This is a genomic window from Methylobacterium amylolyticum (assembly GCF_030700245.1).
GTDB lineage: Bacteria > Pseudomonadota > Alphaproteobacteria > Rhizobiales > Beijerinckiaceae > Methylobacterium.
This window is the reverse complement of sequence record NZ_JAUYZI010000004.1, coordinates 1-52,571: the sequence shown is the minus strand read 5'-3', so window position 1 is coordinate 52,571 and position 52,571 is coordinate 1. Positions and strand designations below refer to the sequence as shown.

The following is a 52,571-nucleotide window of genomic DNA, read 5'->3' as shown; positions in this document are numbered from 1 at the left end:
ACTGCTGGGCTTCAGCCACCCGCGGACCGGGGAGACGCTGCGCTTCGAGAGCCCGCTGCCCCCCGAGATGGCGAACCTGCTGGCGGCGCTGCGGGTCGCCTGAATCAGGCCACAGTGCGTGGGTCGGGGCGTGCGAAAGGGCACCGCGGGGCGCGGCACATCGTGCCAGGGTCAAACCCGATGCGCGGATCGCGCGTTGGTGACGACGTTCGGTGTCCCCGACGCTATCGGCGCAGCCGGGCAGTCCATTATGACATGGGTGTCCGGGAGGGTCGGCTCAAGAGCGGCCCGCTCGCTCGACGCGTCCGCCCGTCAGGGGGACCTTTGGTTTAGGAGAATGCCATGGCCAGTGCGCTGCCCGTGCTCGCCAACGAAGGCGGGCTCTCGCGCTACCTCGACGAGATCCGCAAGTTTCCGATGCTGGAGCCGACCGAGGAGTTCACCCTCGCCAAGTCCTGGCGGGACGCGGGCGACCGCGAGGCCGCCCACCGCCTCGTGACCTCGCACCTGCGGCTCGTGGCCAAGATCGCCATGGGCTACCGCGGCTACGGCCTGCCGATCGGCGAGGTCGTGTCGGAGGGCAATGTCGGCCTGATGCAGGCGGTCAAGCGCTTCGACCCGGACAAGGGCTTCCGGCTCGCCACCTACGCGATGTGGTGGATCAAGGCGGCGATCCAGGAATACATCCTGCGCTCGTGGTCGCTCGTGAAGATGGGCACCACCGCCAACCAGAAGAAGCTGTTCTTCAACCTGCGCAAGGCCAAGGGCCGGATCTCGGCGCTCGACGAGGGCGACCTCAAGCCGGATCAGGTCGCGCAGATCGCCACCCGCCTCGGCGTGCCCGAGCAGGACGTGGTCGACATGAACCGGCGCCTGTCCGGCGACACTTCGCTCAACGCGCCGCTGCGCGAGGAGGGCGAGGGCGAGTGGCAGGACTGGCTGGTCGACAATTCCCCGAGTCAGGAGACGGTGCTGGCCCGTGAGGAGGAGGGGCAGAACCGCCTCTCGGCCCTGCGCGACGCGCTCGGCGTCCTCAACCCGCGGGAACGGCGCATCTTCGAGGCGCGGCGGCTCGCCGAGGACCCGATCACCCTGGAGGATCTGTCCGGCGAGTTCGGCGTCTCGCGCGAGCGCGTCCGGCAGATCGAGGTGCGGGCCTTCGAGAAGGTTCAGGAGGCGGTCAAGCGCAACATCGCCACCCGCGAGCTGCCGCGGGCGAGCGCCGGCGCCTGAGGGCCCCGGCGCGGCGCGCTCAGCGCCACGCGTCGAAGGCGCTCTGGAGCACCTGCGTGCCGGATGTGCCCTTCTCGAACACGAGCACGGCGCGCTTTCCGGAGGCGTAGCGCACCGCGATCTCGAACCACGGGCGGCGCAGCAGCAGGTCGGTGTTGCGCTCCACGTCGCTCGGCAGCGACGACAGGCCGATCAAGAACAGGTTCTCGCGCACCCGCACCGGCAGGCCGGAGACCGGCGAGCCGCGGCCGTTCTCCTCGTCCTTGGCCTGGAGCAGGCCGACATCCTGCACCACCCGGGACGCGCCCTCGGGGCCGGACTGGCTGAAGGCGAGGCTCACGGTGTGCGAGGCCGGCAGCGTGGCGTCGAGGTTGCGCTGGATCTTCATCACCAGCGTCAGGCCGGCCTCCGGATAGGTCACGGTCGCCGCCACCACGGTCTGGAGCGGCTGGCCCTGCTCGCCGTTGACCGCGTCGAGGCGCCACGTCACCCGGCCCGGGGTGGTGGTCGGCTGCGTGCTGTCGCTGCTGGTCGATTCCTCCAGCAGCACGGCGCGCTGGGCCACCGCGATGCCCGGCTGCGCGGCGTCGGTTCGCGGCGGGGGCGGGGCGGTCTGGCGCGGGGCCGCGGCGGGGGCCGCATCGCCGCCGACCCGGTCGTTGAACTTCGCGTCGCCGTTGTCGGACTGCTGCGTCCCCGCCGTCTCGGCGCCGACCGGGGGAAGGGCCTGCGGCCTGTCGCGCAGCAGGAACGCCACCACGGCGATGGCGCCGATCACCGCCGCGAGCGCCACCCCGACGACCCCGTTGCGCAGCATCCGCGAGCGCCCCGCCCGCGGGGGCACGACCGCGATACGCGGCCGCTGGCGGCCGTTGCCGGACTCCGCGGGCACGGTCTCGGCCGCGGTCTCGGCGGGTTCGGCGGGCTCCGGCTCCCCGGTCTCGGGGGCGGACGGGGCGGCGGCCGACCGGGGCCGGCGCGGCGCGATGGCGATCGCCGCCTCGCGGGGCTCCGGTTCCGGCGCGGGCGAGGCCGGGATGAAGACGGGCGCTGCGGCGGCCGGCAGCGCGGGGCCGACCGGCTCGGAGGGCTGAGCCCCGGGGGCGGGCGGCTCGGGCGGGGCCGGTTCCGGCAGGGACGGTTCGGAGACAGGCGGTGCCGGGACAGGCGTTGCGGAGACGGCCGGTCCGGCGGCGGGCGGTTCGGGCTCGGGCGGCTCGGGGACGGCCGGAGGCGGTGCCGCCGGATCCGCGGCGGGCGAAGCCGCGTCGTTGGCCGGGGCGGGCACGCCGCCGTGATCGACTTCGAGCCGGTCGATGGCGGCGTCGAGCGCCCGCCGCTCCAGGTCGATGTCGTCCTCCGACAGGGGCGGTTCGAGGGAGCGGAGCTGGCTGATCAGCGCGTTGCGCGCGCGGTCGTACACCGCCCGGCGCAGGGCGGGCGATCGGTCGGGCAGCGCGTCGAGGGCACGCGCCAGCAGCGGGTAGTAATCGGCCATTCTGCCCTGGTTCGCCCCGCCCGGACGCCAGCCGGCGCGCGGAGACCCCGCGCGCCGGTCGTGGTGCCGGAGGCGGCCGCGACGGTCGCGGCCCGTATCGGCCGCCCTTCTAACGCATTCTCGATCCTCGACATACCGGATCGGGCGTCGGGGCGACGATCGTCAACCGGATAAGTCGCCGCGCACGTCCCCGGGCGCGGCGCCGTCCCGGGGCCGGGGGTGGCTCCGGCGCACTCGATCCTGAGAGGCTCAGTCCTCGAAGGGGTTGTGCATCAGGATCGTGTCGTCGCGCTCCGGCGAGGTCGAGAGCAGCGCCACCGGCGCGCCGATCAGCTCCTCGATCCGGCGGACATACTTGATCGCTTGGGCCGGCAGGTCGGCCCAGGAGCGGGCGCCGGCGGTGGTTTCGGACCAGCCGGGGATCGTCTCGTAGATCGGCTCGACCTTGCCTTGAGCCGCCTGGCTCGCCGGCAGGTGGTCGATCGCCTGTCCGTCGAGGCGGTAGCCGGTGCAGATCCGGATCTCCTCGAAGCCGTCGAGGATGTCGAGCTTGGTGAGCGCGATGCCGTCGATGCCGGAGGTGCGCACGGTCTGGCGCACCAGCACCGCGTCGAACCAGCCGCAGCGGCGCTTGCGGCCGGTGTTGACGCCGAACTCCCGGCCGCGGCTGCCGATGGTTTCGCCGATGGCGTCGTGCAGCTCGGTCGGGAACGGGCCCTCGCCGACCCGGGTCGTGTAGGCCTTCGCGATGCCCAGCACGTAGCCGATGGCGCCCGGCCCGAGGCCGGAGCCGGTGGCCGCCTGGGCCGCGACGATGTTGGAGGAGGTGACGAACGGGTAGGTGCCGTGGTCCACGTCGAGGAGCGCGCCCTGCGCGCCCTCGAACAGGATGCGCTTGCCCGCCCGTCGCTCCTCGTCGAGCAGCGCCCAGACGGTGGTGGCGAAGGGCAGGATCTTCGGGGCGATGGCCTTGAGTTCGGCGAGCAGGGCGCCCGCGTCGACCTCGGCGATGCCCAGCCCCCGGCGCAGGGCGTTGTGGTGGGTCAGCACCCGCTCGATCTTGGCCGGCAGCGCGTCCGGGTCGGCGAGGTCGACGACGCGGATCGCCCGGCGGCCGACCTTGTCCTCGTAGGCCGGGCCGATGCCGCGCTTGGTGGTGCCGATCTTGAGGCCGGCATTGGCCGTCTCGCGGAAATGGTCGAGTTCCCGGTGCAGCGGCAGGATCAGGGTGGCGTTGTCGGCCACGCGCAGCGACTCGGGGGTCACCGAGACGCCCTGCGCCGTGATCCGCTCGATCTCGTCGACGAGGTGCCAGGGATCGACGACGACGCCGTTGCCGATCACCGACAGCTTGCCGCCGCGCACCACCCCGGAGGGCAGCAGCGCCAGCTTGTAGGTCACCCCGTCGATGACCAGCGTGTGGCCGGCGTTGTGGCCGCCCTGGAAGCGGACCACGATGTCGGCCTGCTCGGAGAGCCAGTCGACGATCTTGCCCTTGCCCTCGTCGCCCCACTGGGCGCCGACTACGACGACGTTGGCCATGCCTGCCTGCTCGCCCGCGACGGAATCCGGGTGGCGCCGCACGCGGGCGCGGGCGGCGCTCCGTGCGGCCGTTTCCGCGATCCGGCGGGGGAAATCAAGCAAGGCGCCGCCGACCCAGCCCCGCGCCCAGCCCCGCGGCGGCGGAACGCCCCGCGCGGGACGGGCGCGGCGCGCCGGGTCCGCGCGTTACGCGGCGCGCTACTTGGCTTCCGTGCCGGGCTGGCGGCCGGGCAGCTCGCCGGGCTTAATCACCGGCATCGTCCCCGACTGATCGGGCTTCACGACGGTGCCCGCGGCCGCGTCGGCGGGCGGCTTGATCACCCCGTCGTTCTTCTGGAGCTTGTCGCTGAGGGTCTGGTCCTGAGGCGGCGCGTCGGCGCTCGGGCGCACCCGGTCGGGGGGCGTCTGGGCGGCAGGTGGCAGGGCGGGGTCGCTGTCCTGCTTTCGGAGCGGCGCGTCGGGATTCTGCGCCTGCGCGGGCGTCTGGGCCGCCGTGGCGAGCAGGCCCGCCGCCAGCGCGGCGAGCAACGTGGTCTTCCGCATGGCGGGGCTCCCGGTTCGGTCACGAGGTCGGGGAGGAACAGACGGGGATGGAATCCGTTCCTGCCCGGCCCGGGCGGCGCGCCGGCCTCACGCGCCCCGGGCGACTTCGAGATAGAGCGCGCGCAGGCGCCGGCTCAGCGGGCCCGGGACACCGTCGCCCAGCCGGGTCCCGTCGATCTCCACCACCGGCATCACGAAGGACGAGGCGCTGGTGTAGAACGCTTCCTGCGCCTCCAGCGCCTCTGCCACGGTGAACAGCCGCTCCTCGACGCGCAGGTCGGCCTCGCCTGCCAGACGCAGCACGCTGGCGCGGGTGATGCCGGGCAGGAGCGCCGTCGAGAGCGGCCGGGTGATCAGGGTCCGGTCGCGGGTGACGATGAAGGCGGTGGACGACGAGCCCTCGGTCACCGCCCCGTCCTCGACCATCCAGGCCTCAGCGACGCCGGCCTCCACCGCCTGCTGCTTGGCGAGCACCTGGGCGAGCAGCGCCACCGACTTGATGTCCCGCCGCTTCCAGCGCAGGTCCTCGACGGTGATCACCCGGGCGCCGCTCTCGGCCAGCGGGTTGGCGACGATCTTCTTCGCCTGCGTGAACATCACCACCGTCGTCGGCGTGCCGGCCGGCGGGAAGCCGAAATCGCGCTCCATCACCCCGCGGGTCACCTGCATGTAGACCAGGCCCTCGACGAGCCCGTTGCGGGCGACGAGGTCGGCCTGGAGGCGCTCCCACGCGGCCGCATCGTGCGGGTTCGCGATGCCGATCTCGCCGAGCGAGCGGTCGAGGCGGGCGAGGTGGGCGGCGTTGTCGACGAGTTTCCCGTCGAGCACCGCCGAGACCTCGTAGATCCCGTCCGCGAACAGGAAGCCGCGGTCCATGACCGGCACGCGCGCCTGGTCGAGGGGGACGAACTCGCCGTTGAGATAGACGGTGCGGGATGCGCTCACGGGACTGCCTTCCGTTGTCGGGTCTGTGCGGTGTTCGCCCGCCGCCGGTGCGGGCTGGGCGGAACGGGCGACCTCATGCGCGCCTCCGGGCGACGCTCTGATCCTCCGGGGGCCGCGCGGACGGACGTCCGAGGATCCGCGCGGCATGGGCCGGGTCGGCCGCCACGAGCGCCAGCAGGGTCCGTGCCGCCGGATCGGGGAACGTGCGGCCCTGCTCCCAATTCCGGACCGTGCCGACCGGCACGCGCAGGAAGGCGGCGAACGCCTCCTGCGTCAGGTCGAGACGCGCGCGCAGCTCGCCGGCGGTGGGGATCGAGAGAACGGGGCCGGACGGCTCGGCGTCGGGATCGAAGCCATCCTCGCGCATGTAGCGGGCGATGTCCGCCTCCGTGGTCGCGGCAAGTTTCTCGCGGTCGACGGTGGACGGTCGCTCCAGCGCTTCCTTCAGGCTGATGCGAGCCATGCCGTGCGCTCCTTCCGGTTCGAGGGCCACGCGGTGATCACGTGCCGGACATCCCCTCGGTCGGTGTAGACCACCGTGTAGAAGATACCGTCGGCCTGACCGACCGCGATCATTCTGACTTCACCATAGTCGTGGCGCGTGTCCTGACGCTCGGTCACCCGGCCGCCGAAGATCGTGATCGCTTCGGCAAAGCCGAACCCCCGCTCAGCACGGACGTGCGCCTCTTTGGTGTTATCCCAGTCGAAATCCATTTCCGACCTACGCTTCAAGCGTAACGCCTCACGCCGTTCCGGGGCAAGCGCGGGCGGCCACGCACCCGCACTTCGGGCGGTGGCGTGCGCCTCACGCCCGGCCGAACACCCGCGTGAAAATCGTGTCGACGTGCTTGAAGTGGTAGCCGAGGTCGAAGCACGCCTCGATCTGCTCCGGCGTCAGCGCCCGGGTCACCTCGGCGTCGGCCTTGAGAAGGGCCAGGAAGTCGCCCTCGCCGCGCCAGACCGGCATCGCGTTGCGCTGGACCAGCCGGTAGGCGTCCTCGCGGGACAGGCCGGCCTGGGTGAGCGCCAGCAGTACCCGCTGCGAGTGGACGAGGCCGCCCAGCCGATCGAGGTTCTTCTGCATGGTGGCGGGGTAGACCAGCAGCTTGTCGATCACCCCGGTCATCCGGGCCAGCGCGAAGTCGAGGGTCACGGTGGCGTCGGGGCCGATCATCCGCTCCACCGACGAGTGCGAGATGTCGCGCTCGTGCCAGAGGGCGACGTTCTCCAGTGCCGGGACGACGTAGCCGCGCACCATCCGGGCGAGGCCGGTGACGTTCTCGGTGAGCACCGGGTTGCGCTTGTGCGGCATCGCGGAGGACCCCTTCTGGCCCTCCGAGAAGTACTCCTCCGCCTCCAGCACCTCGGTGCGCTGGAGGTGGCGGATCTCGATCGCCAGCCGCTCCAGCGAGGAGGCGACGACGCCGAGCGTCGCGAAGAACTGGGCGTGGCGGTCGCGGGGGATGACCTGGGTCGAGACCGGCTCGGGGCTCAGGCCCATCTTGCGCGCGACGTATTCCTCCACCCGCGGGTCGATGTTGGCGAAGGTGCCGACCGCCCCCGAGATCGCGCAGGTGGCGACCTCCTCGCGGGCCGCCACCAGCCGGGCGCGGTTGCGCGCGAACTCGGCGTGGGCCTGCGCCAGCTTGAGGCCGAAGGTGACGGGCTCGGCGTGGATGCCGTGCGAGCGCCCGATGGTCGGCGTGTGCTTGTGCTCGAACGCCCGGCGTTCGAGCGCGGCGAGCAGGGCGTCCACGTCGGCGATCAGGATGTCGGCGGCGCGCACGAGCTGCACGTTGAGGCAGGTGTCGAGCACGTCGGACGAGGTCATGCCCTGGTGGACGAACCGCGCCTCGGGCCCGACGATCTCGGCCAGATGCGTGAGGAAGGCGATGACGTCGTGCTTCGTCACCGCCTCGATCTCATCGATCCGGGCGACGTCGAACACCGCGTCGCGGCCCTTCTCCCAGACTTTGTCGGCGGCGGCCCGCGGAACGACCCCGATCTCGGCGAGCGCGGAGGTGGCGTGCGCCTCGATCTCGAACCAGATCCGGAAGCGCGACTCGGGCGACCAGATCGCCGTCATCGCGGGGCGGCTGTAGCGGGGGATCATCGGGGCCTCGGCGCGGTCCGGGAAACGTCCGCGGCCGGTAGCACGCGGCGGGCCGGCGGCTCAATCGGCGGGGGCCCGATCGGCGGGTGCCACCCCCGGCGGGTCACTCCGCCCGCACCCAGCCCTGGCCCATCAGGCGCTCCTGCGGCCGGAACCGGGCCTTGTAGTCCATCTTGCGCGAACCATCGACCCAGTAGCCGAGATAGAGGTAGGGCAGGCCCATGGCCCGCGCCCGGCGGATGTGGTCGAGGATCATGAAGGTGCCGGGCGAGCGGCCGGCCTCCTCGGGGTCGTAGAACGAGTAGACCATCGACAGCCCGTCCGAGAGCACGTCGGTCAGGCAGAAGGCCCGGGCCGGGCCGGCGCCGCGGCCGGTGATCGCCGTGTCGGGCCCGTGGCGGCGGTAGGCCACGAGGTGGGTGTCGACGTGGCTGTCCTCGACCATCATCGCGTAGTCGAGCACCGTCATGTCGATCATGCCGCCGTCACCGTGGCGGGCGTCGAGGTAGCGGCGGAACAGGGCGTACTGCTCGGAGGAGGGGCGGTTGGGCTCGGGCGCGCCGACGAGATCGTCGTTGCGGGTGAGGATCCGCCGCTGGCTCGCGCTGGGCTGGAAATCGTCGACCACGACCCGCACCGAGATGCAGGCCCGGCAGGTCTCGCAGGCCGGCCGGTAGGCGATGGTCTGCGAGCGGCGGAAGCCGCCCTGGGTCAGGATCTCGTTGAGGTCGCGGGCGCGGCGCCCGACGAGGTGGGTGAACACCTTCCGCTCCTCCTGGCCCTGGAGATAGGGGCAGGGCGAGGGGGCGGTGAGGTAGAATTGCGGGGTGTCGCGCGGGTGGCTCGTCACGCTCGGTCGGGACCCTGGCGGGCGGGGCTGGCCGCGCCTGCCGTCCAGTTTACAGCGGCGGGACGCCGGCTCAATGGGTCCCGCGGTCCCGGGCCCCGAAAAATCCCGGTTCGGTGACTGCGGGGGCCCGGCGCCTCAGCGGGCGTGCACCACGGCGAGGCCGAGCAGCAGGTCGTGCCCGAGGCGCCGGTCGGGGCGCATCAGCCCGAAGGCGATGTCGACGCACCACAGCAGGAAGGTCGAGATCGCCACGTAGAACAGCAGGGCGTGCACCGCGGCGGTGAGCACGTCGACGCGCCGGCCGCTCTCGGGAGCGACGACCCGCAGGCCGAGCATTCGCTGACCGAGCGTGCTCTGGCGGTTGCCGCCCACCGTGATCGCGCTGTAGAGGATGCCGCTCGCCGGCAGCACCGCGAACAGCGTCCAGCCGAGCCCGAAGGTGACGAGGCCGATCAGGGTGATCGCCAGCGTCAACAGGGCGGTGAAGCCGAGGATGAACACGATGTCGAGGAGGTAGGCCATCGTGCGGCCGCCGAGGCTCGCGCGCACGAACGGGATCGGCAGGCTGCTGGCGTAGCCCGGGGCGTAGGCGGGCTCGGCGTAGGTGGTGCGCGGGTCGGTCATGGCGACGCGTCCTGGAAAGGGGACCTGGAAGCGGGGCAACGCGGCGGAGATGGGCGTTCTGCCGTCGCACCGCAAGGCGGCTCTCAGCGGGTGCCGTACATCCGGTCGCCCGCGTCGCCGAGGCCCGGCACGATGTAGCCGTGGTCGTCGAGGTGGCTGTCGATCGCCGCGGTCCAGACCGGCACGTCGGGATGGGCCGCCCGCAGCCGTTCGAGCCCCTCCGGCGCCGCGAGCAGGCAGACGAAGCGCAGGTCGGCGCCGCCGCGGGCCTTCAACCGGTCGAGGGCGGCGACCGCCGAGTTCGCCGTGGCGAGCATCGGGTCGAGCACCAGCACGGTGCGGTCGGCGAGATCCGAGGGCGCCTTGAAGTAGTACTCCACCGCCTGAAGCGTCTCGGGGTCGCGGTAGAGCCCGACATGCGCCACCCGGGCCGAGGGCAGCAGCGACAGCATCCCGTCGAGGAAGCCGACGCCCGCGCGCAGGATCGGGGCGAGCACCAGCTTCTTGCCCTGGATCTGGCGGCCCTCCATCGCCTGGATCGGCGTCTCGATCGTCACCGGCTCCAGCGGCAGGTCGCGCGTCACCTCGTAGGCGAGCAGCGTGCCGATCTCGTTGAGGAGCTGGCGGAAACCCTTGGTCGAGCGGGTCTTGTCCCGCAGCAGGGTCAGCTTGTGCTGCACCAGCGGGTGATCGACCACCGTGACCGTCGCCATCGCCGCTGTCCCCGGATTCGCGCGAGGCCGACATGTGCCGGAGGCCGCGGGCCCGCGCAACGCGCCGGGAGAAACGGAGCGCAGGAAAATGGGCCCCCGGAGACCGGGAGCCCTCGACGCGACAGGTCCAAAAAAAATCAGGCGGTGCGGGGGCCCTCGGTGCCCTCGGCGCGGCGCTTGGCCATGAAGGCGTCGAACTGCTCGCGGTCCTTGGCCCGCTTCAGCTCCTCGACGAATTCGGCGAAGGCGCGGCTCTCCTCCTGGAGGGCGCGGCGCTGCGCTTCCAGGCGCTCCAGCTCGGCGCGGCGATACGCGTCGAAGGCCCAGTTGCCGCTGCCGCCGCGGTTGGCCGCCTCGAAGGCGCGGGCGAAGCGGGAGGCCGGCCGCGGGCCTTCGGTGCCGCCCTGCCAGCCGTCGAGGCCGCGCCGCGCCGTGTCGCGCAGAGCGTCGAAGGCCGGGTAGCCGGCGAACTTCCAGGCCAGGAGGCCGAGGCCGACCGGCCACCAGTAGATGAAGCCGAGGACGATCGCGCCGATCTCCAAGGAGCGGCGGGGGAACGGGCCGGAGCGGCAGGCCCTGCCGTTCGCCCAGGGAGAGGTGGAGGATGTGCTCACGGGTGGGCTCCGCTGTTCGCATGTGAACGGGGTTAACATGCGGGCGCCCCCGGAGGCTTTCAAGGGCCGTCCGGACCGCGCCGTCGCGGCGGCTACTCCCGCCGGGCGGCGCCGTGGACCAGGGCGAGCACGCCCGCCCGCAGCAACTCGTACTTGTCCGGCAGGCCGGGACCGCGGGGCAGGTGGCCGGCGGCCGAGAGTGTGGCGAGCCCGTGGGCCAGCGCCCAGACTTCGAGGGCGATGAAGCGCGGGGCGACGCCGCCGAACCCGTCCGCGAAGGTGGCTTGCAGCGCCTCGACGAGGAGATCGAACGGGCTCGGGCGAAGGGCCGGCGCCTCGGCCGACGCCTCCGCCGGGAGGCCGCGGGTCTCGAAGATCGCGGCGTAGTAGGCCGGCTCCTCCTCGGCGAAGGCGAGGTAGGCTTCGCCCATCCGGGTGAAGCGCTCGAGCGCCGTGCCGCGCGAGGTGAGCGCCCGGGCGAGCCGGGCGGCCAGCTCGTTGAAGCCGCGGCCGGCCAGTTCCTCCAGCAGGGCCTCGCGGCCGCGGAAATGCCGGTACAGGGCGGCCGGGGTGACGCCCACGACGCGCGCCGCGTCGACGAGCGTGAAGCCGCCGATGCCGCGCTCGGCGATGAACCGGCGCGCCGCCTCGATCAGCGCCTCTTTCAGGTTGCCGTGGTGGTAGCCGCGCCGGTCGCCCGGTCCATCCCGCCAGGGTCGCAAGACTCAGATCTCCCCCGCCCCACCGATTACGGGCGAGGGCGCCATTCGTTGCAGGTTCTCGGCCGGAACGTGTCCGGCGCCCGGCTTGACGGCGCCCGCCGCGGCGCAACAGTGTTGCATCGTGCGGGGCACCGACGCCCCGCGAGCGGAACGATCCGGCGGAGACGCGGTGCGGCATGGCCTTCGTGAGCCTCAAGGCGTGGCGGGCCCGCTCGGTCGAGCGGGCGTCGCTCTCGGCCCGGCTGAAGGCGGAACTGACCGCCGCGCTGGCCCTGGGCGAGGGCGACGCGCTCGCGGTCAACGAGATCGCCTGCGCCGATCCCGGCTGCCCGGACATGGAGACGATCGTGCTGGTGATGCGCGCGGGCGAGCCGACCCGGGCGTTGCGGGTGCGCCGCCCGATGGAGGGCGTGGATGCCGAGGCGATCGCGGCGCTCGCGGAGGAGGAGCGGGCCGGTCGCCCGACCGCGTCGCGGTGATGTGGGCCGGCCGCACGCCCGTGACGGCCCGGGTGGTGTAACCTCCCGGCACGGGCCGCCGAATCGTCCCGGGACAGAAGCGGTCCGAGGAATCGCCGGCATGAAGACGCGTCGCACCCTCCTCGCCCTGGCGCTCGCCGGGCTCGCCGCCGCCGCGGCCGTCCCCGCACGGGCGGGCGAGGTCGCGCCGTTCACGCCGGAGGCCTTCGAGGCCGCGCAGAAGGCCGGGCGGCCGATCCTGGTGGAGGTCAGCGCCCCCTGGTGCCCGATCTGCCGGACGCAGAAGCCTATCCTCGCCAAGCTCGCCGCCGAGCCGCGCTTCAAGGACCTCCTGATCCTCGACATCGACTTCGACAGCCAGAAGGCGCTGCTCCGCAGCCTGAACGTGCGGATGCAGAGCACGCTGATCGCCTTCAAGGGCGCGACCGAGACCGGCCGCTCGGTGGGCGAAACGCAGCCCGAGTGGATCGAGGGGCTGGTCGAGAAGACCCTGTGACCGATCGGCTTCCGTTCATCTGGGTCCCGCCATAACCCCGCGTGCCGGGCGCCCCGGCGCGACGGAGACTGCTTTCGCGATGACGAGCCTCACAGCCGACTGCCCGGTCGCGGTGATCGCGGTGCCGGTGCGCAACGAGGCCGAGCGGATCGCCGCCTGCCTGCGGGCGATCGGCGCGCAGGCCGGCCTGCCGCCGGGCGCCCTCGGCGTCGTCCTGTTCCTCAACAACTGCACCGACGGCACCGACCGGATCGTCGCGGACCTCGCGCCGACCCTGCCGGTGCCCGTGCGCGTGAGTGTCGAGGACTTTTCCGGCGCGCACGCGGGCTGGGCCCGCCGCCGGGCGATGGATGCGGCGGCCGCGTGGCTGGGGGAGGGGAACGGCGCGATCCTGTCCACCGACGCCGACAGCCGCGTGCCGCCGGACTGGGTCGCCCGCAACCGCGCCGCCCTCGCAGCCGGCGCCGACGCGGTGGCGGGGCGGGTCGAGCTGGACGAAGCCGAGGGCCGGCTGCTGCCGGACGCGCTCCACGCCCGTGGACGGCTGGAGGACACCTACGACGCGCTGATCACCGAGGCCGAGGCGCGGATCGACCCGGACCCGCACGATCCCTGGCCCTGCCACCGCACCACGATCGGCGCGACGCTGGCGGTGACCCGCGCGGCCTATCTCCAGGTGGGGGGCATGCCCGAGATCCCGCTGGGCGAGGACGGGGCGTTCATCGCCCGGCTGATCGCCCACGGCCTGCGGGTGCGCCACGCCCCCGACGTGTGCGTGACGATCTCGGCCCGGCTTACCGGGCGGGCCCCGGGGGGCGTCGCCGACACGATCCGCTCGCGCTGTGAGGAGCCCGACGCCCTGTGCGACGCCCGGATGGAGCTTTTTCATCGCTGCGTGCGGCGCTACCTGTGGCGCGCCCGGTTCCGCCGCCTGCACGGCGCGGGCGTCCTCCAGCGCGACCTCGCCTGGGCGCGGCGCCTCGCCATCCCCGAGGCCGAGGCGCGCCGGATCGCGGCCCTCCCGCTCGGCCACGCCATCTCCGAGGCCGAGCGCGCGAGCCCGCGCCTCGCCTATCGGCCGATCGGCCCGCGCCAGCTCCCGGGACAGATCCGGGTCGCCCGGGCCGGCCTCGTCGCGATCCGCGCCGCCGCCCGGCTACTCGTCCAGCGCGTCCCGGCCCGGGTGGCCGGGCCGGTGCCGGGCGTCGCGGGGAGCGAGCCGGCCTGAGCCCCGTCAGGCGACCCGCGACAGGCCGGCGGATTCCGAGCGCTGCGCCCGGGCGCTGTCGTAGGCGCGGTTGCGCAGGGCCGTCTCGCTGGGGAGCTGCTCGACCACGTCCCCGGAGGCGGAATCGACCACCTGGAACACCATGGTGCTGGTATCGGCGTCGCGGGTGAAGCGTCCCGCGCGGGCGTCCGCGCCGATCTCGACCTTCACCGGCGGGTCGAGGGCGTTGGAGGTCGGGGGCTCGGACGTCCGCGCCGGCGGTGCGGCGGTGGCACCGATGGCATCGAGGCCCTGCGGGCCGGCGGCCAGACTGCGGATTTCCATGAGCCGATTCCTGCGATCCTGTGATCGTAGGATTTCGCCGGCCGCGCCCTTAAGCGGACCCTAACGGGGGACGCTTGTGCACCGGCGGGTCGTGCAACTCCTGGATCTGAGATGAAGATCCGGTCAACGCGGTGTGCGCAATCCGCGGAATGCCCGAACGGCAACCTCACGATCTCGCCCGCCCGCGCGACCGTTCCGCGCGGGCGGGCATCTCATCGAAGGCCCGGTGCTACTCCGCCGCGTCGACGTAGAGCTTGCCGCCCTCGGCCAGGAACTCGCGCGACTTCTCGCGCATCCCGGCCTCGGCCTCGGCCGGCGACAGGGCGGGGGCCGCGCCGATCACCTGACCCGCCTGCTCCATCGCCAGTACCTCGGCGCGCAGGTCCTGCGTGATCTTCATCGAGCAGAACTTCGGGCCGCACATCGAGCAGAAATGGGCGACCTTGTGCGCGTCCTTGGGCAGGGTCTCGTCGTGGTAGCTGCGCGCCGTGTCGGGATCGAGCGAGAGGTTGAACTGGTCCTCCCAGCGGAAGTCGAACCGGGCGCGGCTGAGGGCGTCGTCGCGCAACTGCGCGGCCGGGTGGCCCTTGGCGAGGTCGGCGGCGTGGGCGGCGATCTTGTAGGTGATGACGCCGGTCTTCACGTCGTCCCGGTCGGGGAGCCCCAGGTGCTCCTTGGGCGTGACGTAGCAGAGCATGGCGCAACCGAACCAGCCGATCATCGCCGCGCCGATGCCCGAGGTGATGTGGTCGTAGCCGGGCGCCACGTCCGTGGTCAGCGGGCCGAGCGTGTAGAACGGCGCCTCGCCGCACTCGCGGAGCTGCTTCTCCATGTTGACCTTGACCTTGTGCATCGGCACGTGGCCGGGGCCCTCGATCATGGTCTGGCAGCCCTTGTCCCAGGCGATCTTGGTCAGCTCGCCCAGCGTCTCCAGCTCGGCGAACTGCGCCGCGTCGTTGGCGTCGGCGATCGAGCCGGGGCGCAGGCCGTCACCGAGGGAGAACGACACGTCGTAGGCCCGCATGATGTCGCAGATCTCGTCGAACCGCTCGTAGAGGAACGATTCCCGGTGCCCGGCGAGGCACCAGCGCGCCATGATCGAGCCGCCGCGCGAGACGATGCCGGTGACGCGTCGCGCCGTGAGCGGCACGTGCGCCAGCCGCACGCCGGCGTGGATCGTGAAGTAGTCGACGCCCTGCTCGGCCTGCTCGATGAGCGTGTCCTTGAACACCTCCCAGTCGAGCTTGAGCGGGTCGCCGCCGACCTTCTCCAGCGCCTGGTAGATCGGCACCGTGCCGATCGGGACGGGGCTGTTGCGGATGATCCACGAGCGGATGTTGTGGATGTTGCGGCCGGTCGAGAGGTCCATCACCGTGTCCGCGCCCCAGCGGATCGACCAGACCAGCTTCTCGACCTCCTCCGCCGCCGAGGAGGTGACGGCCGAGTTGCCGATGTTGGCGTTGATCTTGACCAGGAAGTTCCGGCCGATCGCCATCGGCTCCAGCTCGGTGTGGTTGATGTTGGCCGGGATGATCGCCCGGCCGCGCGCCACCTCGTCGCGCACGAATTCCGGGGTGATGAACGCCGGCACCGACGCGCCGAAACTCTCGCCGTCGGCGAGCGCGGCCTCGGCCCGCTCCAGCACCGCCTCGCGGCAGGCGTTCTCGCGGTGGGCGACGTAGATCATCTCCTCGGTGATGATCCCGGCGCGGGCGAACTCGTACTGGGTGACCTTCTGGCCCGGCGCGGCCTTGCGGATCACCCGCTCGGCGGGGCAGGCGGCCACCAGCTTGTCGCCGGCGAAGCCGTTGTCCTCGGGCTTGACCGCCCGCGGCTCGACGGCCGCGTAGCCGCGCGCGGCGATCCACGGCTCGCGCACGCCGGGCAGGCCGGCGCTGAGGTCGATCCGCGCGTCGGTCTCGGTGTAGGGGCCCGACGGGTCGTAGATCCGCACCGGCGCCTCGTTCGGGTCGGTCAGCGCGATCTCGCGATAGGGCACGCGGATGTCGTCGCGCCCGGCCACGGACGCGTAGACCTTGCGCGAGCCGGTGACCGGACCCGTGGTCACGGTCTCGGGACCTCCGGAGAAGTCCTTCGCCTTCACGGTCTTGGGCAGCACGGGCACGTTCATCGGGAGCCTCTCCTGGCGCTGGAGCGGTCCGGATACGCTGCGGACGATGAGATGAGAGCCGGCCGTCAGGCCGTCGGTTCCCGTCCCTCCGCCGGTACGAACCGGATCAGGTTCAAGGGTCAGGGCCTCCGGCCCAATCTCAGCCCCCGCGCGGGGCCCCCCTCGGAATGATTCGAGACTTCACGCCGGCGCGGGCTTTGTCAACGTGTTGCCGGGCGCCGATCGCTCGGGCATCGGGACTCTGTCTCCCGGTCCCGTCGTCCCACCCCGGCCGTCCGGCCCCGGTCCCCCACGGAAATCCGCATGCGCGTCCTGGCCGTCCTCGCCGTCCTGGCGCTCGCGCTCTACGCCCTCGCGCTGGTGGGGCTGGCGCTCGGCCAGCGCCGGCTGATCTACCCGGGCGCCTACCGGCCGCCGCCCCCGCACGCGGTGCCGCCGGGCGTCGCGGTCGTGACGGTGGCGACCCCGGACGGGGAGCGGCTGCACGGGCTCTGGCACCCGCCGCGCCCGGGCTGCGGCGTGGTGGTGACCTTCCACGGCAACGGGGCGCGGCCCGAGCCGCACGCGGCCCGCTTCTCCCAAGGGCCGTGGCGGGCGGCGGGCTGGGGCGTGCTGGCGGTGGCCTATCGCGGCTATCCGGGCTCGACCGGAGCCCCGAGCGAGGACGGGCTGATCCGCGACGGGCTGGCGGCCGCCGCCGAGGTCGCGGCGCGGGCGCCCGGCGCGCCGGTGCTGCTGCACGGCCACTCCCTCGGCGCGGCGGTGGCGGTCGCGGTGGCCGAGCGGGTCCCGCATCGCGGGCTCTACCTCGAAGCGCCGTTCGATTCCCTGGTCAACGCCGTGCGGGTGCACTTTCCGTACGTCCCGACGCTGCTCCTGCGGGACACCTTCCGCTCCGACCGGCGGGTGGCCGGCGGCACCGCGCCGGTGCTGATCGTGCAGGGCGAGGCCGACCGCATCGTGCCGGCCGAACTCGCCCGGCGGCTCGAAGCGGCGATCGGCCCCCGGGCGCGGCTCGACCTGATCCCCGGCGACCACGTCTCGATCCTCGGCGCCCGGGACGCCGAGGCGGCGGCCCTGTTCCGCACCGCCTGCGCCGACGCGGCCGTCGTGCCGGGCTGACGTCCACCCCCGCGACGCCGTCGCCCCTGCCGCCGGGTCCGGGTGCGTCCTACCTCTTGGCCCGAGGGCCGAGCGGTCGGCCGATGGAGGTTGGGCGGCTTGGTCGGACGGCGGTCCCGGCGCTGGCACGACGACGACCCGGACACGCACGGGCCGGCGGCGAAGCCGCTCCCCGTCTGCCCGCTCTGCGAGCGTCCGATCCCTGGGCACGCCCGCTCCAGCCTGCACCACCTGACCCCGCGGCTGAAGGGCGGCACCCACCGCGGCACCGTGCGCCTGCACCAGATCTGCCACTCGGCCATCCACGCCCGCTACAGCGAGGCCGAGATCGCCCGCCGCCTCGCCGACGTGGACGCGCTCCGCGCCGACCCCGAGATCGCCGGCTTCCTCGCCTGGGTCCGGGGCAAGCCGGACGACTTCCACGCCCCGACCCGCATGACCCGCGACCGGCGGGCGTCCAAGCGGCGGGATTAGGCGGCTAGTGTCGAGCGGCTGCGAGATCGGCCGTGCCCGGGCGAAAAGCCATCGCATAGGCCTGTACGACGCGATCGTGCGATGGCTTTTCTGGACAAAGCATGACACGGTGCCCGCTCGGCGGTATCGCCAGCGAGGGTTGGGTGAAGCGCGACCATCTCGTGCACGCGGTGCGCGAGCGCCTCGTCCGCCCGACTCCACCGCACGATCGGCCGTAGGACGGGACACCCCACCTCGGAACGGGCACCCGGTTTCACGGCCCGTTCATCACGATTGCGGATCGACGGCCCGACCGACACCTTCCTCAACCGCGGCGCCCTAAGGTCCCCCCGTGGCGACGGGGGCGGGCATGGCGGGCGGGGACGAAGCGGACGGGCGGCGCGCCTGGGTCGACATCGCCAAGGGCACCTGCATCCTGCTCGTGGTGATGATGCACGCGGTGCTCGGCACCGGCGAGGCGATGGGCGGCGAGGGGTTCCTGCACCCGGTGGTGGCCTTCGCCAAGCCGTTCCGCATCCCCGACTTCTTCCTCCTGTCCGGGCTGTTCGTCGGCCGGGTGATCGACCGCGACTGGCGGCTGTTCGCGGACCGGCGGGTGGCCCACTTCGCCTACTTCTACCTGCTGTGGCTGCTGATCCTGTCGGCGGCCAAGTACGGCCGGATCGTCGACGGGGCTGGGCCGGAGGCGTTCCTCGCCCACCTTGCGCACGCCCTGGTCGAGCCGTACTCGACCCTGTGGTTCATCTACCTGCTCGCCGTGTTCTCGGTGGTCACCAAGCTGCTGCGCCGCGTGCCGGGGCCGGCGCTGCTGGCCGGCGCCGCCCTGCTGCAACTCGCCGACATCCGCTCCGACTCGACCCTCGTCGAGGAGTTCTGCGCCCGCTACGTCTACTTCGTCGGCGGCTACCTGCTCGCCCGCCACATCTTCGCGCTGGCCGATCGCGTGCGGGCGCGCGCCGGTCTCGCGCTGATCGGCCTCGCGCTCTGGGCCGTCGCGGAGGGCTGGCTCGCGCTGACGCCCTCCGCCTTCGCCGGCTACCCGACGCTCGCGAGCCTGCCCGGGGTGAGCCTCGTGCTGGGCGCCGCCGGGGCGCTGGCGATCGTGTCCGGGGCGGCGCTGCTCGACCGGGCGGGCGGGCCGGTCGCCGAGGCGCTGCGGTACTGCGGGCAGCGCTCGATCGTGATCTACCTCGCCTTCACCCTGCCGATGGCCGCGACGCGCGAGGCGCTGGTCCGCTCGGGGCTCATCGCGGATGTCGGCCTCGTGAGCCTCGCCGTCATCACCGTCGCGGTGCTCGTGCCGCTCGCCCTGGAGCGGCTGGTGCGCGGCACGCCGCTCGCCGCCCTGTTCGTGCGGCCGCGCGCCCTCCACCTCGCGGCCCCGCCGCCGCGCCGCGCGTCCCGGCCATCCTGGGGGACGGGTCCCCGAAGCCCGGCGGTCGAGCCCGGCGCCTGACCCGGCCGGCGCCTCAGCCCAGGAAGGTCAGGCCGAGGCGCCGGCCCCGGCGCCACGCGACCGCGACCGGCCGCGCGGGCGCGTCCACGGTCAGCCGCAGGTCGAACCGGTCCGGCACCCGGTCCGGATCCGCGACCTCGATCTGCGCTCCGGATTCCGTCGCGTCCCAGACGAGGCACTCGATCTCCGGGCCGATGCCGGTGACCGCGCCGAAGGTGAAGGCGTTGCGCCGGAACGCGCCGCGGCGATCGTCGAGCATCGGGAGGCCCCCCTGGCCGCAATCCGGCGCGGGCGCAGGGTGTCGCCCGATCCGATGGACAGTGCAGGCGGCGGGTTAAGAGTCCGATGACGGCTATGGCGGCCGGATGATCAGTTCGGTGGGCGCCGGAATCCGCAGGCTGCGCGGGGCGCGGCGCCGATCGCCGCGCTCCGGATTGGCCTCGCCGGAGAGACCGGGCTTCTGGTGCGGGGCCGCCACCGGCTATAGGCGGGCGGGAAACGATCGGCGGGCGCGCCGCCTCGGCACCGGCCGGGCGCGCGGGGAGGACCGGGATGAGTCAGGCGTCGGCGCAGGAACTCCTGCTGCTCAGCGCGTTGCAGGAGTGCCGGATCCGGCTCGACGACGCGCGCACCGGCGCGGCGGATTACGAGGCGAACCGCGACGCCCTCGCCGCGGCGCGGGCGCGCGTGCGGGCGCTGGAGGAGGAACTGGCCCGCGAGCGCGAGCGCACCGAGGCGGTGCGGATCGTGCTGCGCGCGCTCACCGCGAGCCTCGGCCGGTTCGGCCTGCGCCGCCGCGACTTCCTGGCCCGGATCGCCGGGGCCGGGCGCGACACGCCGCAATCCGGACCGCAATCGGCCCGCCATCCCGTGCTCCTGGCCGAGTCGCGGCACGTGCTCGGGCGCGAGGCGGACGCGGCGGACGACCCCGCGGTCTGACCGCGTCCGGCCGCGGCCCTGCGTGGTCCCCCTGCACGAAAAAGCATCGCGACGCCAAGGCGTTGTGTCGGGTTCCGCGGCCCGGGCGCCCCGCGTCCGGCGCGCCCGGGCAGTGCTAACGCCCCCTTAAACCGCCGCATTTAGCGTGCGGTAACCGGTCCCGCGGCGCTCGGCGCACGGGGCCGGGCGGTTTCATGCGCAGACGGGATTCATGGCCAGAGGGCTGGGCAGCGGGCAGGGCAAGGGGCCGGGCAACGGGCCGGACAGGGGTCGGGGCAGGATCGAGCCGAACTTCGATGTGCCGGAGGGGCGCTCGACCCGGGGCGACCTCGATCTGCGCCTGTCCCGCGAGGACCGGGCCGGGGGCGGAGACGGGGGGCGCGTGGGCAAGCGGACGGGCTCGGGGACGGGGAGGGGCGCCAAGGCGGCCAAGGGGACGGCGCGGGGCGCGACCGGGCGCGGCGCGCGGCGCGTCCGCCGCCGCTCGTGGCTCGGCCGCATCGTCTACGGCTGCGTCGTCCTCGGCCTGTGGGCGGCGATCGGGCTCGCCGGGCTCGTGGCCTACCACGCCTCGCAACTGCCGCCGATCGACCAGCTCTCGGTCCCGAAGCGCCCGCCCAACATCGCGATCCTGGCGAGCGACGGCTCGCTGCTCGCCAACCGCGGCGAGACCGGCGGGCGCGTCGTGTCGATCAAGGAGCTGCCGCCCTACCTGCCGCGCGCCTTCGTGGCGATCGAGGACCGGCGCTTCTACACCCATGCGGGCATCGATCCCGTCGGCATCGGCCGGGCGATCGCCCAGAACCTCACCCGCCGCGGCGTCGCCCAGGGCGGCTCGACGCTGACGCAGCAGCTCGCCAAGAATCTGTTCCTGACGCCGGAACGCTCGGCATCGCGAAAGATCCAGGAGGCGATCCTGGCGCTGTGGCTGGAGCACAAGTACACCAAGGACGAGATCCTCGAACTCTACCTCAACCGCGTCTACTTCGGCGCCGGCGCCTACGGCGTCGAGGCGGCCGCGCAGCGCTACTTCGGCAAGCCGGCCAAGGACGTCAGCCTCGCGCAGGCCGCGATGCTCGGCGGCCTCGTCCAGGCGCCGTCGCGGCTCGCCCCGAACCGCAACCTGCCGGCCGCGCAGGCCCGCGCCGCCCAGGTGCTCGCGGCGATGCAGGATCTCGGCTTCGCGGCGCCGGGGGACGTGAAGGTGTCGCTGGCCCAGCCGGCCCGGCCGGCGAGCAGCCGCGGCGGCGGCTCGGCCAACTACGTCGCCGACCTCGTGATGGACGTGCTCGACGACTACGTCGGCAAGTTCGAGACCGACATCGTCGTGCAGACCACCGTCGACACCGGCCTCCAGGGGACCGCCGAGCGGGCGCTGACCGACGAGCTGAACAAGCAGGGCGGGCGCTACAACGTCGGCCAGGGCGCGCTGGTGTCGATGCGGCCGGACGGGGCGATCCGCGCCCTGATCGGCGGGCGCGACTACGCCCAGAGCCAGTTCAACCGCGCCACCACCGCCAAGCGTCAGCCGGGCTCCTCGTTCAAGCCGTTCGTCTACCTCGCCGCGGTCGAGCGCGGCGCCACCCCCGACACGGTGCGCGAGGACGCGCCGATCCGGATCGGCACCTGGGCGCCGGAGAACTACTCCCACCGCTACGAGGGCCCGGTCACCCTGCGCTCGGCGCTCGCCCACTCGCTCAACACCGTGGCGGTGCGGCTCGGCCAGGAGGTCGGCCCGAAGGCGGTAGTGCAGACCGCCCAGCGCCTCGGCATCACCTCGCCGCTCCAGGCCAACGGCTCGATCGCGCTCGGCACCTCCGAGGTGACGCTGATGGAGATGGTCGGCGCCTACGGCGCCTTCGCCAACGGCGGCACCGGGGTGATCCCCTACGTCGTCGCCTCGGTGAAGACCACCGACGGCAAGGTCCTCTACAAGCGCGCCGACAGCGGCCTCGGCCGGGTCATCGACGCGAGCGCCGACGGCATGATGAACGCGATGATGCACGAGACCTTCGTCTCCGGCACCGCGAAGAAGGGCGACATCCCCGGCTGGGATCTGGCCGGCAAGACCGGCACCAGCCAGGACTTTCGCGACGCGTGGTTCGTCGGCTACTCCGCCACCCTCGTGACCGGCGTCTGGCTCGGCAACGACGACGGCGAGCCGACCAAGAAGGCGTCCGGCGGCAACCTGCCGGTGGAGATCTGGAAGACCTACATGACCCAGGCGCTCAAGGGTCAGGCGCCGGTGCCGCTGCCGAACATCAACCGCTGGCGCAGGGCCCCCGAGACCACCGCCACGGTGGCGAACGCCGCCCCCGGCCCCGGCGACGTGCTGGGCCAGATCGGCCAGTTCCTGAACGGCGGCGCCGCCCCCGAGCCCGCTCCGCGTCCCCGCGCCCCCGTCCGCCGCGAGGCCGCGCCGGACGACCGCAACCTCCTGGAGAAGCTGTTCGGCATCGGGGAGTAGGGGAGTCGGGAGTGCTCTCGCGCAGCGTGGGCGGGCACCCCTCTCCCCTCTGCGGGAGAGGGTGGCGCCCGAAGGGCGTCGGGTGAGGGGAGCGACGGTGCCGGATGTGGCGGACGGCATCCGCGCAATGCCGTTGCTTGAAGCCGGGCTCCCCTCTCCCGACCCCTGCTCACGCAGGGGCCACCCTCCCCCGCAGAGGGGGGAGGGAGACCCGGCGCGAATGGGTCGCTCGACGAACCACGCGGAGTTCCGCGGCCGTCACAGCATCGGCAGCATCCGCGGCCGCGGGCCGCGGGGAAAATGCGCGTCGATCAGCGCGATCTCGGCCGCGCCGAGATGCAGCGCGCCCGCCCCGGCATTCTCCACCGCCCGCGCCGGCCGGCCGGTCTTCGGGATGGTGAAGGTGGTGGCCAAGCGGGTCAGGAAGGCCAGCGCCACCGCGTAGGGCGTGGTGCCGTGCGACCGGGCGATCCCGTCGAGCACCCGGCCGCCCGGGCTCGACGGCTCGGGGAAGTCGCCGCTGCCGAAGGGCGAGTAGCCGACCAGCGCCACCCCGTGATCCGCGCACCAGGGCAGGACCGCGTGCTCGATCGCCCGCTCGCCGAGATGGTAGAGCACCTGGTTGCAGGCGATCCGGTCCGGCCCGGCGACCGCGAGCGCCCGCTCCAGGTCGTCGACGTCGAAATTGCTCACCCCCCAGGACAGGATCTTGCCCGCCCGGCGCAGATCCTCGAACCCACCGATCGTCTCCGCGAGCGGGTGGCTGCCCGGCCAGTGCAGCAGGTAGCAGTCGAGCCGGTCGGTGTTCAGCCGCCGCAGCGAGGCCTCGCAGGCGCGCACGACCCCGCGGCGGGTGGCGTTGCTCGGCACGACCTTGGAGACGAGGAACACCTCCTCGCGGCAGTCGCGGACCGCCTCGGCGACGATGGCCTCGGCCTCGCCGTACATCTCGGCGGTGTCGATGTGGGTCATGCCGGCGTCGATCCCGGCGCGCAGGGCCCGCACCGCCTCCGCCCGGTCCCCGCGATCGATGTTCCACGTGCCCTGGCCGATCACCGGCACGCGGACCCGCGCCGCGCCGAAGCGCCTCGCCTCCATGCCAACGCTCCCTCGTTGTCCCGGACCGCGACGCCGCCCGACCTGGGGCCCGCCGCGGTGTGGGAGTCCCGCGCCTTACTCGCGCCATCATGGGGGCGTGAGCAATGGCCGATCGCAGCGCCCGGCGCTAGACTTTCGGCCAGGGTCACCCCGTGTCCATCGCCCGCGCCAAGCCCCCCGCAGGCCGCTCCGGCGGCGCCGCCCGCGGAGCCCGCTGATGCTGCCCGCCCATCGCTGGTTCTGGGTCCTCATCCTGCTCGCGGCCGCGGGCGCGGGGCTCCTCTACAACGTCGTGTTCGCGGCCGGGGCCTCGCCGCTGGCCGGCTTCACCTACGGCCTGTGCATGGGCGCGGCGGTGCTCGCCTTCGACCGCGGCCTGATCCTCGCCGGCCTCCAGGCCCGGATCCGGCGCCTGCCGGCCTCGCTCTACGTGCCGGCGGCCGAGTTCGCCTACGTGCTGATGATCGCGGCCGGCAACGCGCTCGGCGGCCTCGTCGTCTGGGGCTTCTCCCTCACCAAGGACCCGCTCGTCGAGGCGACCCGGCTGACCCCGCGGGTGCTCGCCTACGCGCTGGCCGTGTCGGGCCTGCTGGTCTTCGTGATCCGCATGCGCGACCTGATCGGCGGCGAGGTGTTCGTGAACTTCATGATCGGCCGCTACCACAAGCCGGTCGAGGAGGAGCGCGTGTTCCTGTTCCTCGACGTGGTCGGCTCGACCGCCTTCGCCGAGGCGCACGGCGACCTGCGGGCGCAGGAATATCTCGGCGCGGTCTTCGCCGCGCTGGCCGAGCCGGTGCGCCGCAACGGCGGCTCGGTCGACGATTACGTGGGCGACCTCGCGATCGTGACGTGGCCGATGAAGCGGGGCCTGCGCGACGCGCGCTGCGTCACCTGCCTGTTCGACGTGCGCGAGCGGATCGAGGCGGAGGCCGAGGCCTGGACCGCCCGGTTCGGGGTCGTGCCGCGCCTGCGCGCCGCCCTGCACGGCGGCCCGGTGGTGACCGCGGAAGTCGGCGTCGACCGGCACAAGATCGCCTATTTCGGCGACGCGGTGAACGTCACCGCGCGGATCGAGGCCCTGTGCCGGCCGCTCGGGGTCGACGCGCTGATCTCGCAGGACCTGCTCGACCGGCTTCCCGGCCTGCCGGACGGCGTGCGCGCCCGCTCGCTCGGGGCCCACGCCCTGCGCGGGCGCGGTACGCCGGTGGCGGTGGCGACCCTGGAGCGCGGCGGCGCCGCCTCCGAGCCCGAGCTCGAGGCCGGCGCGCGCCCGGCCCGCCGCGCGGCGGGCGCCCGCTGATGCCCCCTTCGACGGCCGGCCGTCCGGGCCGGCGCGCGAGGGTCCTGCGGATGCTGCTGCGGTTCGGCCCGCCCCTGGCCGGCATCGCCCTGATCGGCCACGCCGTGGTGATCTCGGTCGGCGGCGACATCGAGCGCTGGGAGTTCGCCCTGGGCGTGCTCCTGATCGTGGCCGGCTTCGCCTCGAAGCTGGTGCCGGCGCGATGAGCGCGGAGGGACCCGGCGTGGACATCCCCGTCTACCTCGACGCCGACGCCTGCCCGGTGAAGGACGAGACCTATCGCGTCGCCGCGCGCTACGGGCTGACCGTCCACGTCGTCGCCAACAGCGTCCTCAACCTGCCGCGCGAGCCGTGGATCGTCCGGGTGGTGGTCGGCCCCGAACTCGATGCCGCCGACGACTGGATCGCCGCCCGCGCCGGGCCGGGGAGCATCGTGCTCACCGCGGACGTGCCGCTCGCCGCCCGCTGCGTGCGGGCCGGCGCCGCGGTGCTGTCCTTCACCGGCAAGCCGTTCACCGACGCCTCGATCGGCATGGCGCTCGCCACCCGCGACCTGATGCAGTCCTTACGCGAATCCGGGGCGGTGACCGGAGGGCCGCGGCCGTTCTCGGCCCGCGACCGCTCCGAGTTCCTCGGCGCCCTCGACCGGGCGGTGAACCGGATCCGGCGGGGCTGACCCGCGCCGGAAACCGTCTCAGCCCCAACCCATCTCAGCCCTCGGCCCGGGCGACCAGCGCCTTCAGCGCCGCGTTGATGCGATCCTGCCAGCCCGGCCCGTCCTTCTGGAAATGGGCGAGCACCGCGCTGTCGAGGCGCAGGCTCACCATCTCGCGCACCCCCGGTGCCGCGGCGGGCGCGGGCGCGGGCGCCGCCGGCGGAGGGGCGTCGGGTTTCGGCGTGGTCGCGGCCTTGAAGGCCGCCTCCGCGGCCGCGCGCGGATCGGTGAAGCGGCGGCGGTTGCGCGCGTCGACCATGCCGGGGTCAGCCCTTCGCGGCGGTCTTCGGCGGGGCCTTGCGAGCCGCGCCCTTCACACCGCCCTTGGCGGCGCTCTTGGCGGCCTTCGCCTCATCGGCCGCCTGCTTCTCCGCGGCCGCGGTCTGGGCGTCCGCCGCCTCCTTGGCGAGGCGCAGGGCCCGCAGGCGCACGGTGCGCTCGTCCACCGCCTTGATCGCCGCGTGGTGCTCGGCCATCGCCTGGGCGCCCTCGCGCGCCATGCGCTCGGCCCGCTCGGCCCGCTCGGCCCGGTTCTCGGCGCGGACGCGCGCCTCGGTCTCGGCGGCGCGGATCTCCTCGGCCTCGTCGAGGTCGGTCTCGGTATCGTCGTTCATCGCATCCCTTTCGCCCCGCCCCGGGGAAGATGCGCCGGCATCCGAGCCGGTCGGCGGTCGAGGCGGGCCCGGCCTGTTCGAAGAGGGGGTGGAGGCCGGATGACCCGGCCCGACGCTCGGCGTCGGGGGACGCGGGCGGCGGGCCGGAATGTTAAGGGCTTTAGCATGCCCGCGCGCCGGCTGGCGAATCGCCGTCCCCGGGCGCGCGGGCGTAGTCCCTGGAAATCACCGCACCCGGTAGTTCAGCGGGATCGTCACCGACAGGCTCGATTGCGTCACGCCGGGCGGGGCGGGCGGGAGATGGCCGCGCACCGCCGCGAGCGCGGCGCTGTCGATCTGGCCGACGCCGCTGGAGCGGGCGAGGCCTGCGCCCGACACCGAGCCCGAGCGCAGGACGGTGAACCGCACCAGCGCCGTGCCGCCGCCGGTGCCCGCCGCCGCCCCGGGATTCATCCGGCCGTGGATCGCGGCGCTGATCGCCCCGGTCCACTGGCGCAGGGCGCTCGGGTCGTTGCCCGCGGCGGCGCGGCCGGCGGCGTTCTGGCGCGAGGACGAGGCGGCGTCGCGGGTCTCGGCGCCCTGGCGCGCCTGCGCCGCCCTGGCCTTCGCCTCCCGGGCGGCCTTGGCCTTCGCCTCGCGGACCTTCTCGCGCCGCTCCTCCTCGCGCTCCCGCCGTTCCTCCTCGCGCTCGCGGCGCTCGGCCTCCCGGCGCTTCTCCTCGCGGATCTTCTTCAGCTTGGCCTCGCGCTCGGCCTGGAGCTTGGCGAGATCCGGCTTCGGCTCCTCGGGCTTGGCCTCCTCGGCCTGCGCGACCGGCGGCGGTGCCAGCGGCTCGGCCTGCTCGGCGGTGGAGGTGATCACCTGGGTCGGCGGCTCGACCGCCGCGGCCTCCGGCGGCGTGACGGGCTTCGCCTCGTCGGGCTGGGCCTCGGCCTGCTCGGCGGGCGGGGGCGGCTCGGTCGCCTCCTCCACCGGCTCGTCGATCGGCTTCGCCTCGGGCGGGGCGGCCTGGCTCATCTGCTGCTCGGCCGGCGCCTGGGTCGGCGCGTCGGTCATCAGCGGCGACAGGTCCACCGTGATCTGCTGCTCGCCGGGCGGGGCCGGGGGCGCGAGGCGCACGAACATCACCGCGGCGAGCACCAGCGCGTGCAGAGCCAGCGCGACGAGGAAAGCGGGCACGAGTCCGGACGGGCGGCGCCCGGGCAGGTCGGTCGCGGCGAGGGTGCTCATCGGGTCAGCGGGCGGTCTCTGCGGGGGCGGCCGGGGCGGAGGCCGGAGCGGCGGATCCGGGGGCGGCGCCGCCGGGCGACTGGGCGATGAGCGAGACCTTGGAGAAGCCCGCCTGCCCGATCAGGCCCATCACCTCCATGACCTTGCCGTAGGGCACGTCGCGGTCGCCCCGCACCAGGATCACCTGATCCTTGTCATCGGCCGCCATCTCGCGCAGGCGCGGCACGATGCTGTCCATCGTGTACACCTGCTTGGCGATCGAGGGGTTGCCGTCCTTGTCGACGGTGACCTCCAGCGGCTTCTTCGCCTGCGCGACCTTCGCCGCCGCCGTCTTGGGCAACTGCACCGGAACGCCGGTCGTCATCAGGGGCGCCGCGACCATGAAGATGATCAGCAGCACCAGCATCACGTCGACCATCGGCGTGACGTTGATCTCCGACATCGGCGCGTCGTCGAGGCCGTCCTCGTCGCCCGTGCGGATCGATCCCATCGCCATCGGGTCTGCTCCCGGTCTCTCGTCTCGAATCGTGCGTGTGCGGCGTCCCGGACGGCTGCGGCGCCCGGGACGGGGTGCGGGGTGTGGAGGCGGGCGCTACTCGGCGGCGGCGCGGTGCTTCTGGCCGGCCCGGTCGCGGGCGAGGCGGTTGCCGAGGACGGCGATGCACGAGCTGAAGGAGCTCTGGACGCCGCCGACGTCGGTGGTGAGCTTGTTGTAGGCCATCACCGCCGGGATCGCGACGACGAGGCCGATGGCGGTGGCGAACAGCGCCTCGGCGATGCCGGGCGCCACCACCGCGAGCGAGGTGTCCTGGCTGCGCGCGATCGACGAGAACGAGTTCATGATGCCCCAGACCGTGCCGAACAGGCCGACGAACGGGGCGGTGGAGCCGGAGGTGGCGAGCAGCGACAGGCCGCCCTTCAGGCGCTTGATCTCGACGCCGAGCGCGCCGCGCATCGCCCGCTCGATCCGCTCGCGCCGCTCGGCGCGGGTCTCGGTCTGGTCCTGGTCGCGCCACGCGTCGAGCGCCGCCTTCACCACGTGCCCGGCGATGCCCTTGAACTCGCCGTCGAGGCTGCCGCCCGAGCGCACCAGGTTCTCGAACGCCTTGGCCTGACGGCGGGCGGCGGCCAGCCGCACGACCTTCTCGAACACCACGGTCCAGCAGGCGATCGAGGCGATCACGAGGAGGATCATGACCCCCTTCACGATCGGGTCGGCCTGGAGGAACAGCCCGAGGAAGGAGAAGTCGTGACCGGTCTCGACCGGGAGGGCTTGTGTCGGGTCCATTCAGGGCTCCTCAGCGTCTGTCGACCGCGGCCTGGGGCCGCTCGGGGATCGGTGCGGCCAAAGCCGCGGACCGCCCGGCGGCCTGTCGGTGCCGCCGGGCGGTGTGGTTCGTCGGTGGCGCCGGCCGCCCCGGAGCCGCGCCGGGCACGGGCTCCGGGTCCGGGTCGCGATGCTCTCCCTCGCGACGAGGCGGCCTCGGCCCCGGCCCCCCTAGCGGTCGAACGCGATGCCGGCCTTCGACTCGGTCTCGGTCCGTTCCAGGCAGGCCTCGCGCGCGGCTTCGCCGCCGTCGCAGGCGAGCACGTCGTTCAGGAGGACCCGGCCGACCTTGCCGCAGGCGATCCCCGGGAAGTCGAAGATCTTCACGGTGGTCTTGCGCGGCGGCAGCGGCCCGAGTTCGACCGCCACCCGGCGCTGGGCGATCCCCTCGGGATCGAAGGCGAACAGGTCGACCTTGTAGGACTTGAGGGCGGGGCCGCGGGTGTTGTCGACCACCATCGTGATGCGGCAGGCGTCGCCGGCCGGCTCGGTCTTGTTGAGCTGGAGCTTGATCGGCGCCCGGTCGGGGGCCGCGCGATCGGACGTCGCCTTGTCGGGCGTCGCACCGGGAGCCGCCCCGGGAGCCGCCTTGTCGGCGGGAGCATCCTGCGCGAGCGCCGCGGCGACGAGAAGCACTGACAGGGCGAGGCAGGCCGCCGTGTCGAGGGCGACGCGCCCGATGCGGCGGCGGTACAGGGGAACGCTCCAGGCAGCCAAAGTCCGAAAATCCTCTCTCATCCCGGTCACCGGGGTCAGTGCAGCACCGCGGCGGCCGGGCGCGCGGGGGCGCGGATTCCGGCCAACCGCGTCGCCGCCATGTCGATCGTCTCGGCCGCGGCGCGCACCGCCGCTTCGAGCCGGGGCGCCGCCGGGCGGGCCGCCAGCGCGGCCGCCCCATCGGCCACGTCGTCCCAGGCCCGGCGCCGGCCCCGGCCGATCAGCGCGACCAGGGCGCATTCGTGGCCGGTCAGCCGGCAGCAGCTCGCCGGCATGAACGACCAGTCCTCGGCGCGCTCGGCCTTGAGGGCGCGCACGATGCCCACGACGCCGGCCACGAAGCGCGGCCCCTCGGCCGGGCCGAGCAACTGCTCCGCCCCGTCGAACGCCGCGTCCCAGCAGGCCACGTCGCAGGTCATGTAGCCGGCCGCCACGAATCGGGCGACCGACAGGGCCAGCACGTCGGCTTCGTCGCCGCAGACATCGGCGACGCGCCGCAGTGTCGCATGGCCCGGCGGTGTCGAGGACGCGCTCATCCAGCCTCCGCGGGTCGCCCGCTGAACCGATCTCGTGCGGATCGCCGGCCCGGTCCGGAACCGGAGATCCCCGCCGCGGCAATATTCGAGGACCGGACGTACTATCAAGGCCTGCGCAGAAAATCAGAGCCATTCCAAACTGTTAGCCGGCCGAGACACGGAGCCGTCCTCTTGCCGCATCGACCCGGAGTAGATTGCGCATTCATCCCAAATTCCTCCGCTAGACCCTTGGAGAGGTCGGCGGCGGGTTTCGGCAGGACTCCGAACTCGGATGAACGCGACACAGCCGCAGCGTGTTTGTCGCCGATTGTGACACGCCCTCCGTCATCCCGGGGCGCCGGAGGCGAGCCCGGGATCCAGAAACGCCGACGACAGCCATGTCCGGCACGCCCTGTGGTTCTGGATTGCGGGCTCCGCTGCGCGGCCCCGGAATGACGGCGGTGGTGGATCGCAGCCGAGGTGGCCCGGCGTTAACCCGGGTTCGGAGCCCTGCGGGTCTCGGCGCCGCCCTTGATGGCCCCTGTGCGCTCGGCCATATCACCGTGATCCCGGCGGCTGCCCGCCGGGCGGAGCGCTGCCGCGTGCGGGCTCCCCTGACGCCGAGGCGCTCGCCGATCCGCGCGGCCTGGCCGGCCTCCGGGTCTGAGGTCTCGCATTCGAGAGTGACGGCCGCGATGACTCGACCCTCGCCCTTCGGGCACCCCTTCCTGCTCGGCTTCGACGAGATCGAGCAGGCCCTCGACCGCGTCTCCAAGGCCGCCAACGACGGCTACCCGCCCTACAACATCGAGCGCCTGCCGCGCACCGAGCGGGAGCCGGAGCGCCTGCGCATCACCCTGGCGGTGGCCGGTTTCACCCGCGACCAGCTCGACGTGATGCTGGAGGAGAACCAGCTCGTGGTCCGCGGCCGGCAGGTGGACGAGCGCGAGCGCCACTTCCTCCACCGCGGCATCGCCGCGCGCCAGTTCCAGCGGGCCTTCCTGCTGGCCGACGGGATGGAGGTGCTGGGCGCCGATCTCTCCAACGGCCTGCTCTCGATCGACCTCGTGCGCCCCGAGCCCGAGCGGGTGGTCCGCCGCATCGACATCGGCGCCCGGGACTGAGCCGCGGCGGAGGGGCGCACGGAGCCCGATTGATCGGGGCCCGGCCCGTCCCCACATCGGGATCGAGCCCCCGGCCGCCTTCGGGACCGGGGGGACGCTCTGCCTCGTAAGGAGGGCACCCATGTCCGATCTGACCGCCTCGCCCCTGACCCCCGCCGACCTCGACCCGGCCGCGTTCAAGCCCGCCGACCTCGCCGCGCTCGGCGAGGGCCACATCGCCTATGTCCGGCCGATCCGGTCGGAGGAGGTGCGGCGCTACTTCCCGCAGGCACCCGAGCTGTCGCCGGGCCTCGACCTGTTCGCCCTGCTCTCGGCGAGCGGCGCGCCGATCATGCTCGCCGATTCCCGCGAGGTGGTGCTGGCCAACGCCTTCGCCCACGACCTCCAGCCCGTCAGCCTGCACTGACCCGTCAGGCGATCCCCGCCACCGCCGCGACCAGCCGCGCGATGTCCTGCGGCCGCGACAGGCGGTGGTCGCCGTCGGCGATCAGCGTCAGCACGGTGCCCTCGGCCGGGAGCTGGCCGAGGGTGCGCAGGGCGTGATCGTAGGGCACGTCCGGGTCGCGCATCCCCTGGAGGATGTGGACCGGGCAGCCCGGCTCGATCGGCGCCCCGAGCAGCAGGTTCCGCCGCCCGTCCTCGATCAGGGCGCGGGTGATCGGATCCGGCTCGGGGGCGTAGTCGCTCTCCCGCAGAAAGACCCCCTCCGTCTCGATCGCCCGGCGGGCCGCCTCCGGCATCTGCGCCCACATCAGCTCCTCGGTGAAGTCGAGGGCCGGGGCGATCAGCACGAGGCCGGCGGTCGGCTCCCCCCGCGCCCGCCGCGCCCGTGCCGCGAGGCAGGCGATCCACCCCCCCATCGACGAGCCGACCAGCACCGGCGCCTCGCGCACGTGGGCCGCGATCACCGCCTCGGCATCCGCGAGCCACGAGGAGATCGTGCCCGCCGCGAAGTCGCCGTCCGACGCCCCGTGGCCGCCGTAGTCGAAGCGCACGAACCGTCGCCCGGCCGCCTCCGCCCAGCCGTCGAGGGCGGCGGCCTTGGTGGCGGTCATGTCCGAGCGGAAGCCGCCGAGCCAGACCACGGGCGGCCCGGCGCCCTCGCGCACCCGCACCGCGATCCGCCGCGCCGCCGCGCCGCCGCCCACCGTCAGGAAGTCCGGCCCCGCATCGCTCATGCTGTCCTCCGTCACCTCGTCCTCCGTCGACACCGCGGCGGGACCCGGCGAATCCAGTCCTGAACAGGTCCGCTTCAGGGACCGTTTACCGAACCGTAAAGCGCGGCGGCGATGCTGCCGCAATGGGTGCTGGCATTTGGCAGAGATCGGCTGGCGTCGCGCGGATCCTCGCGGAGGGCCCGCAGATGGGCGATGAGACCCGGGCCGGACCGGCCTTCCCGGTGGATGCCGGGGCGCTGGCCGGCGCCTGCATCCTCCAGATCATCCCCGAACTCGACGCGGGCGGGGCCGAGCGGACGACGGTGGACGTCGCCGCCGGCCTCGCCGCCGCCGGGGCGCGGGCGCTGGTCGCCACCGAGGGCGGCCGCCTCGTCGGCGAACTCCAGGCCAAGGGCGGCCACTGGCTGCGCTTCCCCGCCGCCTCCAAGAACCCCGCCCGGATGGCGCTGAACGTGGTCCGGCTGATGGCCCTGTGCCGCCGGGAGGGCGTGCAGATCGTCCATGCCCGCTCCCGGGCCCCGGCCTGGGTGGCGCTCGGCGCCGCGCGCCGCCTCGGCCTGCCCTTCGTGACCACCTACCACGGCAGCTATTCCGGCCGCACCGGCGTGAAGGTGCTCTACAATTCGGTGATGGCCCGGGGCGACGCGGTGATCGCCAACTCGCGCTACACCGCCGACCTGATCGCCCGCCTGCACGCCGACCAGGCGGGCGCCCGGGTGCGGGTGATCCACCGCGGCACCGATCTCGCCGCCTTCAACCCCCTGGCGGTCGGTGCCCCGCGGGTCGAGGCCCTGCGCCGGGCCTGGGGCGTCGCTCCGCACGAGCGGGTGGTGCTGCTCGCCGCCCGGCTCACCGCCTGGAAGGGCCACCGGGTGCTGATCGAGGCCGCGGCGCGGATGCGCGACCGCGGGCTCTCCGACTTCGCCGTGGTGCTCGCGGGCGATCCGCAGGGGCGGGCGGCCTACGAGCGGGATCTCGACGCCCTGGTCGCCGCGCGCAACCTCGGCGGCCTCGTGCGCCGGGTCGGCCACTGCACCGACATGCCGGCCGCCTTCCGCGCCGCCTCCGTGGTGGCGGTGCCCTCGGTGGAGCCGGAAGCCTTCGGGCGCGCGGCGGTGGAGGCGCAGGCGCTCGGCACCCCCGTCGTGGTCTCCGACCTCGGCGCGGTGCCCGAGACCGTGCTCGCCCCCCCGGACGTGGCCCCGGGCCAGCGCACCGGCTGGCGCGTGCCCGCGGGCGACGCCGGCGCGCTCGCCGACGCGCTGATCGAGGCGCTGTCGCTCGGCGCCAGCGCGCGTGACGCGCTCGCCCGGCGCGGGCGCGCTCATGTGGAGGCCAACTTCTCGCTCGAACGCATGGTGAACGATACCCTGGCCGTCTACGCCGGCCTCCTCGGCCGCTGACGCGGCCATGGACGCCGCCTTGCCGGAGCCGGGGGCGGTCCACACATTGTCGAGAGATCGCGGGAACCAAAATCCGGCCCGGACGCTGCATCCTCGGGCGCAGTCGTCACCGGAGCCGGTTGACTTGAGGTCCGGTTCGGCCAAGGTTGGACGTCCGGGAAAGACCGGAGCGGCTGGCGGTCAGGAGATCCTCGGGGAGGGTCGTCCGGTCCGCCGTTTCGTCGTTGCAGCAGGAGACTACAGCCATTCGTAGACCGATGAGAGCCATGCCGGCCCCGCAGAAGGACGGGCCGCGCGCCAACCGCGACATCCGCGGTGTGCGAGAGGTGCAACTGATCGACGACACCGGGCAGAACCGCGGCGTCGTGCCCTTCTTCGATGCCCTGAACATGGCCGAGGAAGTCGGGCTCGACCTCGTCGAGATCGCGCCGAACTCCGTGCCGCCGGTCTGCAAGCTGCTCGATTACGGCCGCTTCCGCTTCAACGAGCAGAAGAAGCAGAACGAGGCGCGCAAGCGCCAGAAGACGGTCGAGGTCAAGGAGATCAAGCTCCGCCCCGGCATCGACAAGCACGACTACGACACCAAGATGAAGTCGGTGCAGCGCTTCTTCGAGGAGGGCGACAAGGTCAAGGTGACCCTGCGCTTCCGCGGCCGCGAGATGGCCCACCAGGATCTCGGCCTGAAGCTCCTGGAGCGGGTGAAGTCCGAGACCGCCGAGGTCGCCAAGGTCGAGAGCGAGCCCATGCTGGAGGGCCGCCAGATGATCATGATCCTCGCCCCGCGCTGATTTTTTCGAACGTCGCACCGCGCCGCCTCCTGATCGGGGCGGCGCCGTGGCCGGTGATCTTCCTCCGGTCGGTGGGATCGCCTATCTGCGCCGCATGGCCCTCGCTCCCGAAGAAGTCGAACGCTACGCCCGCCACCTCGTCCTGGCCGAGGTCGGTGGCCCGGGGCAGGCCCGGCTGAAGGCCGCCCGCGTGCTGGTGGTCGGGGCCGGCGGCCTCGGCGCGCCGCTGATCCAGTACCTCGCCGCGGCCGGGATCGGGACGATCGGCATCGTCGACGACGACGCGGTCTCCCTCTCGAACCTCCAGCGGCAGGTCGTCCACGGCACCCCCGACCTCGGGCGTCCGAAGGTCGAGAGCGCGGCCGACGCCGTGGGCCGCCTCAACCCGCACGTCCGGGTCGCCGCGCACCCGTTCCGGATCACCCCCGAGAACGCCGTCGACCTGATCGCCGGCTACGACCTCGTCGCCGACGGCTCCGACAACTTCGCCACCCGCTACGCGGTCTCGGACGCCTGCTTCCGGGCCCGGCGCCCGCTGGTGACGGCGGCGCTCGGCCGCTTCGACGGAACGCTGACCACGATCCGCGCCCACGAGACCGGACCGGACGGGCGCCCGAACCCGACCTATCGCTGCCTGTTCCCGAACCCGCCGCCGCCCGGCACCGTGCCGCCCTGCGCGGAAGCGGGGGTGCTCGGGGCGCTCGCGGGCGTCATGGGCTCGCTGATGGCGATGGAGGTGATCCGCGCGGTGGCGGGCTTCGGCGAGCCGCTGGTCGGGCGCCTGCTGATGGTCGACGCCCGCGCCATGCGGTTCGAGACGCTGACCTACGGCTGGGACCCGGACAACCCGCTCAGCGGCGACGCGCTCGGCGGAACCTCAGCCGCCTAGACCCGGCAACGGCCCGTCGTCCTCCGGGGCCGCCTTGCCGAGGCAGCATTTCTTGAACTTCTTGCCCGAGCCGCAGGGGCAGGGATCGTTGCGGCCGACATCCTTGACCGGGTTGCGCACGGGCTCGCCGAACCCCTTGCGCGTCCAGTCGAGGGCGTCCACGGGATCGTCGATGTAGCCGTGCTGGTAGGGGTCGAGCCGGCTGAGATCGGCGGGATGCCGCTCGGCCATGCGCAGGGTCTCCACGAACCAGTCCGGCTCGCTGATCAGCGGATCGATCCGCCCGTCGGCCTGGGCCGCCTCGACGCGGGGGGCGAGGTCGCCGAACCCGAGCTGGGCGATCGCCTCTTCCCAGGCGGTCCAGCCGATGTCGCCCTCGACCGCCGCCGTGGCGTCGTCGAAGCGCACCAGCAGCGCGTGCATCGCCTCGCGCGGGATCCGGCCCTCCAGGCACAGGAACGTGCAGGCCGCCAGCACGGACTGGCGCAGGCTGTCGTCGAGGCTGCTGTCGAGGATGAAGGCGAACAGCGGGTCCGTGTCGCCGTCGAACAGGCTCGCCACGGTCCGAGCGAGCGTCGACGTGGCGGCATCCCCCAGCACGCGGTCGGTCTGTTCGATGTCGCCCCGCAGCAGCCGCAGCAGCGGCGGCAGGGCGCGGGCATCGCGGGCCTGCGCGAGGAGGTGCAGCCCCCAGAAGACGAGGTTCTCCTGCTCGGGCGTCAGCTCCGTGCCGGCGGCGGCCGTCTCCAGGAGCGGCAGCACCGCCTCGGCGATCACCTGCGGATGCGCCTGGGCCTCGCGCAGGGCCCGGGCCGGCAGGTACTCGGCCGCCGACAGGGTCTCGATCAGGGCGTGCGTTCCGGTCATGTCGTGCCTCCAGCCCATGCGGCCAGGGCTCCGCCCCGGCGACCCGCCCGAGGGCGTAGCCCTCCGGACACCCGAACGCTCACATCCGCAGCGTCGCGCCGGTGCGGCGGGAGACCTCGGCGACGATCCTCGCGCTCACCGCCTCGATCTCCGCGTCGGTGAGCGTGCGCTCGACCGGCTGGAGCCGCACCGCGACCGCCACCGATTTCGCGCCCTCCGGCACGCCCGGCCCCTCGTAGAGGTCGAACACCTCGACCCCCGTGACGAGCTTGCGCTCCGCCCCTTGCGCCGCCTTCACGATGTCGCCCGCCGCGACGTCCCGGGGGACGACGAAGGCGAAGTCGCGCGACAGCGGCTGGAACTCGGAGAGCGCCAGCGCCGGCTTCGCCTTGGTCGGCCGGTGCTTGGGCAGGGGCAGGGCGTCGAGGACGATCTCGAAGGCGACGAGGCTGCCCTTGAGATCGAGGGCCTGCATCGTCCGCGGGTGTACCGCGCCGAACCAGCCGACCTCCGTCTTCGGGCCGAACCGCAGCGTGCCCGACCGGCCCGGATGCAGCCACGCGGGCCCCCCCGCCGTGACCTGGAGGCCGCCCGTCGGCACGCCGAGGCTCGCGAGCAGTGCCAGCGCGTCGGCCTTGGCGTCGAACGCGTCGACCGCCTCGATCCCGCCGTCCCAGTGCCGACCGGCGCCGCCGAGTGTCGCCGAGCCGCGGCGCACCCCGGCCGCGCGGGTGCTCTGGCCTTCGGGCTGATCGTTGCCGAAGCACTGGCCGACCTCGAACAGGGCGGCGTCCGGGTAGCCCCGATCGGCGTTGCGCTGGGCGGCGCGCAGCAGCCCCGGGACGAGGCTCGGGCGCATGTCGGACAAATCCGCGGCGATCGGGTTGGCCAGCCGCAGGTCGCCCCCGCCGCCGCCGAACAGCTCCGCGTCGGCCTGCGGGATGAACGACCACGTCACCGCCTCCATCAGGCCGCGCGCGGCCAGCGCCCGCTTGGCGGTGCGGGTGCGCTTCTGCATCGGCGTGAGCAGCGGCCGGCCGACCCCCGCCGGGCGGGGCAGCGGCTTGGCCTCGATCCGGTCGAGGCCGGCGATGCGCACGATCTCCTCGACGAGATCGGCCTTGCCCTCGATGTCGGGTCGCCAGGACGGGGTGAGCACCTTCACCCGGTCGCCGGTGCCGGCCACGTGGAAGCCCAGCGCCTCCAGCGTCACCTTCATCTCGATGCGCGGCAGATCGATGCCGGCGAGCCGCCGCACCTCGGTCCAGGGGAAGTCGACGATCCGCTCGGAATCCGGCACCTCGCCCGCGATGGTCGCCTGGCTCGGCGTGCCGCCGCACAGGTCGAGCACCAGGCGGGTGGCGAGGTCGAGGCCCGGCAGCGTGAAAGCCGGATCCACGCCGCGCTCGAAACGGTAGCGCGCGTCGGTGATGATCCCGAGACGCCGGCCGGAGGCCGCGATATTGGCCGGGTCCCACAGGGCCGACTCGATCAGCACGTCGGTCGTGGTCTCGTCGCAGCCGGACGCCTGCCCGCCCATGATGCCGGCGATCGATTCGGGACCGTTCGCGTCGGCGATGACCACGGTGTCGTCGGTCAGCGCGTGCGTGCGCCCGTCGAGCGCGAGAAGCGTCTCGCCCTCCCGCGCCCGGCGCACGGTGAGGGCGCCGTGGACCTTGGCGGCGTCGAACACGTGCAGCGGCCGCCCGCGGTCGAAGGTGACGTAGTTGGTGATGTCGACGAGCGCGTTGATCGGGCGCAGGCCGATCGCCCGCAGCCGCGCCTGCATCCAGGCGGGCGAGGGGCCGTTCCTCACACCGCGCACCAGCCGGAGGGCGAAGAGCGGGCACAGGCCGCGATCGGCCGGCTCGAAGGCCAACGCGACGGTCACGGGGCAGGCACCCTCGCCGCGCACCGGCGGCAGGGTCTCGCGCTTGAGCACTCCGAGGCCGGCCGCCGCGAGGTCGCGGGCGATGCCGCGGACCGAGGTGCAGTCCGGCCGGTTCGGCGTCAGGTTGATCTCGATCACCGGGTCGTCGAGGCCGGCGTGCCGGGCGTAGGGCACGCCCACGGGCGCGTCGGCGCCGAGATCGAGGATGCCGTCGTGATCCTCGCCGATCCCGAGTTCGGCCCCGGAACAGAGCATGCCGTGACTCTCCACCCCGCGGATCGTCCCGACCGAGAGGGTGATGCCCTTGCCGGGCACGTAGGTGCCCGGCGGCGCGAACACCGAGGTCATCCCCGCCCGCGCGTTCGGCGCGCCGCAGACCACCTGCACGGGCCGACCGTCGCCGGCATCGACCGTGCAGACCCGCAGCCGGTCGGCGTTCGGGTGCTGCTCGGCGGTGAGCACCCGCGCCACCACGTAGGGCGCCAGCGCGGCGGCCTTGTCGGCGATCCCCTCGACCTCGAGGCCGATGCGCGTGAGCGCTTCGGCGATCGCGTCGAGGGACGCTTCGGTGTCGAGGTGGTCCTTGAGCCAGGAGAGGGTGAATTTCATTTTTTTCGGCTCGGGAAGAGAAGATGGATTGCCAGAACTTGCCGATCCGCGTCGTTCAGGTCCTGCATTTTTGCGATGATCTCGCGCGCACGCGCGAGATGCTCCTTTGCCTCGGAAAGCGCAAAGACGTTGCGGCGTGGCGGCGTATAGTCGGCTTTGATCCGCGCTTCCTGCAACTGGATGAAGTCTGTCCCGATAGCGTTGAGACTCGAATTACCCTTCAGGACGTTGCCGTTGAAGGCATTTTTCAAGGTACCATGATCGAGCGCTCGATAGACACGCTCGAACTCGACGCTGTTGGCGTCCTCGCCGGGCAGGATCTGCTGCGCACAATGCCAGAGGAGCCAGTGAAACGCGGCATAGTAAGCCGTACTCACGGCGCGTCGCTTGGCTGCCGAGCTCCGATGATATCTTTCGATCAGCTCATCCGCCTGATCGAGCATACGCTCCATCATTGAGGCCATGGCTAATCGAAGTCCTCGTCTGTCTCTCTCTCCTCGAGCACGTCATTCTTGAGAAGTATGAAGCGGTCCTCGCCGAGGGTGAGCAGTTTTTCGCGGATCGCATGAACGGAATTGAGCAGTGGATCCGGTTTGATCCGCGGTCGGCGTTGATAACGGGCGATGACGCGGATCACGGGGTCTCCGTCGGAGTCGCGGGCGGAAATCGCCTCGGCGCCTTCGAAACCTGCGTCAGGGATGCGGTTGCGGAGAAGGTCGGAAACGATGGTCGTGATCTCTTGATCCGTCATCTGGTCATCACCTCCCGCTAGAACTCTCCGCTGGAGTGGCCGCCGGTCCGACGCACGAGCGAGCGTCTAGCTTGTCAGCCCACCCACCAAGCTCGGCACGTCGAGCGGCCGGAACCCGTAATGGTCGAGCCAGCGGACATCCGCCTCGAAGAACGGCCGCAGGTCCGGCATGCCGTATTTGAGCATGGCGATGCGGTCGAGGCCGACGCCGAAGGCGAAGCCCTGCACCGCGTCCGGATCGAGCCCGCAATTGCGCAGCACGTTCGGGTGGACCATGCCGCAGCCGAGGATCTCCAGCCAGTCGGTGCCCTCGCCGAAGCGGATCTCGCCGCCTTTGCGCGAGCACTGGATGTCGACCTCCGCCGAGGGTTCGGTGAAGGGGAAAAACGACGGGCGGAAGCGCATCTTCACGGCGTCGACCTCGAAGAACGCCCGGCAGAACTCCTCGAGAACCCATTTCAGGTTCGCGATGTTGGCCGCGGTATCGATCACCAGCCCCTCGACCTGATGGAACATCGGGGTGTGGGTCTGGTCGGAATCGTGCCGGTAGGTCCGGCCCGGGATGATCACCCGGATCGGCGGCGCCTTCGCGCGCATGGTGCGGATCTGGACCGGCGAGGTGTGGGTGCGCAGCACCTTGCGCTTGCCCTCCCGGTCGGGCGCCAGGAAGAAGGTGTCGTGCATCTCGCGGGCCGGATGGCCGGGCGGGAAGTTGAGGGCGGTGAAGTTCAACTCGTCCGTCTCGATGTCCGGCCCCTCGGCCACCGAGAACCCCATGTCGGCGAAGATCGCCGTGATCTCGTCGATCACTTGGCTGATCGGGTGGATGCGCCCGCGCGCCTCGGGCGCCTCGCGCACCGGCAGGGTCACATCGACCCGCTCGGAGGCGAGGCGTTCCTCCAGGGCGGCCTCGGCGAGGGCCGCCTTGCGGTCGGCCAGAGCCCCCTGCACCCGGTCCCGCAGGCCGTTGATGAGGGGGCCGCGCGTCTTGCGCGCCTCGGGCGTCATCGCGCCGAGCGTCTTGAGCAGGTCGGAGACGCTGCCCTTCTTGCCGAGCGCGGACACGCGCACGGCGTCGAGGGCGGCCTCGTCGGCGGCCGCCGCGACCTGGGCCAGGAGATCGCGTTCGAGGGTGTCGAGATCGGTCATCGCTGTCTTCGAGAAGGACGGGCGCGGGGCGTGCTCTCGCGCTTCGCGGCCGCGGGCGCAAGGGTGCGGGAGCCGGAGCGCGGGCCGGAAACGACGAAGGCGCGCCGCCCGCCGGGCGCCGCGCCTTCCGTCAGGTCGCGAGGGGGCTTGCGGCTCAGGCGGCCTTGGCCGCGTCGGCCGGCAGGGCGGCCTTGGCCTTCTCGACCACCGCGGCGAAGCTCGCCGGCTCGTGGATGGCGAGTTCCGACAGCGCCTTGCGGTCGACGACGATGCCGGACTTGGCCAGCCCGTCGATGAAGCGCGAGTAGGTCAGGCCGTGCTCGCGGACCGCCGCGTTGAGGCGCTGGATCCAGAGGGCGCGGAAGGTGCGCTTCTTGTTCTTGCGGTCGCGGTAGGCGTATTGCAGCCCCTTCTCGACCGCCTGCTTGGCGATGCGGATCGTATTCTTGCGCCGGCCGTAATAGCCCTTGGCGGCCTTCAGGACTTTCTTGTGCTTTGCGTGACTGGTCACGCCGCGCTTGACGCGGGCCATCGGTTGTCTCCTGGATTCGACTTAAAGCAGGGTCGGCTGTCGTGAAGGATTAGCGCTGGTTAGGCAGGAAATACTTCTTCACGTTGGCGGCGTCGCCCTCGAACAGGGTCGTGGTGCCGCGCAGGTTGCGGATCTGCTTCGTCGTCCGCTTGATCATCCCGTGGCGCTTGCCGGCCTGGGCATACATCACCTTGCCGGTGCCGGTGATCTTGAAGCGCTTCTTGGCGCCCGATTTGGTCTTCAGCTTGGGCATTTGGCTCTCCGATGCGCGAAAACCTCTCAGGCGGTCCGTGAGGACCGGAGGGGTGCGCGATGGTGCTTCTGGTGGAGCAGCATGAACCGCCACGGCAGCCCTTGATCGGCCGGGCGGTTCGACGCGGGGCGGCTTATGGCAGAAACCGGCATCCGCGGCAACGGCTTCGGTCGCGCGCCCATCCGACCCCGCGCGCTGGGCCTTCGCGCGGGGCCTTGCGGGGAATCCGGGGACAGGCGGCGGCGCGGACCGCACCGCACGCGACAGGCGTGCGGTGCAGGAACCATAACCTTGGCCGTCGGTTTCATTCATGTCCCGCTCAGGCCGGCCGGGTTAGAGCCCCGCCAAAGTCGGTCACATCAGGAGACACCTCGTGCGCATTGCCCAGATCGCCCCGTTGTCGGAGGCCGTGCCCCCGAAGTTCTACGGCGGCACCGAGCGCGTCGTCAGTTGGATCACCGAGGAACTCGTCCGCCAGGGCCACGACGTCACGCTGTTCGCCAGCGGCGATTCGCAGACCTCGGCCAAGCTCGCCGCCTGCACGCCGGAGGGCCTGCGCCTGCTGGGCTACCGCGACCACACCGCCAGCCACCTCGCCATGCTACACCAGGTGCATCGCCGCGCGCACGAGTTCGACATCCTGCACTTCCACATCGACCTGCTGCAGTACCCGATGTTCGAGGACCTGAACCACAAGTGCATCACCACGATGCACGGCCGCCTCGACGTGCCGGACTTCATGCCGGTCTACCGCACCTTCACCGGCATGCCGCTGGTGTCGATCTCGGACAACCAGCGGCTGCCGATGCCGCCGAACGTCAACTGGCTGGAGACGATCCACCACGGCCTGCCCTCGCAGAACTGCCCGTACTACCCGGAGGCCAAGGGCGGCTACCTCGCCTTCCTCGGCCGCATCTCCCCCGAGAAGCGCCCCGACCGGGCGATCGAGATGGCGATCCGCTCCGGCACGCCGCTGAAGATCGCCGCCAAGGTCGACAAGGCCGACCAGGAGTACTGGGACGAGGTGATCGAGCCGATGATCCACCACCCGCTGGTGGAGTATATCGGCGAGATCAACGAGGAGCAGAAGAAGGAGTTTCTCGGCAACGCCCTGGCGCTCGCCTTCCCGATCGACTGGCCGGAGCCCTTCGGCCTGGTGATGATCGAGGCGATGTCGGCGGGCACCCCGGTGATCGCGTTCCGCAACGGCTCGGTCCCCGAGGTGATCAAGGACGGCGTCGGCGGCGTGCTGTGCGACAGCATGGATGACGCGGTGGCCGCGGTCGCCAAGGTGAAGGCCATGAGCCGCGCCGGCGTGCGCCGCTACTTCGAGGGCCAGTTCACCGCCGAGTGCATGGTGAAGAAGTACGTCGCGGCCTACGAGGAACTGCTGGCGCGCTCGGCGGAGGTCATCCGCCTGCCGCGGGCGGCCGCCTTCAAGCCGCAGGTCGGCGAGGTCAACGGCTCCGCGCGGCCGGCGATCCCGGTCGCGGCGATGCCGGCCTGAGGCCTGTCCGCCGGGCCGGCGCGGGCCCATACGGGCGGCACCGGGCTCGGCGGCCTTGGGCTTGCGAGACGCCCGCCGCCCGTCCTAGCGTCGCGAGAGCGCCTCGACCGAACGGTCACAGAGGGCCGCGACTCGGTTCAGGCCCACAACGCGCACCCGGAGATGCCCTGCATGGCGGCGGACAAGATGGCGGCTCAGGCCCAAGCGGGCTCGGTTCAGATGCCCCGCGGCTTCCAGGACGCGGACGAGGTGCTGCCGACCTACCACATCGAGGCCCAGACCTCGCTGGTGGAGCGGCCGCTGCGGTCCCTCAAGTTCGGCGAGGCGTTCGGCGTCCTCGACAGCTACGGCGACATCGGCGTGCAGCCGGGACCCGAGGGGCTGTACTTCCAGGACACGCGCTACCTGTCGCGGCTGGAGGTGACGGTGGAGGGGCAGCGCCCGCTGATGCTCTCCTCGGTGATGCAGGACGACAACGGCGCGCTGAGCGTCGACATGACGACCCCCGACATCCGCCTCGACGCCCACGACGAGACCTCGATCCCCCGCGAGACGGTGGCGATCGAGCGCACCAAGTTCCTGTTCCGCGGCACCTGCTACGACCGCATCGGCCTGCGCTCCTACGACGCCAAGCACCGGCGCCTGCGCATCGCCGTGACCTTCGACGCCGATTACCGCGACCTGTTCGAGGTGCGCGGCACCAACCGCACGGAGCGCGGCAAGCGCGGCGTGCAGGTGACGAGCGACCGCGAGGTGCAGTTCCGCTACGTCGGCCTCGACGAGATCGTGCGCACCACCGCCGTGCATTTCGGGCCGACCCCCGACCGCATCGAGCCGGGCCGGGCCGAGTTCGACGTGTCGCTGCCCCCCGGGGGGCGGGTGTCGCTGTTCATCCGCGTGGTGTTCGAGTCGCACCGCGCCTTCACCAAGCCTCCCGCCGCCGACATGGTCGGCGAGGACGCGGCCGCCCGGCTGACGCTCGCCGCCAACGGCGGCGGCCCCGTGCGCCATCCGAAGGGCCTGTCCGAGGGCACGATCTTCGCCCGCGCCTACCGCGACCAGCGCCGCGACCAGCGCGAGATGACCGCCGGGATCACGACGATCATCTCCTCGAACGACCAGTTCAACGAGGGCCTGTGCCGGGCCACCGCCGACCTCTACATGCTGGCGAGCCGCACGCCGGAGGGCATCTACCCCTTCGCCGGCATCCCCTGGTACTCCACCGTGTTCGGTCGCGACGGCATCATCACCGCGATGATGGCCCTGTGGATCGACGCGAAGTTCGCCCGCGGCGTCCTGCGCTACCTCGCCGCCACCCAGGCCAAGACGGTCGACCCGGCCGCCGACGCCCAGCCCGGCAAGGTGCTGCACGAGACCCGCCGCGGCGAGATGGCGATGCTCGGCGAGGTGCCGTTCCGGCACTATTACGGCACCATCGACGGCACGCCGCTCTTCGCGATGCTGGCCTGGGAATACTACGCCGTCTCCGGCGACATGGAGACGATCCGCGCCGTGTGGCCGGCGCTGGAACTGGCGCTCGCATGGATGGACCGCTACGGCGACCGCGACGGGGACGGCTTCGTCGAGTACGCCCGCGACACCGACAAGGGGCTGGAGAACCAGGGCTGGAAGGACAGCCACGATTCGATCTTCCACGCCGACGGCCACCTCGCCAAGGGGCCGATCGCCCTGTGCGAGGTCCAGGGCTACGTCTACGCGGCCAAGCACGGCATCGCCAAGCTCGCCCGCCTGCTCGGGGACGACGTGACGGCCGACCGGCTGGCGAGCGAGGCCGAAGCGCTGCGGGAGCGGTTCGACGCGGCGTTCTGGAACGAGGAACTCGGCACCTACGCGCTGGCCCTCGACGGCGCGAAGAAGCAGTGCGCCGTGCGCTCGTCGAACGCCGGCCACGCCCTGTTCACCGGCATCGCCAAGCCGGAGCGCGCCGCGCGCGTCGCCGAGACGCTGCTGTGCAAGGACGGGTTCAACGGCTGGGGCGTGCGCACGATCGCGCAGGGCGAGGCGCGCTACAACCCGATGTCCTACCACAACGGCTCGATCTGGCCGCACGACAACGCGCTGATCGCCATGGGGCTCGCCCGCTACGACCGGAAGGCCGAGGCCGCGCGCATCTTCCAGGGAATGTTCGACACCGCCCTCTACCAGGACCAGAAGCGGCTGCCGGAGCTGTTCTGCGGCTTCACCCGGCGGCGCCAGCGCGGGCCGGTCTCCTACCCCGTGGCGTGCAGCCCGCAGGCCTGGGCGGCGGCGGCGCCGTTCGCGTTCCTGGCCGCCTGCCTCGGGCTCGAACTCGACCACGACCGCAACCGCGTCCGGCTGAACAACCCGATCCTCCCGGCCTTCCTCGACGGCGTGACCCTGTACAACGTCAGGCTCGGCGCCTCGCGGGTCGACCTGCGCTTCCAGCGCCACGCCGACGACGTGACGGTCAGCGTGGTCCGCCGAGTCGGTGATGTTCAGGTAGTGATGACCAAGTAGCCGCCTCCGGCATCGAGACGTCGAGCATCACCCCGGCCTCGTCGCCGGACTGCCAGATCCGGCGCATCGGGAAGGGATTGTCGAAGCCCGGGACGGTCAACGGGAACGCGGCGGTGAGCGTGTACCGCCGCGACAGCGAGAGACGCGCGCCGGAGAGGGAGATGTCGCGGATCACGCAGGCCGCGTTCTCCCCGTCCGGCAGGCGGATCGTGGCGGGAATCATCGTCTGCCTGCGCGGGTGCCCGCGATGCTCGGAAAAGTTGAGTCCGTTCGTGCCAGTTGCAGTGCCCATCGCCGCGATGTCTTGAATGCTCTGATGGCAACAGACTAGGGCCGGTGCTTTCCGGTTGCAACGCGAGACGCTGAATTATGCGCAACCAAAGCTTGATGTGCGAAGTTTTCGATCGAACCGGACAGAATACGTATACGCCATGGAAACCGTGACATCGCCCGAAGACCGGTCCGGCTCGCCGCCCTCCGATGCGGTCGGCTTGACGCGGGCGCTGATCCGCTGCCCCTCGGTGACGCCCGCCGAGGGCGGCGCGCTCGCCCTGATCGCCCGCGTCCTGGGCCGGGCGGGCTTCTCGGTCGCGCGGCCGGCCTTCGCCGAGCCGGGCAGCCCGGAGGTCGAGAACCTCTACGCCCGCATCGGCACGGGCGCGCCCTGCCTCGTCTTCGCCGGCCACACCGACGTGGTCCCGGCCGGGGAGGGAGCGTGGCGGCACGATCCCTTCGCCGGGGCGGTGGAGGACGGGATGCTCTACGGCCGGGGCGCCGTCGACATGAAGGGCGGGCTCGGCTGCATGCTCGCGGCGGCGCTCGCCTTCCTCGACCGCCGCGGCCCGGACTTTCCCGGCTCGATCGCCTTCCTGATCACCGGCGACGAGGAGGGGCCGGCGATCAACGGCACCGTCAAGCTGCTCGCCTGGGCGCGCGACCGCGGCGAGCGCTTCGACCATTGCCTGCTCGGCGAGCCGACGAACCCCGCCGCCTTGGGCGAGATGATCAAGATCGGCCGGCGCGGCTCGCTCACCGGCCGGCTCACGGTGCACGGCCGCCAGGGCCACGTCGCCTACCCGCACAAGGCCGAGAACCCGATCCCCGGCCTGCTGCGGCTGGCCTCGGCGCTGGTCGCCGCGCCGCTGGACGGCGGCACCCGGCACTTCGACGCCTCGAACCTCGAATTCACGACGATCGATGTCGGCAACCCCGCCACCAACGTCATCCCGGCGAGCGCCCGGGCGACCTTCAACGTCCGCTTCAACGACGACTGGACCGCCGAGACGCTGGGCGCCGAGATCCGGCGGCGGCTGGAGGCGGCGGCCGGCAACGCCGTGCGCTTCACCCTCGACCTCCAGCCCTCGAATTCACCGGCCTTCCTGACGCGGCCCGACGGCTTCGTCGACCTCGTGACCGCGGCGATCCGGGCCGAGACCGGCCTCACGCCGGTCCTCTCGACGACGGGCGGCACCTCGGACGCCCGGTTCATCAAGGATCACTGCCCGGTGATCGAGTTCGGCCTCGTCGGCGAGACCATGCATCAGGTCGACGAGTGCGTGGCCGTGGCCGACCTGGAACGGCTCGCCGCGATCTACGGGCGCGTGCTCGACGCCTACTTCCCGATCTCGTCGTAGTCCACGCGCACGAAGGTCAGCCCCGCCGCCGGCGCCAGCGGCCCGCAGCGCCTCTTGTCCCCGGAGGCGAGGATGTCCGACAGCGCGTCCGGCGACAGGCGCCCGCTGCCGGCGAGCATCAGCGTGCCGACCATCGCCCGCACCTGGTGGTGCAGGAACGAACGGGCGCTCGCCGCCACCACGATCTCCGCGTGCAGGCCCATCGTCGCGCGGGCGACGTCGAGCCGCTCCAGGGTCCGCACCGGGCTCTTGGCCTGGCACTCCGCGGCGCGGAACGCCGAGAAGTCGTGGCGGCCGACGAGGCGCTGGGCGGCCGCGTGCATCGCGTCCGCATCGAGAGCCCACGGCACCTGCCAGACATGGGCGCGGGTCAGCGCCGCCGGGCTGCGGCGGTTGAGGATGCGGTAGCGGTAGTGCCGCCGGATCGCCGAGTGCCGGGCGTCGAAGGTGTCCGGGACGATTTCGGCCGACAGGATCGCGACCGGCTGCGGCCGCAGGTGCGCGTTCAGCGCGTCGCGCACCGTGTCGGTCCGCCACTCCCTGTCGAGGTCGAGATGGGCCACCTGCCCGATCGCGTGCACGCCCGCGTCGGTGCGCCCGGCGCAGGTCAGGCGGCCCGGCTGCCCGGAGAAGCGCAGCACCGCCGCCTCGATCGCCCCCTGGACGGTCGGGTCGTCCGCCTGCCGCTGCCAGCCGCAGAACGGGGCGCCGTCGTACTCGATGACGAGCTTGTAGCGGGGCATGTCAGCGCCGCACCGCCATGTCCTGAGGCCGGGCTCCCCTCTCCCGACCCTCGCTCACGCAAAGGGCGCCCATTGGGCCACCCTCCCCCGCAGAGGGGGGAGGGAAGGCGCTCATCGCTCTCATCCGAGCCTTGCACCTAGCGCGAGCCGCGCACCGCGCACGAACTCCGCCCCCGAGGCGCTGCCGCCCTTGCCGGCCCGGCGCAGTTCGAGGAGCCGCACCGCCCCCGACCCGCAGGCGACCGTGCCCTCCGTGTCGATGAGCGCGCCGGCCGCCCCCGATGCCTCCGCCACGGCCGCCCGCAGCACCTTCACCCGCTCCGGTCCCTTGCCGGCGTCGATCTCGAAGAACGCGCCGGGGAACGGCGACAGGCCGTTGATCCGCGCCGCGACCTCGGCGGCGGGTCGGCCCCAGTCGATCCGCGCCTCGTCGTTGGTGATCTTGTGGGCGTAGACGACTCCCGCGGCGGGCTGCGGCGTGAAGCGCAGCGTCCCGGCGTCGAGGTCCCGCAGCGCCCGGGCCATCAGGTCGGCGCCGAGCGGCATCAGCGCGTCGTGCAGCGCGCCGGCCGTCGTCCCGGGCGCGATCGGCACCCGGGCCTCCAGCGCCACCGGTCCGGTGTCGAGGCCCGCCTCCATCCGCATCACGCCGACGCCGCTCTCGGCGTCGCCCGCCATCACCGCGCGCTGGATCGGCGCGGCGCCGCGCCAGCGCGGCAGCAGCGAGCCGTGCAGGTTCAGGCAGCCGTGCCGGGGCAGGTCGAGGATGGCTTGCGGCAGCAGCATCCCGTAGGCGACCACCACCGCCACGTCGGCGGCGTGCGCGGCGAAGCTCTCGGCCGCCTCCGGCGTCCTCAGGCTGGCGGGCGTCAGCACCGGCAGGCCGAGCGTGTCGGCGAGCGCCTGGACCGGCGAGGGCCGCAGGCTCATGCCCCGCCCGGCGCGCGCGGGCGCGCGGGTGTAGACCGCGGCGATCCTGTGCCCGTCGCCCGCGAGCCGCGCGAGCGTCGGCACGGCGAAGTCCGGGGTGCCCATGAAGACGACGCGCATCGCGAAAAACTCAGGCCGCGTCGCGCTTGGCCGCCTTGGCGAACTTCTTGATCACCCGGTCGCGCTTGAGCTTCGACAGGTGGTCGATGAACAGCACGCCGTTGAGGTGGTCGATCTCGTGCTGGAGGCAGGTGGCGAGCAGGCCGTCCGCCTCGATCTCCTGCTCGGCGCCGTCGAGGTCGCGGAACCGGACCCGCACCCGGTCCGGCCGCTCGACCTCGCCGTAATATTCGGGGATCGACAGGCAGCCCTCGTCGTAGACGCGCTTCTCCTGCGACGACCAGACGATCTCGGGGTCGATGAACACCCGCGGGGCGCGGGCATTCTCCTCCTTCGACGTGTCGATGGTCACGACCCGCTTGGCCACACCCACCTGGATCGCCGCGAGCCCGACGCCCGGCGCGTCGTACATCGTCTCGAACATGTCGGCCACGAGCGTCCGGATCTCGGCCGTCACCGCGCCCACCGGCTCCGAGACGAGGCGCAGCACGGGGTCGGGCAGGATGACGAGGGGACGGATGGTCATGGCGGGCACCGGCGGGGCGGGCACCCGCGAGAGACGCGCCGGGCCCGGGACATCCTTGGGCATATGGCGCCGCCCGGGGCCGGTCAAATGCGCGCGTCAGAAGGCGGTGCGGCTGCGGATCGCGGCCGAGAGCGTGCCCTCGTCGAGGTAGTCGAGCTCGCCGCCCACCGGCACCCCGTGGGCGAGGCGCGTCACCGTGAGCCCGAGATGGCGGATCGACTCGGTGACGTAGTGGGCCGTGGTCTGGCCGTCGACGGTGGCGTTGAGCGCCAGGATGATCTCCTTCACCGCCGGGTCGCTCGCCCGCTCGACGAGGCGGGCGATGTTGAGGTGCTCGGGCCGGACCCCGTCGAGCGCCGAGAGCACGCCGCCGAGCACGTGGTAGCGCGCCTTCACCGCCCCCGAGCGCTCCAGCGCCCAGAGGTCCGACACGTCCTCGACCACGACGAGGGTGGAGGGATCGCGCGTCCCGTCGCAGCAGATCGTGCACGGCTCCGAGGTGTCGACGTTGCCGCAGGAGGAGCAGACCACGATCCGCTCGGCCGCCACCCGCATCGCCTCGGCCAGCGGCCCGAGCAGGGTGTCGCGCTTCTTGATGAGCTGGAGCGCCGCGCGGCGCGCCGAGCGGGGGCCGAGGCCGGGCATCCGCGCCAGGAGCTGGATCAGGCGCTCGATCTCGGGGCCGGCGACGGCTTGTGGCATCGGGACTCTGCGTCGGACGTGAAGGTGAGCCGGGCATAGAGGGCGGCCGGCCGCGTGGGAACCGGATCCGCGACCGCGGCGGCTGCGCCGGTCCGCAGCGCGAGGTCGCAGGTCGTCCGTGACGATATAGGCAGTCCCGGTCGCTCGTGCGCGCCGCCGTTCAGGTTACCGACAGCCGCCGGCTCTCACATTCGCGACTGCGGGGCCACATCTGTGGAGTAACGGTCCACCCTCGGATTGCGGCAGCGCGGCAAAGCCCATATTGACGGCGACGCTTCGCTGCCTAACCAGCGCGGCACGACGGCCCGGGAACGGAGATCCTGCGTGCGGCGGTCCTGTACGACCGCACGGACGTTGCCCGGCTCTTCTCCGGACGAGGGAATCGTCCGGACTGCATCATGGCGCGGCGCGAACAGGGGCCCGGGAGATACGCTCGTGACTGACATCGGTGATCGCAACGCGGCCCACGGCGCCGCGGAGGCCGGATTCCGCGCCCTCAAGACCGTGTACTGGAACCTGGAGGCCCCGCGGCTCTACGAGGAGGCGCTGGGCCGCAAGGAGGGCCAGCTCGCCAAGGGCGGGGCGCTGGTCGCCACCACCGGCAGCCACACCGGCCGCTCGCCCAAGGACAAGTTCGTGGTCCGCGACGCTTCCACCGAGACCGAGGTCTGGTGGGACAACAACGGCGCGATCACCCCGGAGCAGTTCGCCACGCTGCACGCGGACTTCCTCAAGCACGCCGAGGGTAAAGAGCTGTTCGCCCAGGACCTCTACGGCGGCGCCGACCCGGCCCACCGCGTCAAGGCGCGGATCTACACCGAGTTCGCGTGGCACTCGCTGTTCATCCGCAACCTGCTGATCCGGCCGGACCGCTCCGAGATCCCGTCCTACGTGCCGGACCTGACGATCATCGACCTGCCGAGCTTCCAGGCCGACCCGGCCCGGCACGGCTGCCGCTCGAAGACGGTGATCGCCATCGACTTCACCAAGAAGATCGTCCTCATCGGCGGCTCGGCCTACGCGGGCGAGATGAAGAAGTCGGTCTTCACCTACCTGAACTACATCCTGCCCGGCCAGGGCGTGATGCCGATGCACTGCTCGGCCAACGCGGCGCTCGACGCCAACGGCGGCTCGGCGATCTTCTTCGGTCTGTCCGGCACCGGCAAGACCACCCTGTCCAACGACTCCTCCCGCCAGTTGCTCGGCGACGACGAGCACGGCTGGTCGAACGAGGGCATCTTCAACTTCGAGGGCGGCTGCTACGCCAAGACCATCCGCCTGTCGCGCAACGCCGAGCCCGAGATCTACGCCACCACCGAGCGCTTCGGCACGGTGATGGAGAACGTGATCATCGATCCCGTGAGCCGCGCCCCGGACTTCGACGACGCCTCGCTCACCGAGAACACGCGCTGCGCCTACCCGCTCGACTTCATCGCCAACGCGAGCGGCACGGGCCGGGCCGGGCACCCGAAGAACATCGTCATGCTGACCTGCGACGCGTTCGGCGTGATGCCGCCGATCGCCAAGCTGACCGGCGCCGAGGCGATGTACCACTTCCTCTCGGGCTACACCGCCAAGGTGGCCGGCACCGAGCGCGGCCTGACCGGCCCGGAGGCGACGTTCTCGACCTGCTTCGGCGCGCCGTTCATGCCGCGGCACCCGAGCGCCTACGGCAACCTGCTGCGCGACCTGATCGCCAAGCACAGCGTCGATTGCTGGCTCGTCAACACCGGCTGGACCGGCGGCGGCGTCGGCACCGGCCGCCGCATGCCGATCCGCGTCACCCGCCGCCTGCTCGCCGCCGCGCTGGACGGCTCGCTCTCGGCCGCCGAGTTCCGCCGCGACCCGTATTTCGGCTTCGCGGTGCCGGTGGCGGTCCCGGGCGTCGAGCCGCACATCCTGCAGCCGGTCAAGACCTGGGCGAACAAGGGCGCCTTCGTCGAGACCGCGGCCCGGCTGGTGAAGATGTTCGAGGACAACTTCAAGCGGTTCGAGACCCACGTCGATGCCGACGTGCGCGCCGCCGGCCCGAGCGCCCAGGCCATCGCCGCCTGATTTTTTTCGAGGTTTGGGGCGGCGGGTCTCGGGGCCTGCCGCCCCTTCTCTATCGGATGATGCGAAAGCCAGCGGGCTCTCCCTCCCCCCTCTGCGGGGGAGGGTGGCCCGGCCGTCAGGCCGGGTCGGGAGAGGGGAGCCCGGCTTCAGGACAGTCGCTGCGGTCGATGCCGAGCGCCCCCTCCGGCACCGGCGCTCCCCTCACCCGATCCCCTTCGGGGGCCACCCTTGTATCTAGGAGGCGGCCCTGTGATGTGCTGAGATTGGGCTGCGCCGGGTGGGGTGGCCACCCCACCCGGCGCGCGGCGTTTGGCGCCCGCCCACCCTCCGGCCACAACCGTGGGAGAGCTTTGGGACCGAACGCCGCCTCGTCACGCACGACCGGACAGTCG

At 72.6% G+C, this 52,571-nt stretch carries 58 protein-coding genes and 1 riboswitch (1 of these 59 running past the window's edge); of the genes, 22 read left to right on the top strand and 36 right to left on the bottom strand.

Going from position 1 to position 52,571, the window contains the following annotated elements; translation table 11 throughout:
• Both Q8W71_RS04515 and rpoH read left to right on the top strand, forming a co-directional pair.
• Positions 1–103 carry the end of an RluA family pseudouridine synthase gene (locus tag Q8W71_RS04515; protein ID WP_305524141.1) on the top strand. 893 nt of this gene lie to the left of the window's left edge, so only the last 103 of its 996 coding nucleotides appear in the window; its start codon lies off the left edge, out of view; its stop codon occupies positions 101–103.
• A gap of 239 nt (positions 104–342) precedes the next feature.
• Positions 343–1,233: an RNA polymerase sigma factor RpoH gene (gene rpoH / locus Q8W71_RS04510; RefSeq protein ID WP_305524140.1), complete on the top strand. Its 891-nt coding sequence runs from the start codon at positions 343–345 to the stop codon at positions 1,231–1,233.
• A gap of 19 nt (positions 1,234–1,252) precedes the next feature.
• Here the strand turns inward: rpoH and Q8W71_RS04505 are convergent, their stop codons facing one another.
• From Q8W71_RS04505 to Q8W71_RS04450, 12 genes are all read right to left on the bottom strand, one after another.
• Positions 1,253–2,731 (bottom strand): histidine kinase, encoded by a 1,479-nt coding sequence (locus tag Q8W71_RS04505; protein WP_305524139.1) that lies wholly within the window; start codon positions 2,729–2,731, stop codon positions 1,253–1,255.
• A gap of 249 nt (positions 2,732–2,980) precedes the next feature.
• Complete coding sequence (locus Q8W71_RS04500; RefSeq protein ID WP_305524138.1) at positions 2,981–4,273, bottom strand: adenylosuccinate synthase; 1,293 nt, start codon at positions 4,271–4,273, stop codon at positions 2,981–2,983.
• A 198-nt stretch (positions 4,274–4,471) separates the two neighbouring features.
• Complete coding sequence (locus Q8W71_RS04495; RefSeq protein ID WP_305524137.1) at positions 4,472–4,816, bottom strand: hypothetical protein; 345 nt, start codon at positions 4,814–4,816, stop codon at positions 4,472–4,474.
• 87 nt (positions 4,817–4,903) lie between these two features.
• Positions 4,904–5,761: a D-amino-acid transaminase gene (locus tag Q8W71_RS04490; protein WP_305524136.1), complete on the bottom strand. Its 858-nt coding sequence runs from the start codon at positions 5,759–5,761 to the stop codon at positions 4,904–4,906.
• Positions 5,762–5,834: 73 nt separating this feature from the next.
• The gene (locus tag Q8W71_RS04485) at positions 5,835–6,224 is read right to left on the bottom strand and encodes a helix-turn-helix domain-containing protein (RefSeq protein ID WP_305524135.1); all 390 of its coding nucleotides are present in this window, start codon (positions 6,222–6,224) and stop codon (positions 5,835–5,837) included.
• Positions 6,206–6,475, bottom strand: a complete 270-nt coding sequence (locus Q8W71_RS04480; protein ID WP_305524134.1) for a BrnT family toxin — start codon at positions 6,473–6,475, stop codon at positions 6,206–6,208. The genes Q8W71_RS04485 and Q8W71_RS04480 overlap by 19 nt, the downstream gene beginning before the upstream one ends.
• Before the next feature lie 91 nt (positions 6,476–6,566).
• Complete coding sequence (purB, locus tag Q8W71_RS04475; protein ID WP_305524133.1) at positions 6,567–7,874, bottom strand: adenylosuccinate lyase; 1,308 nt, start codon at positions 7,872–7,874, stop codon at positions 6,567–6,569.
• A 103-nt stretch (positions 7,875–7,977) separates the two neighbouring features.
• On the bottom strand, positions 7,978–8,724 hold the full coding sequence (locus Q8W71_RS04470) for an arginyltransferase (protein WP_305524132.1): 747 nt from the start codon (positions 8,722–8,724) through the stop codon (positions 7,978–7,980).
• 135 nt (positions 8,725–8,859) lie between these two features.
• The gene (locus tag Q8W71_RS04465) at positions 8,860–9,348 is read right to left on the bottom strand and encodes an RDD family protein (RefSeq protein WP_305524131.1); all 489 of its coding nucleotides are present in this window, start codon (positions 9,346–9,348) and stop codon (positions 8,860–8,862) included.
• Between the two features lie 83 nt (positions 9,349–9,431).
• Positions 9,432–10,061, bottom strand: a complete 630-nt coding sequence (gene upp / locus Q8W71_RS04460; protein WP_305524130.1) for a uracil phosphoribosyltransferase — start codon at positions 10,059–10,061, stop codon at positions 9,432–9,434.
• Positions 10,062–10,198: 137 nt separating this feature from the next.
• Positions 10,199–10,675, bottom strand: a complete 477-nt coding sequence (locus Q8W71_RS04455) for a DUF2852 domain-containing protein (RefSeq protein ID WP_305524129.1) — start codon at positions 10,673–10,675, stop codon at positions 10,199–10,201.
• Positions 10,676–10,767: 92 nt separating this feature from the next.
• Positions 10,768–11,397 (bottom strand): TetR/AcrR family transcriptional regulator, encoded by a 630-nt coding sequence (locus tag Q8W71_RS04450; protein ID WP_305524128.1) that lies wholly within the window; start codon positions 11,395–11,397, stop codon positions 10,768–10,770.
• 176 nt (positions 11,398–11,573) lie between these two features.
• On the opposite strand from Q8W71_RS04450, the gene Q8W71_RS04445 reads away from it, so the two are divergent.
• From Q8W71_RS04445 to Q8W71_RS04435, 3 genes are all read left to right on the top strand, one after another.
• Entirely contained in the window at positions 11,574–11,876 is a 303-nt protein-coding gene (locus Q8W71_RS04445; protein ID WP_305524127.1) for a hypothetical protein, read from the top strand.
• A 100-nt stretch (positions 11,877–11,976) separates the two neighbouring features.
• Positions 11,977–12,372, top strand: coding sequence for a thioredoxin family protein (locus Q8W71_RS04440; protein WP_305524126.1), 396 nt, complete (start codon positions 11,977–11,979; stop codon positions 12,370–12,372).
• Between the two features lie 79 nt (positions 12,373–12,451).
• Positions 12,452–13,600 carry a glycosyltransferase family 2 protein gene (locus Q8W71_RS04435; RefSeq protein WP_305524125.1) on the top strand — a complete coding sequence of 383 codons (1,149 nt, stop codon included), beginning with the start codon at positions 12,452–12,454 and terminating at the stop codon, positions 13,598–13,600.
• A gap of 6 nt (positions 13,601–13,606) precedes the next feature.
• On the opposite strand, the gene Q8W71_RS04430 is transcribed toward Q8W71_RS04435, so the two are convergent.
• Positions 13,607–13,924: a flagellar protein FlaG gene (locus Q8W71_RS04430; RefSeq protein WP_305524124.1), complete on the bottom strand. Its 318-nt coding sequence runs from the start codon at positions 13,922–13,924 to the stop codon at positions 13,607–13,609.
• Positions 13,925–14,153: 229 nt separating this feature from the next.
• Entirely contained in the window at positions 14,154–16,055 is a 1,902-nt protein-coding gene (gene thiC / locus Q8W71_RS04425) for a phosphomethylpyrimidine synthase ThiC (RefSeq protein WP_305524123.1), read from the bottom strand.
• A 66-nt stretch (positions 16,056–16,121) separates the two neighbouring features.
• Positions 16,122–16,228, bottom strand: a riboswitch (TPP riboswitch).
• A gap of 130 nt (positions 16,229–16,358) precedes the next feature.
• Here thiC and Q8W71_RS04420 point away from each other — a divergent pair.
• The 3 genes from Q8W71_RS04420 to Q8W71_RS04410 all read left to right on the top strand — a co-directional run bounded on the left by Q8W71_RS04420 (position 16,359) and on the right by Q8W71_RS04410 (position 19,107).
• Positions 16,359–17,177: an alpha/beta hydrolase gene (locus Q8W71_RS04420; protein ID WP_305524122.1), complete on the top strand. Its 819-nt coding sequence runs from the start codon at positions 16,359–16,361 to the stop codon at positions 17,175–17,177.
• Positions 17,178–17,276: 99 nt separating this feature from the next.
• Positions 17,277–17,651, top strand: a complete 375-nt coding sequence (locus Q8W71_RS04415; protein WP_305524121.1) for an HNH endonuclease family protein — start codon at positions 17,277–17,279, stop codon at positions 17,649–17,651.
• A 349-nt stretch (positions 17,652–18,000) separates the two neighbouring features.
• Positions 18,001–19,107: an acyltransferase family protein gene (locus Q8W71_RS04410; protein ID WP_305524120.1), complete on the top strand. Its 1,107-nt coding sequence runs from the start codon at positions 18,001–18,003 to the stop codon at positions 19,105–19,107.
• A gap of 13 nt (positions 19,108–19,120) precedes the next feature.
• On the opposite strand, the gene Q8W71_RS04405 is transcribed toward Q8W71_RS04410, so the two are convergent.
• Complete coding sequence (locus tag Q8W71_RS04405) at positions 19,121–19,366, bottom strand: pilus assembly protein PilZ (RefSeq protein ID WP_305524119.1); 246 nt, start codon at positions 19,364–19,366, stop codon at positions 19,121–19,123.
• Between the two features lie 293 nt (positions 19,367–19,659).
• Here Q8W71_RS04405 and Q8W71_RS04400 point away from each other — a divergent pair, with 293 nt between their 5' ends.
• On the top strand, positions 19,660–20,046 hold the full coding sequence (locus tag Q8W71_RS04400; RefSeq protein WP_305524118.1) for an ATP-dependent helicase: 387 nt from the start codon (positions 19,660–19,662) through the stop codon (positions 20,044–20,046).
• A gap of 211 nt (positions 20,047–20,257) precedes the next feature.
• A complete protein-coding gene (locus Q8W71_RS04395) occupies positions 20,258–22,513 on the top strand; it encodes a transglycosylase domain-containing protein (RefSeq protein WP_305524117.1) in 2,256 nt (751 codons plus the stop codon).
• A 258-nt stretch (positions 22,514–22,771) separates the two neighbouring features.
• Here the strand turns inward: Q8W71_RS04395 and Q8W71_RS04390 are convergent, their stop codons facing one another.
• Positions 22,772–23,611: an aldo/keto reductase gene (locus Q8W71_RS04390; protein WP_305524116.1), complete on the bottom strand. Its 840-nt coding sequence runs from the start codon at positions 23,609–23,611 to the stop codon at positions 22,772–22,774.
• Positions 23,612–23,828: 217 nt separating this feature from the next.
• On the opposite strand from Q8W71_RS04390, the gene Q8W71_RS04385 reads away from it, so the two are divergent.
• The 3 genes from Q8W71_RS04385 to Q8W71_RS04375 are packed head-to-tail and all read left to right on the top strand — an operon-like array spanning position 23,829 to position 25,587.
• Positions 23,829–24,911: an adenylate/guanylate cyclase domain-containing protein gene (locus Q8W71_RS04385; RefSeq protein ID WP_305524115.1), complete on the top strand. Its 1,083-nt coding sequence runs from the start codon at positions 23,829–23,831 to the stop codon at positions 24,909–24,911.
• Between the two features lie 50 nt (positions 24,912–24,961).
• The gene (locus tag Q8W71_RS04380; protein WP_305524114.1) at positions 24,962–25,117 is read left to right on the top strand and encodes a hypothetical protein; all 156 of its coding nucleotides are present in this window, start codon (positions 24,962–24,964) and stop codon (positions 25,115–25,117) included.
• Between the two features lie 17 nt (positions 25,118–25,134).
• Positions 25,135–25,587: a YaiI/YqxD family protein gene (locus Q8W71_RS04375; protein ID WP_305524113.1), complete on the top strand. Its 453-nt coding sequence runs from the start codon at positions 25,135–25,137 to the stop codon at positions 25,585–25,587.
• A gap of 34 nt (positions 25,588–25,621) precedes the next feature.
• Here Q8W71_RS04375 and Q8W71_RS04370 read toward each other — a convergent pair whose 3' ends face one another.
• The 7 genes from Q8W71_RS04370 to Q8W71_RS04340 form a co-directional block, all read right to left on the bottom strand.
• Complete coding sequence (locus tag Q8W71_RS04370; RefSeq protein WP_305524112.1) at positions 25,622–25,885, bottom strand: BrnA antitoxin family protein; 264 nt, start codon at positions 25,883–25,885, stop codon at positions 25,622–25,624.
• Between the two features lie 7 nt (positions 25,886–25,892).
• The gene (locus Q8W71_RS04365; RefSeq protein ID WP_305524111.1) at positions 25,893–26,240 is read right to left on the bottom strand and encodes a hypothetical protein; all 348 of its coding nucleotides are present in this window, start codon (positions 26,238–26,240) and stop codon (positions 25,893–25,895) included.
• 225 nt (positions 26,241–26,465) lie between these two features.
• The gene (gene tolA, locus Q8W71_RS04360; protein WP_305524110.1) at positions 26,466–27,470 is read right to left on the bottom strand and encodes a cell envelope integrity protein TolA; all 1,005 of its coding nucleotides are present in this window, start codon (positions 27,468–27,470) and stop codon (positions 26,466–26,468) included.
• A gap of 4 nt (positions 27,471–27,474) precedes the next feature.
• Complete coding sequence (tolR, locus tag Q8W71_RS04355; RefSeq protein ID WP_305524109.1) at positions 27,475–27,966, bottom strand: protein TolR; 492 nt, start codon at positions 27,964–27,966, stop codon at positions 27,475–27,477.
• 96 nt (positions 27,967–28,062) lie between these two features.
• The gene (locus Q8W71_RS04350; RefSeq protein ID WP_305524108.1) at positions 28,063–28,758 is read right to left on the bottom strand and encodes a MotA/TolQ/ExbB proton channel family protein; all 696 of its coding nucleotides are present in this window, start codon (positions 28,756–28,758) and stop codon (positions 28,063–28,065) included.
• 210 nt (positions 28,759–28,968) lie between these two features.
• Positions 28,969–29,535: a Tat pathway signal protein gene (locus tag Q8W71_RS04345; RefSeq protein ID WP_305524107.1), complete on the bottom strand. Its 567-nt coding sequence runs from the start codon at positions 29,533–29,535 to the stop codon at positions 28,969–28,971.
• Positions 29,536–29,549: 14 nt separating this feature from the next.
• Complete coding sequence (locus Q8W71_RS04340) at positions 29,550–30,050, bottom strand: hypothetical protein (protein ID WP_305524106.1); 501 nt, start codon at positions 30,048–30,050, stop codon at positions 29,550–29,552.
• 674 nt (positions 30,051–30,724) lie between these two features.
• On the opposite strand from Q8W71_RS04340, the gene Q8W71_RS04335 reads away from it, so the two are divergent.
• Together Q8W71_RS04335 and Q8W71_RS04330 are read left to right on the top strand one after the other, a co-directional pair.
• Complete coding sequence (locus Q8W71_RS04335) at positions 30,725–31,153, top strand: Hsp20 family protein (protein ID WP_305524105.1); 429 nt, start codon at positions 30,725–30,727, stop codon at positions 31,151–31,153.
• 121 nt (positions 31,154–31,274) lie between these two features.
• Positions 31,275–31,559, top strand: a complete 285-nt coding sequence (locus tag Q8W71_RS04330) for a BQ00720 family protein (protein WP_305524104.1) — start codon at positions 31,275–31,277, stop codon at positions 31,557–31,559.
• A 4-nt stretch (positions 31,560–31,563) separates the two neighbouring features.
• Here the strand turns inward: Q8W71_RS04330 and Q8W71_RS04325 are convergent, their stop codons facing one another.
• Positions 31,564–32,331 (bottom strand): alpha/beta fold hydrolase, encoded by a 768-nt coding sequence (locus Q8W71_RS04325; RefSeq protein WP_305524267.1) that lies wholly within the window; start codon positions 32,329–32,331, stop codon positions 31,564–31,566.
• Positions 32,332–32,516: 185 nt separating this feature from the next.
• On the opposite strand from Q8W71_RS04325, the gene Q8W71_RS04320 reads away from it, so the two are divergent.
• From Q8W71_RS04320 to Q8W71_RS04310, 3 genes are all read left to right on the top strand, one after another.
• The gene (locus Q8W71_RS04320; protein WP_305524103.1) at positions 32,517–33,734 is read left to right on the top strand and encodes a glycosyltransferase family 4 protein; all 1,218 of its coding nucleotides are present in this window, start codon (positions 32,517–32,519) and stop codon (positions 33,732–33,734) included.
• A gap of 266 nt (positions 33,735–34,000) precedes the next feature.
• Complete coding sequence (gene infC, locus Q8W71_RS04315) at positions 34,001–34,522, top strand: translation initiation factor IF-3 (protein ID WP_305524102.1); 522 nt, start codon at positions 34,001–34,003, stop codon at positions 34,520–34,522.
• Between the two features lie 94 nt (positions 34,523–34,616).
• Positions 34,617–35,411: a HesA/MoeB/ThiF family protein gene (locus Q8W71_RS04310; RefSeq protein ID WP_305524101.1), complete on the top strand. Its 795-nt coding sequence runs from the start codon at positions 34,617–34,619 to the stop codon at positions 35,409–35,411.
• Here Q8W71_RS04310 and Q8W71_RS04305 read toward each other — a convergent pair.
• The 7 genes from Q8W71_RS04305 to rpmI form a co-directional block, all read right to left on the bottom strand.
• Entirely contained in the window at positions 35,400–36,278 is an 879-nt protein-coding gene (locus tag Q8W71_RS04305) for a DUF1186 domain-containing protein (protein WP_305524100.1), read from the bottom strand. The two genes, Q8W71_RS04310 and Q8W71_RS04305, sit on opposite strands and share 12 nt — an antisense overlap.
• Before the next feature lie 79 nt (positions 36,279–36,357).
• The gene (pheT, locus tag Q8W71_RS04300) at positions 36,358–38,778 is read right to left on the bottom strand and encodes a phenylalanine--tRNA ligase subunit beta (protein ID WP_305524099.1); all 2,421 of its coding nucleotides are present in this window, start codon (positions 38,776–38,778) and stop codon (positions 36,358–36,360) included.
• The gene (locus Q8W71_RS04295) at positions 38,775–39,221 is read right to left on the bottom strand and encodes a hypothetical protein (RefSeq protein ID WP_305524098.1); all 447 of its coding nucleotides are present in this window, start codon (positions 39,219–39,221) and stop codon (positions 38,775–38,777) included. Before Q8W71_RS04295 ends, pheT begins: the two co-directional genes overlap by 4 nt.
• Before the next feature lie 23 nt (positions 39,222–39,244).
• Complete coding sequence (locus Q8W71_RS04290) at positions 39,245–39,529, bottom strand: hypothetical protein (RefSeq protein WP_305524097.1); 285 nt, start codon at positions 39,527–39,529, stop codon at positions 39,245–39,247.
• A gap of 66 nt (positions 39,530–39,595) precedes the next feature.
• The gene (gene pheS, locus Q8W71_RS04285; RefSeq protein WP_305524096.1) at positions 39,596–40,678 is read right to left on the bottom strand and encodes a phenylalanine--tRNA ligase subunit alpha; all 1,083 of its coding nucleotides are present in this window, start codon (positions 40,676–40,678) and stop codon (positions 39,596–39,598) included.
• 154 nt (positions 40,679–40,832) lie between these two features.
• The gene (gene rplT, locus Q8W71_RS04280; protein ID WP_305524095.1) at positions 40,833–41,210 is read right to left on the bottom strand and encodes a 50S ribosomal protein L20; all 378 of its coding nucleotides are present in this window, start codon (positions 41,208–41,210) and stop codon (positions 40,833–40,835) included.
• A 49-nt stretch (positions 41,211–41,259) separates the two neighbouring features.
• A complete protein-coding gene (gene rpmI / locus Q8W71_RS04275; RefSeq protein ID WP_056244427.1) occupies positions 41,260–41,463 on the bottom strand; it encodes a 50S ribosomal protein L35 in 204 nt (67 codons plus the stop codon).
• Positions 41,464–41,836: 373 nt separating this feature from the next.
• Between rpmI and Q8W71_RS04270 the strand changes: the two genes are divergently transcribed.
• The gene (locus Q8W71_RS04270; protein WP_305524094.1) at positions 41,837–42,970 is read left to right on the top strand and encodes a glycosyltransferase family 4 protein; all 1,134 of its coding nucleotides are present in this window, start codon (positions 41,837–41,839) and stop codon (positions 42,968–42,970) included.
• Positions 42,971–43,141: 171 nt separating this feature from the next.
• Complete coding sequence (locus tag Q8W71_RS04265) at positions 43,142–45,469, top strand: amylo-alpha-1,6-glucosidase (protein WP_370875336.1); 2,328 nt, start codon at positions 43,142–43,144, stop codon at positions 45,467–45,469.
• Here Q8W71_RS04265 and Q8W71_RS04260 read toward each other — a convergent pair.
• Entirely contained in the window at positions 45,420–45,761 is a 342-nt protein-coding gene (locus Q8W71_RS04260) for a PilZ domain-containing protein (RefSeq protein WP_305524093.1), read from the bottom strand. The two genes, Q8W71_RS04265 and Q8W71_RS04260, sit on opposite strands and share 50 nt — an antisense overlap.
• Positions 45,762–45,900: 139 nt before the next feature.
• Between Q8W71_RS04260 and dapE the strand changes: the two genes are divergently transcribed.
• Positions 45,901–47,103, top strand: a complete 1,203-nt coding sequence (gene dapE, locus Q8W71_RS04255; protein ID WP_305524092.1) for a succinyl-diaminopimelate desuccinylase — start codon at positions 45,901–45,903, stop codon at positions 47,101–47,103.
• Here dapE and truA read toward each other — a convergent pair.
• The 4 genes from truA to recR form a co-directional block, all read right to left on the bottom strand.
• Entirely contained in the window at positions 47,082–47,846 is a 765-nt protein-coding gene (truA, locus tag Q8W71_RS04250) for a tRNA pseudouridine(38-40) synthase TruA (protein WP_305524091.1), read from the bottom strand. The genes dapE and truA overlap by 22 nt on opposite strands.
• A 120-nt stretch (positions 47,847–47,966) precedes the next feature.
• Positions 47,967–48,896 carry a methionyl-tRNA formyltransferase gene (gene fmt, locus Q8W71_RS04245; protein WP_305524090.1) on the bottom strand — a complete coding sequence of 310 codons (930 nt, stop codon included), beginning with the start codon at positions 48,894–48,896 and terminating at the stop codon, positions 47,967–47,969.
• A 10-nt stretch (positions 48,897–48,906) separates the two neighbouring features.
• Complete coding sequence (locus tag Q8W71_RS04240; RefSeq protein WP_305524089.1) at positions 48,907–49,422, bottom strand: peptide deformylase; 516 nt, start codon at positions 49,420–49,422, stop codon at positions 48,907–48,909.
• A 96-nt stretch (positions 49,423–49,518) separates the two neighbouring features.
• Positions 49,519–50,124, bottom strand: coding sequence for a recombination mediator RecR (recR, locus tag Q8W71_RS04235; RefSeq protein ID WP_305524088.1), 606 nt, complete (start codon positions 50,122–50,124; stop codon positions 49,519–49,521).
• Positions 50,125–50,559: 435 nt separating this feature from the next.
• Here recR and Q8W71_RS04230 point away from each other — a divergent pair, with 435 nt between their 5' ends.
• Positions 50,560–52,179 (top strand): phosphoenolpyruvate carboxykinase, encoded by a 1,620-nt coding sequence (locus Q8W71_RS04230; RefSeq protein WP_305524087.1) that lies wholly within the window; start codon positions 50,560–50,562, stop codon positions 52,177–52,179.
• The last annotated feature ends 392 nt before the right edge of the window (positions 52,180–52,571 follow it).

What these genes read in the sequence shown, in the direction of transcription:
- rpoH (WP_305524140.1), top strand. Translation starts at nt 343, where the DNA reads ATGGCCAGTGCGCTGCCCGTGCTCGCCAACGAAGGCGGGCTCTCGCGC.
- Q8W71_RS04505 (WP_305524139.1), bottom strand. Translation starts at nt 2,731, where the DNA reads ATGGCCGATTACTACCCGCTGCTGGCGCGTGCCCTCGACGCGCTGCCC.
- Q8W71_RS04500 (WP_305524138.1), bottom strand. Translation starts at nt 4,273, where the DNA reads ATGGCCAACGTCGTCGTAGTCGGCGCCCAGTGGGGCGACGAGGGCAAG.
- Q8W71_RS04495 (WP_305524137.1), bottom strand. Translation starts at nt 4,816, where the DNA reads ATGCGGAAGACCACGTTGCTCGCCGCGCTGGCGGCGGGCCTGCTCGCC.
- Q8W71_RS04485 (WP_305524135.1), bottom strand. Translation starts at nt 6,224, where the DNA reads ATGGCTCGCATCAGCCTGAAGGAAGCGCTGGAGCGACCGTCCACCGTC.
- Q8W71_RS04480 (WP_305524134.1), bottom strand. Translation starts at nt 6,475, where the DNA reads ATGGATTTCGACTGGGATAACACCAAAGAGGCGCACGTCCGTGCTGAG.
- purB (WP_305524133.1), bottom strand. Translation starts at nt 7,874, where the DNA reads ATGATCCCCCGCTACAGCCGCCCCGCGATGACGGCGATCTGGTCGCCC.
- Q8W71_RS04465 (WP_305524131.1), bottom strand. Translation starts at nt 9,348, where the DNA reads ATGACCGACCCGCGCACCACCTACGCCGAGCCCGCCTACGCCCCGGGC.
- upp (WP_305524130.1), bottom strand. Translation starts at nt 10,061, where the DNA reads ATGGCGACGGTCACGGTGGTCGATCACCCGCTGGTGCAGCACAAGCTG.
- Q8W71_RS04445 (WP_305524127.1), top strand. Translation starts at nt 11,574, where the DNA reads ATGGCCTTCGTGAGCCTCAAGGCGTGGCGGGCCCGCTCGGTCGAGCGG.
- Q8W71_RS04440 (WP_305524126.1), top strand. Translation starts at nt 11,977, where the DNA reads ATGAAGACGCGTCGCACCCTCCTCGCCCTGGCGCTCGCCGGGCTCGCC.
- Q8W71_RS04435 (WP_305524125.1), top strand. Translation starts at nt 12,452, where the DNA reads ATGACGAGCCTCACAGCCGACTGCCCGGTCGCGGTGATCGCGGTGCCG.
- Q8W71_RS04430 (WP_305524124.1), bottom strand. Translation starts at nt 13,924, where the DNA reads ATGGAAATCCGCAGTCTGGCCGCCGGCCCGCAGGGCCTCGATGCCATC.
- thiC (WP_305524123.1), bottom strand. Translation starts at nt 16,055, where the DNA reads ATGAACGTGCCCGTGCTGCCCAAGACCGTGAAGGCGAAGGACTTCTCC.
- Q8W71_RS04420 (WP_305524122.1), top strand. Translation starts at nt 16,359, where the DNA reads ATGCGCGTCCTGGCCGTCCTCGCCGTCCTGGCGCTCGCGCTCTACGCC.
- Q8W71_RS04410 (WP_305524120.1), top strand. Translation starts at nt 18,001, where the DNA reads ATGGCGGGCGGGGACGAAGCGGACGGGCGGCGCGCCTGGGTCGACATC.
- Q8W71_RS04405 (WP_305524119.1), bottom strand. Translation starts at nt 19,366, where the DNA reads ATGCTCGACGATCGCCGCGGCGCGTTCCGGCGCAACGCCTTCACCTTC.
- Q8W71_RS04400 (WP_305524118.1), top strand. Translation starts at nt 19,660, where the DNA reads ATGAGTCAGGCGTCGGCGCAGGAACTCCTGCTGCTCAGCGCGTTGCAG.
- Q8W71_RS04395 (WP_305524117.1), top strand. Translation starts at nt 20,258, where the DNA reads ATGGCCAGAGGGCTGGGCAGCGGGCAGGGCAAGGGGCCGGGCAACGGG.
- Q8W71_RS04390 (WP_305524116.1), bottom strand. Translation starts at nt 23,611, where the DNA reads ATGGAGGCGAGGCGCTTCGGCGCGGCGCGGGTCCGCGTGCCGGTGATC.
- Q8W71_RS04385 (WP_305524115.1), top strand. Translation starts at nt 23,829, where the DNA reads ATGCTGCCCGCCCATCGCTGGTTCTGGGTCCTCATCCTGCTCGCGGCC.
- Q8W71_RS04380 (WP_305524114.1), top strand. Translation starts at nt 24,962, where the DNA reads ATGCTGCTGCGGTTCGGCCCGCCCCTGGCCGGCATCGCCCTGATCGGC.
- Q8W71_RS04370 (WP_305524112.1), bottom strand. Translation starts at nt 25,885, where the DNA reads ATGGTCGACGCGCGCAACCGCCGCCGCTTCACCGATCCGCGCGCGGCC.
- Q8W71_RS04365 (WP_305524111.1), bottom strand. Translation starts at nt 26,240, where the DNA reads ATGAACGACGATACCGAGACCGACCTCGACGAGGCCGAGGAGATCCGC.
- tolA (WP_305524110.1), bottom strand. Translation starts at nt 27,470, where the DNA reads ATGAGCACCCTCGCCGCGACCGACCTGCCCGGGCGCCGCCCGTCCGGA.
- tolR (WP_305524109.1), bottom strand. Translation starts at nt 27,966, where the DNA reads ATGGCGATGGGATCGATCCGCACGGGCGACGAGGACGGCCTCGACGAC.
- Q8W71_RS04350 (WP_305524108.1), bottom strand. Translation starts at nt 28,758, where the DNA reads ATGGACCCGACACAAGCCCTCCCGGTCGAGACCGGTCACGACTTCTCC.
- Q8W71_RS04345 (WP_305524107.1), bottom strand. Translation starts at nt 29,535, where the DNA reads ATGAGAGAGGATTTTCGGACTTTGGCTGCCTGGAGCGTTCCCCTGTAC.
- Q8W71_RS04340 (WP_305524106.1), bottom strand. Translation starts at nt 30,050, where the DNA reads ATGAGCGCGTCCTCGACACCGCCGGGCCATGCGACACTGCGGCGCGTC.
- Q8W71_RS04335 (WP_305524105.1), top strand. Translation starts at nt 30,725, where the DNA reads ATGACTCGACCCTCGCCCTTCGGGCACCCCTTCCTGCTCGGCTTCGAC.
- Q8W71_RS04330 (WP_305524104.1), top strand. Translation starts at nt 31,275, where the DNA reads ATGTCCGATCTGACCGCCTCGCCCCTGACCCCCGCCGACCTCGACCCG.
- Q8W71_RS04325 (WP_305524267.1), bottom strand. Translation starts at nt 32,331, where the DNA reads ATGAGCGATGCGGGGCCGGACTTCCTGACGGTGGGCGGCGGCGCGGCG.
- Q8W71_RS04320 (WP_305524103.1), top strand. Translation starts at nt 32,517, where the DNA reads ATGGGCGATGAGACCCGGGCCGGACCGGCCTTCCCGGTGGATGCCGGG.
- infC (WP_305524102.1), top strand. Translation starts at nt 34,001, where the DNA reads ATGCCGGCCCCGCAGAAGGACGGGCCGCGCGCCAACCGCGACATCCGC.
- Q8W71_RS04310 (WP_305524101.1), top strand. Translation starts at nt 34,617, where the DNA reads ATGGCCCTCGCTCCCGAAGAAGTCGAACGCTACGCCCGCCACCTCGTC.
- Q8W71_RS04305 (WP_305524100.1), bottom strand. Translation starts at nt 36,278, where the DNA reads ATGACCGGAACGCACGCCCTGATCGAGACCCTGTCGGCGGCCGAGTAC.
- pheT (WP_305524099.1), bottom strand. Translation starts at nt 38,778, where the DNA reads ATGAAATTCACCCTCTCCTGGCTCAAGGACCACCTCGACACCGAAGCG.
- Q8W71_RS04295 (WP_305524098.1), bottom strand. Translation starts at nt 39,221, where the DNA reads ATGCTCGATCAGGCGGATGAGCTGATCGAAAGATATCATCGGAGCTCG.
- Q8W71_RS04290 (WP_305524097.1), bottom strand. Translation starts at nt 39,529, where the DNA reads ATGACGGATCAAGAGATCACGACCATCGTTTCCGACCTTCTCCGCAAC.
- pheS (WP_305524096.1), bottom strand. Translation starts at nt 40,678, where the DNA reads ATGACCGATCTCGACACCCTCGAACGCGATCTCCTGGCCCAGGTCGCG.
- rplT (WP_305524095.1), bottom strand. Translation starts at nt 41,210, where the DNA reads ATGGCCCGCGTCAAGCGCGGCGTGACCAGTCACGCAAAGCACAAGAAA.
- rpmI (WP_056244427.1), bottom strand. Translation starts at nt 41,463, where the DNA reads ATGCCCAAGCTGAAGACCAAATCGGGCGCCAAGAAGCGCTTCAAGATC.
- Q8W71_RS04265 (WP_370875336.1), top strand. Translation starts at nt 43,142, where the DNA reads ATGGCGGCGGACAAGATGGCGGCTCAGGCCCAAGCGGGCTCGGTTCAG.
- Q8W71_RS04260 (WP_305524093.1), bottom strand. Translation starts at nt 45,761, where the DNA reads ATGGGCACTGCAACTGGCACGAACGGACTCAACTTTTCCGAGCATCGC.
- dapE (WP_305524092.1), top strand. Translation starts at nt 45,901, where the DNA reads ATGGAAACCGTGACATCGCCCGAAGACCGGTCCGGCTCGCCGCCCTCC.
- truA (WP_305524091.1), bottom strand. Translation starts at nt 47,846, where the DNA reads ATGCCCCGCTACAAGCTCGTCATCGAGTACGACGGCGCCCCGTTCTGC.
- fmt (WP_305524090.1), bottom strand. Translation starts at nt 48,896, where the DNA reads ATGCGCGTCGTCTTCATGGGCACCCCGGACTTCGCCGTGCCGACGCTC.
- Q8W71_RS04240 (WP_305524089.1), bottom strand. Translation starts at nt 49,422, where the DNA reads ATGACCATCCGTCCCCTCGTCATCCTGCCCGACCCCGTGCTGCGCCTC.
- recR (WP_305524088.1), bottom strand. Translation starts at nt 50,124, where the DNA reads ATGCCACAAGCCGTCGCCGGCCCCGAGATCGAGCGCCTGATCCAGCTC.